Source organism: Massilibacillus massiliensis (assembly GCF_900086705.1).
Lineage (GTDB): Bacteria > Bacillota > Negativicutes > FLKF01 > FLKF01 > Massilibacillus > Massilibacillus massiliensis.
Genome location: NZ_LT575483.1, coordinates 3,261,214 through 3,318,884, shown reverse-complemented (window position 1 = coordinate 3,318,884; position 57,671 = coordinate 3,261,214). Strand labels below are relative to the sequence as shown.

The 57,671-nt window shown below is 37.6% G+C and carries 49 protein-coding genes and 1 riboswitch (2 of these 50 only partly in view); of the genes, 19 read left to right on the top strand and 30 right to left on the bottom strand.

Annotation, left to right across the window (positions count from 1 at the left end; translation table 11 throughout):
- The 4 genes from BN6559_RS15795 to BN6559_RS15780 all read right to left on the bottom strand — a co-directional run.
- Positions 1-356, bottom strand: partial view of a hypothetical protein gene (locus BN6559_RS15795; protein ID WP_110955628.1) — the 5' portion only. Its footprint begins 118 nt before the window's first position; the window shows 356 of its 474 coding nt (coding positions 1-356); the start codon lies at positions 354-356; its stop codon lies beyond the left edge, outside the window.
- 13 nt (positions 357-369) lie between these two features.
- On the bottom strand, positions 370-2,559 hold the full coding sequence (locus tag BN6559_RS15790; protein ID WP_110955627.1) for a DNA topoisomerase III: 2,190 nt from the start codon (positions 2,557-2,559) through the stop codon (positions 370-372).
- Between the two features lie 338 nt (positions 2,560-2,897).
- Complete coding sequence (locus tag BN6559_RS15785) at positions 2,898-3,221, bottom strand: AzlD domain-containing protein (RefSeq protein WP_110955626.1); 324 nt, start codon at positions 3,219-3,221, stop codon at positions 2,898-2,900.
- Positions 3,208-3,915 carry an AzlC family ABC transporter permease gene (locus BN6559_RS15780; RefSeq protein ID WP_110955625.1) on the bottom strand — a complete coding sequence of 236 codons (708 nt, stop codon included), beginning with the start codon at positions 3,913-3,915 and terminating at the stop codon, positions 3,208-3,210. The genes BN6559_RS15785 and BN6559_RS15780 overlap by 14 nt, the downstream gene beginning before the upstream one ends.
- Before the next feature lie 175 nt (positions 3,916-4,090).
- Here BN6559_RS15780 and BN6559_RS15775 point away from each other — a divergent pair, with 175 nt between their 5' ends.
- Entirely contained in the window at positions 4,091-4,561 is a 471-nt protein-coding gene (locus BN6559_RS15775) for a hypothetical protein (protein WP_110955624.1), read from the top strand.
- Positions 4,562-4,632: 71 nt separating this feature from the next.
- Here BN6559_RS15775 and BN6559_RS15770 read toward each other — a convergent pair whose 3' ends face one another.
- Together BN6559_RS15770 and BN6559_RS15765 are read right to left on the bottom strand one after the other, a co-directional pair.
- A complete protein-coding gene (locus BN6559_RS15770; RefSeq protein ID WP_110955623.1) occupies positions 4,633-5,859 on the bottom strand; it encodes an aminopeptidase in 1,227 nt (408 codons plus the stop codon).
- Positions 5,860-6,108: 249 nt separating this feature from the next.
- Positions 6,109-6,312, bottom strand: a complete 204-nt coding sequence (locus tag BN6559_RS15765; RefSeq protein WP_110955622.1) for a hypothetical protein — start codon at positions 6,310-6,312, stop codon at positions 6,109-6,111.
- Between the two features lie 312 nt (positions 6,313-6,624).
- Between BN6559_RS15765 and BN6559_RS15760 the strand changes: the two genes are divergently transcribed.
- Positions 6,625-7,788: a M20 metallopeptidase family protein gene (locus tag BN6559_RS15760; protein WP_199884069.1), complete on the top strand. Its 1,164-nt coding sequence runs from the start codon at positions 6,625-6,627 to the stop codon at positions 7,786-7,788.
- Here the strand turns inward: BN6559_RS15760 and BN6559_RS15755 are convergent.
- Positions 7,785-9,503 (bottom strand): ABC transporter ATP-binding protein/permease, encoded by a 1,719-nt coding sequence (locus BN6559_RS15755; RefSeq protein ID WP_110955620.1) that lies wholly within the window; start codon positions 9,501-9,503, stop codon positions 7,785-7,787. The genes BN6559_RS15760 and BN6559_RS15755 overlap by 4 nt on opposite strands.
- Positions 9,504-9,610: 107 nt before the next feature.
- Positions 9,611-9,714, top strand: a riboswitch (THF riboswitch).
- Between the two features lie 169 nt (positions 9,715-9,883).
- Here BN6559_RS15755 and BN6559_RS15750 point away from each other — a divergent pair.
- A complete protein-coding gene (locus BN6559_RS15750) occupies positions 9,884-10,399 on the top strand; it encodes a folate family ECF transporter S component (protein WP_110955619.1) in 516 nt (171 codons plus the stop codon).
- Between the two features lie 146 nt (positions 10,400-10,545).
- On the opposite strand, the gene BN6559_RS15745 is transcribed toward BN6559_RS15750, so the two are convergent.
- Positions 10,546-11,949, bottom strand: coding sequence for an aspartate ammonia-lyase (locus tag BN6559_RS15745; protein ID WP_110955618.1), 1,404 nt, complete (start codon positions 11,947-11,949; stop codon positions 10,546-10,548).
- Positions 11,950-12,247: 298 nt separating this feature from the next.
- On the opposite strand from BN6559_RS15745, the gene BN6559_RS15740 reads away from it, so the two are divergent.
- A complete protein-coding gene (locus BN6559_RS15740) occupies positions 12,248-13,252 on the top strand; it encodes an AI-2E family transporter (protein WP_110955617.1) in 1,005 nt (334 codons plus the stop codon).
- A 268-nt stretch (positions 13,253-13,520) separates the two neighbouring features.
- Here the strand turns inward: BN6559_RS15740 and panD are convergent, their stop codons facing one another.
- The 5 genes from panD to BN6559_RS15715 form a co-directional block, all read right to left on the bottom strand.
- Positions 13,521-13,904, bottom strand: a complete 384-nt coding sequence (gene panD / locus BN6559_RS15735) for an aspartate 1-decarboxylase (protein WP_110955616.1) — start codon at positions 13,902-13,904, stop codon at positions 13,521-13,523.
- A 3-nt stretch (positions 13,905-13,907) separates the two neighbouring features.
- On the bottom strand, positions 13,908-14,762 hold the full coding sequence (gene panC, locus BN6559_RS15730; RefSeq protein WP_110955615.1) for a pantoate--beta-alanine ligase: 855 nt from the start codon (positions 14,760-14,762) through the stop codon (positions 13,908-13,910).
- A 94-nt stretch (positions 14,763-14,856) separates the two neighbouring features.
- On the bottom strand, positions 14,857-15,693 hold the full coding sequence (panB, locus tag BN6559_RS15725) for a 3-methyl-2-oxobutanoate hydroxymethyltransferase (protein WP_110955614.1): 837 nt from the start codon (positions 15,691-15,693) through the stop codon (positions 14,857-14,859).
- Positions 15,694-15,962: 269 nt separating this feature from the next.
- Entirely contained in the window at positions 15,963-17,150 is a 1,188-nt protein-coding gene (locus tag BN6559_RS15720) for an MFS transporter (protein WP_110955613.1), read from the bottom strand.
- A gap of 45 nt (positions 17,151-17,195) precedes the next feature.
- Positions 17,196-18,110, bottom strand: a complete 915-nt coding sequence (locus tag BN6559_RS15715; protein WP_110955612.1) for a DMT family transporter — start codon at positions 18,108-18,110, stop codon at positions 17,196-17,198.
- A gap of 388 nt (positions 18,111-18,498) precedes the next feature.
- Here BN6559_RS15715 and BN6559_RS15710 point away from each other — a divergent pair, with 388 nt between their 5' ends.
- The 3 genes from BN6559_RS15710 to BN6559_RS15700 all read left to right on the top strand — a co-directional run bounded on the left by BN6559_RS15710 (position 18,499) and on the right by BN6559_RS15700 (position 21,518).
- Positions 18,499-19,617: a M20/M25/M40 family metallo-hydrolase gene (locus tag BN6559_RS15710; protein ID WP_110955611.1), complete on the top strand. Its 1,119-nt coding sequence runs from the start codon at positions 18,499-18,501 to the stop codon at positions 19,615-19,617.
- Between the two features lie 163 nt (positions 19,618-19,780).
- Positions 19,781-20,302: a MarR family winged helix-turn-helix transcriptional regulator gene (locus BN6559_RS15705; RefSeq protein ID WP_199884068.1), complete on the top strand. Its 522-nt coding sequence runs from the start codon at positions 19,781-19,783 to the stop codon at positions 20,300-20,302.
- On the top strand, positions 20,259-21,518 hold the full coding sequence (locus BN6559_RS15700) for an MFS transporter (RefSeq protein WP_110955610.1): 1,260 nt from the start codon (positions 20,259-20,261) through the stop codon (positions 21,516-21,518). Before BN6559_RS15705 ends, BN6559_RS15700 begins: the two co-directional genes overlap by 44 nt.
- A gap of 520 nt (positions 21,519-22,038) precedes the next feature.
- Here BN6559_RS15700 and cls read toward each other — a convergent pair.
- The 7 genes from cls to BN6559_RS15665 all read right to left on the bottom strand — a co-directional run bounded on the left by cls (position 22,039) and on the right by BN6559_RS15665 (position 30,613).
- Entirely contained in the window at positions 22,039-23,505 is a 1,467-nt protein-coding gene (gene cls / locus BN6559_RS15695; RefSeq protein ID WP_110955609.1) for a cardiolipin synthase, read from the bottom strand.
- 101 nt (positions 23,506-23,606) lie between these two features.
- Positions 23,607-24,188 (bottom strand): cob(I)yrinic acid a,c-diamide adenosyltransferase, encoded by a 582-nt coding sequence (locus BN6559_RS15690; protein WP_110955608.1) that lies wholly within the window; start codon positions 24,186-24,188, stop codon positions 23,607-23,609.
- 21 nt (positions 24,189-24,209) lie between these two features.
- The gene (locus BN6559_RS15685) at positions 24,210-25,490 is read right to left on the bottom strand and encodes a DUF445 domain-containing protein (RefSeq protein WP_199884067.1); all 1,281 of its coding nucleotides are present in this window, start codon (positions 25,488-25,490) and stop codon (positions 24,210-24,212) included.
- A 1-nt stretch (position 25,491) separates the two neighbouring features.
- Positions 25,492-26,742, bottom strand: a complete 1,251-nt coding sequence (locus tag BN6559_RS15680) for a DUF445 domain-containing protein (RefSeq protein ID WP_110955606.1) — start codon at positions 26,740-26,742, stop codon at positions 25,492-25,494.
- Positions 26,743-26,930: 188 nt separating this feature from the next.
- A complete protein-coding gene (locus BN6559_RS15675) occupies positions 26,931-28,178 on the bottom strand; it encodes a dicarboxylate/amino acid:cation symporter (protein ID WP_110955605.1) in 1,248 nt (415 codons plus the stop codon).
- A gap of 504 nt (positions 28,179-28,682) precedes the next feature.
- On the bottom strand, positions 28,683-29,174 hold the full coding sequence (locus BN6559_RS15670) for a DUF134 domain-containing protein (RefSeq protein ID WP_110955604.1): 492 nt from the start codon (positions 29,172-29,174) through the stop codon (positions 28,683-28,685).
- A gap of 188 nt (positions 29,175-29,362) precedes the next feature.
- A complete protein-coding gene (locus BN6559_RS15665) occupies positions 29,363-30,613 on the bottom strand; it encodes a 6-phosphofructokinase (RefSeq protein WP_199884066.1) in 1,251 nt (416 codons plus the stop codon).
- A gap of 411 nt (positions 30,614-31,024) precedes the next feature.
- Here BN6559_RS15665 and BN6559_RS19330 point away from each other — a divergent pair, with 411 nt between their 5' ends.
- From BN6559_RS19330 to BN6559_RS15645, 4 genes are read left to right on the top strand one after another with little or no spacing between them, the layout of a single operon-like run.
- A complete protein-coding gene (locus tag BN6559_RS19330; protein ID WP_199884065.1) occupies positions 31,025-31,324 on the top strand; it encodes an HMA2 domain-containing protein in 300 nt (99 codons plus the stop codon).
- Between the two features lie 5 nt (positions 31,325-31,329).
- Positions 31,330-31,926 carry an HMA2 domain-containing protein gene (locus BN6559_RS15655; RefSeq protein ID WP_110955602.1) on the top strand — a complete coding sequence of 199 codons (597 nt, stop codon included), beginning with the start codon at positions 31,330-31,332 and terminating at the stop codon, positions 31,924-31,926.
- Positions 31,923-34,064, top strand: a complete 2,142-nt coding sequence (locus tag BN6559_RS15650) for a heavy metal translocating P-type ATPase (RefSeq protein ID WP_456060829.1) — start codon at positions 31,923-31,925, stop codon at positions 34,062-34,064. The genes BN6559_RS15655 and BN6559_RS15650 overlap by 4 nt, the downstream gene beginning before the upstream one ends.
- A gap of 5 nt (positions 34,065-34,069) precedes the next feature.
- Complete coding sequence (locus BN6559_RS15645; protein ID WP_110955600.1) at positions 34,070-34,294, top strand: 50S ribosomal protein L9; 225 nt, start codon at positions 34,070-34,072, stop codon at positions 34,292-34,294.
- Between the two features lie 85 nt (positions 34,295-34,379).
- Here the strand turns inward: BN6559_RS15645 and BN6559_RS15640 are convergent, their stop codons facing one another.
- Positions 34,380-35,693, bottom strand: coding sequence for a DEAD/DEAH box helicase (locus tag BN6559_RS15640; RefSeq protein WP_110955599.1), 1,314 nt, complete (start codon positions 35,691-35,693; stop codon positions 34,380-34,382).
- A gap of 16 nt (positions 35,694-35,709) precedes the next feature.
- A complete protein-coding gene (locus BN6559_RS15635; RefSeq protein WP_110955598.1) occupies positions 35,710-35,904 on the bottom strand; it encodes a YwbE family protein in 195 nt (64 codons plus the stop codon).
- 122 nt (positions 35,905-36,026) lie between these two features.
- Here BN6559_RS15635 and BN6559_RS15630 point away from each other — a divergent pair, with 122 nt between their 5' ends.
- Positions 36,027-36,695, top strand: a complete 669-nt coding sequence (locus BN6559_RS15630; protein ID WP_199884064.1) for a response regulator transcription factor — start codon at positions 36,027-36,029, stop codon at positions 36,693-36,695.
- A complete protein-coding gene (locus tag BN6559_RS15625) occupies positions 36,695-37,969 on the top strand; it encodes a sensor histidine kinase (protein ID WP_110955596.1) in 1,275 nt (424 codons plus the stop codon). The genes BN6559_RS15630 and BN6559_RS15625 overlap by 1 nt, the downstream gene beginning before the upstream one ends.
- Positions 37,970-38,298: 329 nt before the next feature.
- Here BN6559_RS15625 and htpG read toward each other — a convergent pair whose 3' ends face one another.
- Positions 38,299-40,236, bottom strand: a complete 1,938-nt coding sequence (htpG, locus tag BN6559_RS15620) for a molecular chaperone HtpG (RefSeq protein ID WP_110955595.1) — start codon at positions 40,234-40,236, stop codon at positions 38,299-38,301.
- A gap of 309 nt (positions 40,237-40,545) precedes the next feature.
- Between htpG and BN6559_RS15615 the strand changes: the two genes are divergently transcribed.
- A complete protein-coding gene (locus tag BN6559_RS15615) occupies positions 40,546-40,785 on the top strand; it encodes a hypothetical protein (protein ID WP_110955594.1) in 240 nt (79 codons plus the stop codon).
- Between the two features lie 140 nt (positions 40,786-40,925).
- On the opposite strand, the gene BN6559_RS15610 is transcribed toward BN6559_RS15615, so the two are convergent.
- The 4 genes from BN6559_RS15610 to BN6559_RS15595 form a co-directional block, all read right to left on the bottom strand.
- Positions 40,926-42,905 carry a methyl-accepting chemotaxis protein gene (locus BN6559_RS15610; RefSeq protein WP_110955593.1) on the bottom strand — a complete coding sequence of 660 codons (1,980 nt, stop codon included), beginning with the start codon at positions 42,903-42,905 and terminating at the stop codon, positions 40,926-40,928.
- Positions 42,906-43,069: 164 nt separating this feature from the next.
- Positions 43,070-43,612, bottom strand: a complete 543-nt coding sequence (locus tag BN6559_RS15605; protein ID WP_110955592.1) for a hypothetical protein — start codon at positions 43,610-43,612, stop codon at positions 43,070-43,072.
- Positions 43,613-43,845: 233 nt separating this feature from the next.
- Entirely contained in the window at positions 43,846-47,001 is a 3,156-nt protein-coding gene (locus BN6559_RS15600; RefSeq protein WP_110955591.1) for an efflux RND transporter permease subunit, read from the bottom strand.
- A gap of 15 nt (positions 47,002-47,016) precedes the next feature.
- Positions 47,017-48,177: an efflux RND transporter periplasmic adaptor subunit gene (locus BN6559_RS15595; RefSeq protein ID WP_110955590.1), complete on the bottom strand. Its 1,161-nt coding sequence runs from the start codon at positions 48,175-48,177 to the stop codon at positions 47,017-47,019.
- 239 nt (positions 48,178-48,416) lie between these two features.
- Here BN6559_RS15595 and BN6559_RS15590 point away from each other — a divergent pair, with 239 nt between their 5' ends.
- The 3 genes from BN6559_RS15590 (at position 48,417) to BN6559_RS15580 (ending at position 51,244) form a co-directional block, all read left to right on the top strand.
- A complete protein-coding gene (locus BN6559_RS15590; RefSeq protein WP_199884063.1) occupies positions 48,417-48,824 on the top strand; it encodes a MarR family winged helix-turn-helix transcriptional regulator in 408 nt (135 codons plus the stop codon).
- A gap of 269 nt (positions 48,825-49,093) precedes the next feature.
- Positions 49,094-50,053 carry an L-lactate dehydrogenase gene (locus tag BN6559_RS15585; RefSeq protein ID WP_110955588.1) on the top strand — a complete coding sequence of 320 codons (960 nt, stop codon included), beginning with the start codon at positions 49,094-49,096 and terminating at the stop codon, positions 50,051-50,053.
- Positions 50,054-50,071: 18 nt separating this feature from the next.
- Positions 50,072-51,244 (top strand): pyridoxal phosphate-dependent aminotransferase, encoded by a 1,173-nt coding sequence (locus tag BN6559_RS15580; RefSeq protein ID WP_110955587.1) that lies wholly within the window; start codon positions 50,072-50,074, stop codon positions 51,242-51,244.
- A 62-nt stretch (positions 51,245-51,306) separates the two neighbouring features.
- Here the strand turns inward: BN6559_RS15580 and BN6559_RS15575 are convergent, their stop codons facing one another.
- Positions 51,307-51,648 carry a YezD family protein gene (locus tag BN6559_RS15575; protein ID WP_199884062.1) on the bottom strand — a complete coding sequence of 114 codons (342 nt, stop codon included), beginning with the start codon at positions 51,646-51,648 and terminating at the stop codon, positions 51,307-51,309.
- Between the two features lie 920 nt (positions 51,649-52,568).
- On the opposite strand from BN6559_RS15575, the gene BN6559_RS15570 reads away from it, so the two are divergent.
- The gene (locus BN6559_RS15570; RefSeq protein WP_110955585.1) at positions 52,569-53,423 is read left to right on the top strand and encodes a DMT family transporter; all 855 of its coding nucleotides are present in this window, start codon (positions 52,569-52,571) and stop codon (positions 53,421-53,423) included.
- Between the two features lie 522 nt (positions 53,424-53,945).
- Here BN6559_RS15570 and BN6559_RS15565 read toward each other — a convergent pair.
- Both BN6559_RS15565 and purB read right to left on the bottom strand, forming a co-directional pair.
- Positions 53,946-55,355 (bottom strand): anion permease, encoded by a 1,410-nt coding sequence (locus BN6559_RS15565; RefSeq protein WP_110955584.1) that lies wholly within the window; start codon positions 55,353-55,355, stop codon positions 53,946-53,948.
- A 117-nt stretch (positions 55,356-55,472) separates the two neighbouring features.
- Entirely contained in the window at positions 55,473-56,822 is a 1,350-nt protein-coding gene (gene purB / locus BN6559_RS15560; protein ID WP_110955583.1) for an adenylosuccinate lyase, read from the bottom strand.
- A 399-nt stretch (positions 56,823-57,221) separates the two neighbouring features.
- Between purB and BN6559_RS15555 the strand changes: the two genes are divergently transcribed.
- A protein-coding gene (locus BN6559_RS15555) for a LysR family transcriptional regulator (protein WP_110955582.1) crosses the window boundary here: on the top strand, positions 57,222-57,671 show its 5' portion. Its footprint extends 423 nt past the window's final position; only the first 450 of its 873 coding nucleotides appear in the window; its start codon is at positions 57,222-57,224; the stop codon falls past the right edge of the window.

Sequence of the window (57,671 nt, the reverse complement as noted above, 5' to 3'; positions counted from 1 at the left end):
ATTCTTTGCTTCGTTGCAGAACCATATTCTTTTAGAATTTTATGTGAAGTAGCGCCAATTTTTACACCATGCTTCGTTGTATAGTCTTTATCTCGCACGCGGATATCTACGATTTGATTGCTGCCCTGATCCAGTCCAATTCGCAGTTCATTTCCTTTATAAAAATAGTAGGTAATTGCCCGATCATTGATTCTATGCTCGAAATCTGTACGTGGCTGTCCGAGTTTTTCAACCATAGTGTCATAATGATCGCCTAAGTTTATACCTTGATAAGAAAAATCCTCCGGGCTTGCAGCTAAGGCTGTCATTGTAAAAACAATCCATGTAAGGAACGTTAACCAGACTTTTTTTTGCACGCAACCGCCTCCTTTATTTTAGATTTAATTTTGCCAATGCATCTGCTAAAGCTGTATTGACTGGTTGTTGACTTGTTTTTTGCTGCGTTTTCATATATTTAGCTACATCGCTTTTAGAAATCTTAGTACTGTTTTCTTTATTTTTTCGTTTCTGAAAAGCAGTTAGTTTCTCGCGGTATCCACATGCACATAAAAACATCTTTCCTTCGCCTTCGCCGCGCATTTCTAATTTTTTATGACAATTCGGGCAACGCGCATTTGTCACCATACTAACACCTTTGCGATATCCGCATGTACGATCCTGACATATCAGCATTTTTCCTTTTTTACCGTTTACCTCTAATAAAAATTTACCGCACTCTGGGCATTTTGTTCTCGTTACATTATCATGATGAAATCGTTCTTGACTATTTTTTATATCACTAACAACAGCTTGTGCATAATTTTTAATATCATACATGAATCTATCTTTCGATAGCTTCCCATTTGATATGCTGCTTAACTTTTGTTCCCATTTGGCAGTAAGCGCAGGTTCTTTTAGATCTCGTGGCACAAGCTCCAGCAGCTGCCTGCCTTTTGCTGTTACAAAAATATCTTCGCCTTTTTTCTCAATTAAGAAACTAGCAAATAATTTTTCGATAATATCCGCTCGGGTTGCCACTGTGCCCAATCCGCCGGTTTCACCAATCGTCTGTTTCAAGTCTTTACGATCATCGCTCATATACTTCACAGGATTTTCCATCGCAGCTAATAGACCGGCTTCATTAAATGGTGCGGGAGGTTTTGTCATGCCTTGAGAAATGTTGAATTTTGTTATCTTCAAGCTATCACCTTTTTTTAATTCTGGCAATATTTGTTCAGCAATTGAATCTTTTGTATGTTCTTCTTCTACATTTCCTTGATAGACTTCTCTCCAGCCAAGTTGTTTAACCTGTTTCCCCTTTGCAATAAATCTTTCGTCCTTTATCGCCACTTTCACGGTTGTTTGATCATAAACATACGGCGGATATAAAACTGCAATAAATCTTTTGATTACCAAATCATAAATTTTACGCTCACGTTCCGTAAGGGCAGCCAAATTTACAAATTGTTCTGTTGGTATAATTGCATGATGGTCAGATACCTTACTGTCATCAACAAAATGCTTACTTACTTGGATTTGCTTGCTCGCTTGAAATGCAAATTTAGCATACGGACCAACGCCACAAGATTTCAATCGTTCCTTTAATGTCGGCACAATATCGTTTGAAAGGTATCTTGAATCAGTTCTTGGATACGTAAGTATCTTATGCATTTCATAGAGTTTTTGCATAATGGATAATGTTTCTTTCGCAGAAAAATGATACAGCTTATTTGCATCGCGTTGCAATTCGGTCAAATTATAAAGTTGCGGTGCATAAGATTTTTTCGTTGTCTTTTCTATATGAACGACTTCACCGACAGCGCCCTCTACTTTTTTGTATATCGCTTCTATTGCTGCCTTTTCGAAAGTACGCATATCACCGCTTTTTTTGTCTGCCCAAGTTAACGTAAGACGATTTGCTTGAGCCGATAATCCATAATACGCCTTCGGTACAAAATTCTTTATTTCCATTTCACGTTTTGCAATAATCGCTAGTGTAGGTGTCTGCACACGTCCGCAAGATAATTGCGCGTTGAATTTACAAGTCAATGCGCGTGTTGCATTAATTCCGACATACCAATCTGCCTCTGCCCTAGCTACCGCAGCTTGGTATAAATTTTCATATGCTTTGCCTTCCTTCAGTTTTGCAAAACCTTCTTTAATTGCTTTATCGGTTACTGAAGAAATCCATAAACGTTTGACTGGCTTTTTTATCATTGCTTTCGCAAGAATCCACCTTGCAACCAATTCACCTTCACGGCCTGCATCCGTTGCTATAATAATCTCGCTTACATCTTTGCGCTGCAATTGCTCTTTTACCGTTTTAAACTGTCGGCCTGTCTGTTTGATCACTACAAGATCTAAATGCTCCGGCATAATTGGCAATTCTTCAATTTTCCATGCTGTATTACTTGCCCCATAGCTTTCGGGATCCGCTAAGGTCACCAAATGACCAAGCGCCCAGGTCACAATATATCGATCACCCTCCAAATAGCCATTCCCATTTTTTCTCGCACCAAGTACTCTTGCCAAATCACGACCCACAGAAGGTTTTTCTGCTAAAACTACGACTTTACTCATCTTATGATTTACCTCACAAATATTCTTTTATTCTATTTTACTACCACTCTGATAACGGCCTTTGTTTTCGTTACCGGCCTTTTCCGAAGAAAATACGTTCCGCAGGATGAAAAAATACCGACTTGCGTTAAGAAATCTGTTTGTTTGAACGAAGTGAGTTTACAGATTTTAGTAAGTCGGTATTTTTTCAAGTATTTTCGAGGCTTTAGGCCTAGCCTTTTCGTTCTTTTGGGCAATGCCAAAAGGACATCTATGCGTTTATTGATCTATTAAAAATTTTATAAACCAACCTTAGTAGAGCAAGCTCACAAACAATCAACAAAATTTCACCACATTTATTATACTACATTTTTCAACACCCAAAACACAAACATACCGGTCACAATACTCTTGCCGAGCGATTTTGTTTTGATGGAAACCGCCAGAACAATGAGCGACGTAATCAGATTGATATTGCCTAAACTTAGATTGATCCGATTGCCATCAATAAAAATTTCCGAAAATACCAACGCACCAAATACCGAAGTCGGCACATACTTCAACCAGCGTTCGACGAACGGGGATAGCGTTGTCTTAGCAAGCAAAAAAGGTGGTACAACCCTGGGAATATAAGAAACTATAAACATCCCCAAAATGCAATACAGCATTTCAAGATTTGTCATCTTTCCTGCCTCCTTCAATCATACAACCAAGCGTAGCCGCAATCACGGTGGCTACAACAATATGTAATTTATAGGTTAAAAATCCCGATAATCCAATTGCAAGCAAGCCGGAAAATAAACCGATGATAATTTTTAATTTATACTCAAAATGAAATGTCCACAAACCAATAAACATCGCGGTTAATGTATAACTGATCACTGCCATATCAATCGGAAGTACATTGCCTGCGAGATTCCCCAGCATCGTACTAAAAACCCAGCATCCATGTGCTAAAATATTCAAAGCTAACGCACGATTTGCATTCCACTGACCTGTATTAAATGCACTTAAATTGACAGCAAAGGTTTCATCTACAATTCCTTGTGAAAAAAAGCTTAGATACCTTTTTGACTGTCCCATTACATAGGTTGATAAAGTGGAGCTATATAAGGTATGTCTTAAGTTGACAATAAAAGTCGTTAATACAATGGAAGCAATCGATGCGCCACCGCCAATCATAGCCAGTGCGATAAACTGACCACTGCCAGCAAAAACAAGCACTGACATCATCGCGGTTTCCCAAACACTCACGCCCACTTTTTGTGCAAGCACTCCACAAGCAAAGCCAAGTGGAAGATACCCTACGCAAATTGGCCAAACGGCTTTCAGAACTGCTTTACTATATAAATCACGTAAAATATTAACACCTTCCAAAGTTAAGCTATCTAAACATTTATCTTAATTAATTCACTGCTTTTTGTATACTTTCTGTTCATTATATCTGTTTAACACCAGTTTTTCAATATCAGCCCTAAGGAATGAGAATAAATTTGTACCTTTTTATAAAAAAATGTTACAATTTATCTATAATTAAATTTGGAGGACAATCATGCGCAAAAAAAGTATTTTTTTATTTTTGTGTTTTATGTTTTATTTTGTAATACCGAATACAGTCCACGCTGGGCCTGCACCTAATTTAATGAAGATGACGATTTTGCATCTTTCCTCTGACGGCTCACCAGCATTAAAATTTCCGCCCACTGTCTATCCATATTCCATGAACGATACCACATTTTCCGGTTCAACCTTATTTGTAACAGTTCAATATAACGGATATCCACGGCGCAATTCAATCTTAATTTATAACAATGATACTTTACTTAGCACCAAGGATTATACAATAACAACAGATCAAATTATCTCACGCGAAAGAATCGTAACTGGATATATTGATACAATTGCAATTCCATTTGATAAACTTGGTAAAGGCTCAGGGAATGTCGGTTCTATTATAGTTAAGGCTTCGGGAATTAATGGCGGCAATCATACCTGCTTTGTATCCAATGTCGTATTAAAATAACTAAAAAATGCACCTTTCAATATTTAGAACCATCTAATATTGAAAGGTGCATTCGTTATTTATCTATAACCTTACTCAGCAAAATTTCCATTTTTAAATACGACAACTTCTTTGCCTTCATGTGTTATGCCAATTATGTCAAGGTCGGCTGTACCGATCATGAAATCTTCATGAATCAAAGAATCATTTACACCGGCTTTTTCTAATTCTTCCGGTGACATTGTATCTCCATTTTTAATGCAAACCGGATATGCTTTTCCTAATGCTAGATGACAAGATGCATTTTCGTCAAACAAAGTGTTATAAAATAAAAAGTTTAGATTAGAAATTGGCGAATCATGAGGCACTAATGCTACTTCTCCTAAATAACTAGAGCTATCGTCCGCTTCCAAAAGCTTTTGTAATATCGCTTCTCCTTTTTCCGCCGAGTACTGCACAACTTTTCCGTCTTTAAAAGTCAGTTTGAAATTTTCGATCAAATTCCCATGATAATTAAGTGGCTTTGAACTTACGACAGTACCATTCACGCCATCACGTTTCGGCATACTAAAAACTTCTTCTGTCGGCATGTTGGCAATAAATTCTCTGCCTTCCGGCGTATACTCAGCCCCACTAAGCCAAATATGTCCTTCCGGCAATTCAATCGTCAAATCAGTTCCCAGTGCATTCCTATATTTTAGATATTTGAAGTTATATGCATTCATCTTATCTTTGCTTTCTTTAAGTGCGGCTTGATGTTTTATCCAAGCTTCGACTGGATCACCATCATCAATACGAACCGTCTGCAATATCGCCTGCCAGAGCTTATCTACTGCAACTTCGACGCTGTCATTTGGGAAAACCTTTTGCGCCCATGCTTTTGTCGGAATAGAGACGACGCACCAAGTATTTCGGTTACTCATCATCCGTTCACGATATTCCTTTAACGCATTTCCACTTGATTTTTGCATACGAGCAATACGTTCCGGATCTACATCTTTTAAGATCTCAGGATCTGATGCGGCAATTGAAACGAATGCTGCACCTTGCTTTGCATAACCAAGATAAAATTCTTTCCGCCATGCAGGAAATTCATCAAATACTTCATCCGGTGCCTTTTCAAAACGTATTTTGTTTAATATTTCATCATTCCAATTTACAACGACATCTTTTGCCCCTGCAGCGTATGCAGCATTTGCTACACGGCGTGCAAAATCAGCACATTCAATTGGGGAATTTATCACAAGGATTTGATTTTTTTCAATATTAACGCCTGTTTTAACAATCAACCGTGCATACTTTTCTAATTTTTCATCCACTAAAACTTCCTCCTACACTTCAACTTTTATGATACTATACCACAAATCACACTAAATGATACTTTGCTTGCATTTATTCTATACTTTGCCAAAAAGTTTTGCAACCACACAATATTTATCTTTCTCTTAAATCTTAGCTAGAATATTTCATAATCGATCGATAAAATATTCAAAAAGATAATATCTAAATTTTATTCATGTCGAACGATCAGGACTATTGATAATTACATACTTTAGCTTAAATATCTTTCAGAGTTTTTTAGTACGAATACATTTAAAAAGCTGATAACATCCATCAATAATTAACATCATAATAATAACCATTGGTGTAAAAACCATATCCATTGATAATATTTCTCCAAATTTTTGATCATACTTTTCTGCAAAATCAGATAATATCCCCATAATTCCTATAGAAACAATTCCAAAAAGCCAATAACGTTTTGGCAACAATTATATCCTCTCCTTAAACTTATAAAAAATGTTTCTTTCCCTTACCCCTATGAACTATTCCTATAAGTTTGATGTTTGACTTTCTATATAAATTAGTATACTATAATGGAAAAAGATAGTCGATATTGTTGTGTCGGCTCTCCTAATCAACAGCTAGTTTGAAGAAGGCCGCACTACAATGTGTGGTTTTTTCGTTTTTAAGTACGATTACTCATTACGAAATGAAAGAATGGCAGCGACTTTTCAACTCATTCCTAATTATAATATAGTACCTTACTATCTATAAAACTTATGAATAAAGGACTGATTACGATGACAGATTTGTATAAATTGGCGCAAAAGCATCATTCTTTTGCTGTAAAATTACGCCGTTATTTTCACATGCATCCTGAAATCAGCGCACATGAATATAACACGCAAAAAAAAATTATAGAAGAATTAACTAAGCTGGGATTAACGCCAGAAGTTAAAGCCAATACCGGTGTAATTGCCGAATTAAAAGGTGCATTTCCCGGTAAAACGATAGCAATTCGTGCTGATATCGATGCTTTGCCAATTGTAGACACATGCAACACGGAATATCAGTCACAAAACCACGGTGCCTGCCATGCTTGTGGGCATGATGGACATATGGCAATTCTGTTTGGTACGATAAAAATGCTTGTTGATCTACAAGCAGAGTTAGCGGGTACATATCGTTTTATTTTCCAACCAAATGAGGAAGAATTCCCAAGCGGTGCAAAAGCCATGATTCAAGCAGATGCTTTAAAGAATGTAGATGCAATCATTGGCGCACATATTTGGCAGCCTATTCCCCTCGGTACGATTGGCATTTCCTATGGCAATCTAATGGCAGCACCAGACAAGTTTAAAATTACAATCAAAGGAAAGGGCGGTCATGGCTCTATGCCGCATCAGACCGTAGATCCAATTTTAATCACCGCCCAAATCGTAACCGCGCTCAATACAATTGTCAGTCGAACGATCGATCCGCTTGATTTAGCAGTTGTCTCTGTCGGTGCGATTCACGCCGGCAACGTATTTAATATCATCCCTGAAACGGCTACAATTGAAGGAACAGTTCGCACATTTCGTCCAGAAGTTCGTAAGATTGTCTTTAGCCGTATTGAAGAAATTACGCAAGGCATATGCCTTGCGAATCAAGCTTCTTATGATTTAGAAACTTTGCTGGGGCATCCTGCTGTTGTCAATCATGAACCGTATGCAAAAATGATCGAATCCTCCGTCGCCGCCTGCGGCAACGATTTAAAAGCTGAAATCATTCCTCCAGTCATGTGCGGAGAAGACTTTTCCTATTATCTGCAAGAAGTTCCCGGTGCTTTCTTCTTTATCGGAACTGGTACAGATAAGATGCAGTACCCACATCATCATTCGAAATTTGATATGGATGAAAGTTGCCTGCTGCATGGGATGGAAGTAATGGCAAGAAGTGCACTTACTTTAGCTGCCCATTAAGACAGCCGCCATCCGCCGGTTCCGTCTAAAACTAATTTACAATTATGATAATCTGCAATGCTTTTCCGATGTCCGACACTTACGATTACAGTGTTGGGCATTTTTTTTATGACTAAACTATACATTAACGCTTGATTATCATCATCTAATGCCGAAGTGGCTTCATCTAAAAATATCCATTGTGGTTGTGCAAGTAAAATTCGAACAAAAGCCACACGTTGTTGTTCTCCCAGCGAAAGAAATTTGCCCCAATCTCCCACTTCCTCTAAACGTGGGGCGAGATAACTAATCTTACATAAAGTCAGCGTCTCTATGAGTACCTGATCACTTATTTTACATTTTTGATACGGATAAATCAGGGCTTTTCTCAAGGTATCAATTGGCATATAAGGCTTTTGTGGTACAAATAAGCTCTGTTGTGCCTGCGGTGCAATTACACTTCCTTTTGCATAAATCCATAGTCCAGCTAAGGTACGAAGCAGTGTGCTTTTTCCACAACCTGACGGCCCTGTAATCAATAATCGATTGCCTTCTTGCAATTTGAAAGTTAAATCCTTGATCAACAATTGCCCATCTGGTTTAAATACATCCACTTGCTTCACTTCTAAAAAACGACTTGTATCCCGATTATACCCCGATTGTAAAACATTTTCCCGACCTTGTTGTTCGGCATATTTCATACAAACGATAAAGTTATTCAACCGATTTACTACAGCGCGCCATTGCGCAACACGCGTGAAACTATCAATAATAAAGGACATACCCGATTGTACATGATTGAAAGCATCGATAATTTGAAACATATGTCCCAGCGTGATCTTGCCGCTAAAATAACGCGGTGAAGCAACAAAAATTGCAAATATAACTGCCGCATGTGCGTATCCAGTTGTTAGCCAAACCAACCGTTTACGGATTTGGATAATTTCTCTGAAATTATAAACTAAGTGCTGGAAATGCTTCAAACAATTTCCTCGTTCAGCACTCTCACCACCATATAAAGCAATACTTTCGGCGTATTCACGCACGCGTACCAGACTAAAACGAAAGTCTGCTTCATATTTTTGCTGATCATAATCTAATTTGATCAGCGGAGCCCCAATTTTTACAGTTAAAAGGGTACCGGCCAAGGCATAGATCAAAGCTGCCCAAACTAAATAACCATAGATTGAAAACTCGGCTGTACCAATGGAAATCGTAATCACTTCTGATATATTCCATAAGATTACGATAAAAGAGCATACAGTCAAAGCATCCTGCATGCATTCTAAAGATAATCGCAATGTCAAAGCAACAAACAAATCAACGTCTTCACTGATTCTTTGATCAGGATTATCCGCATCATTTCCATCATAAAGCTGCAATCGGTAATAGATCTTATTTTTCAACCAATAAGATAAATACTTATCAGTAAGCCATTGCCGCCAATTTATATGCAGCAACAGGCGAAAATAAGTTTGACAGCCCTTGACTGCAACTAAAATGATAGCGAGGAGCGCATAAAATCCAATGGCTTCAATAAAACCGCCTTGGTTGTGCGATTGAATAATATTGTAAAAAGTCGCCTGCCATAAATTAATTTGCACTGTGATATACACCAATAAAAGGTTAAAAAGCACAACCAGCAATAAGAGTCCCCATGCCGTCCACTTTTGATTAGAAAATAAATAATCACGCCCTAATCGCCAAGCACTTCGTAATACTACACCCCGTCGCAAAAGTATCACCTCTATATGTTATATTTGTCTTTGCTTCGGGACATGACAAAATTATTTTTCCGAAAAGAAGGATTTAAAGATCTCTATCCATAATTTAATCACGAAATAGCAGAGTAAATATTTGTGCGTTAAGTGTCAGATGGACGGGGAGTTGTCACTGAACGAAAAATTACTTTCGTAATTTGCGGTACAAATATTGCATCCCGCTGTTACATAAAAGAGGACTCCTCAATATGTAGCAACACAATTTATCCTGTAGCTAGATCATTCACTCCCAGCTTTTTCAGTGAACTGTAATATCAGGATAAGATGAACTATGCTTCAGAGGAGTTTAACCTCCATCTGAGTAAAAATTATATTCTCTGGAGGTGTCCTCATTTATGTCATTGCGTATCAAAACAATTGTTTTTTCCGCCATCTTTATTTCCTTAACGATCATATTTACCCATATCCTTGCGATTCAAACCCCTTTTGTTCGCGTAAGTTTTGCCTTCCTGCCAATTGCATTATTTTCAGCAATGTTTGGTCCAACCAAAGGGGGCTTTATGGCTGCAATTGCTGATTTATTGGGTTGTTTCATATTCTTCCCTGGACTCTATTTCCCGGGTTTCACCTTCAGTGCCTTTATGACAGGCATGCTATACGGGTATTTTTTTCATCAGAAAAAAATTACGTTGAAAAAGGTAATTTTAGTCCATCTTCTTTTATTTCTAACAATTGATTTATTTCTAAATACCATTTGGCTGTGTATCTTATACAAAAAAGCTGCCTACGCATTTTTTATGAGCAGATTCATCAAGGGCTCTATTTTGTTACCTATTCAAATCAGCACATTCTATACACTTTACAAGGCATTACAGCCTTATAAGTTCTCCCAGCAGATGCATCTCAAATAAATCCTTCCACTTATAAACTAGGGACAGATTAGGTTAGCCGATCTGTCCCTAGTTTGCGCCTACGTTGAAAAAAGGCTGTCAGTAAATGAAGAAGTTCATTTTACTGACAGCCTTTTTTATCTATAGTGTATTTATGGACAACAATATTATTTTAATAGATCACTGCCAGCGATACCTGGTTGTGTCATTTCTGCTGGTGAAAGGATGTGATCCATTGCTTCTTTTGTAAGCAAACCTTTTGCAAGGATAATTTCGCGGATTGGTTTACCTGTTGCATAAGCTTCTTTTGCAAGCATAGAAGAGTTTTCGTAACCGATATGTGGTAAAAGTGCAGTTACGATACCAACACTACGATCTAACCAATATGCACATTGTTCTTCATTTGCTTGTAATTTAATCATCAAGTTATCAACAAAGTTGTTTACTACATTTGTTAAATAACGCATGGAGTTGAATAAGTTAAATGCAATTACAGGTTCCATTACGTTTAATTCAAATTGACCGTTTTCTACACCCAAGCTGATCGTTACATCATTACCGATAACTTGATAGCAAGTTTGGTTAAGAACTTCAGCCATAACTGGATTTACTTTACCTGGCATAATGGATGAACCTGGTTGACGAGGTGGTAATTTCAATTCGTTAAGACCACAACGAGGACCGGATGCCATTAAGCGGAAATCATTTGCCATTTTGATCAATACTAAAGCAGTTACTTTTAATCCAGAAGAAACATCAGCAAAACCATCTGTATTGTTTGTAGCATCAATTAAATTATCTGCTGTATGGAATTCTTCTCCTGTAATTTTAGATAATTGTTTTGCAACTTCTTTAATGTATTCAGGTTCTGCATTTAAGCCAGTACCAACTGCAGTTGCACCCATATTAATTGTATGAACACCTTCTACCGCAAATTCGATACGTTTGATACCACGACGAATGGAAGAAGCATAGGAAGCCATTTCTTGACCTAATGTAATAGGCACTGCATCTTGTAAATGTGTACGACCCATTTTTAAGATATCTTTATATTCTACAGCCTTTTTATCTAATTCATCTACTAAACGATTTAATGCCGCGATTAACGGTTTACTTTTATGAATGATACATACTTTTATTCCTGTAGGGAAAGAATCATTTGTAGATTGCGCCATATTTGCATGGTTATTTGGAGAAATAATATCATAACTTCCTTTGGCTTCTCCAATAAGTTCTAACGCTCTGTTTACAAGAACTTCATTTGTATTCATATTAACAGAAGTTCCTGCACCGCCTTGGATTGGATCTACTGGGAATTGATCATGAAGTTTACCTGCGATCACTTCGTCAGCAGCTTTTACCAACGCTTCACCAACTTTTTTGTCTAAACGGCCAGTTTTCATATTTGCAAGTGCTGCAGCTTTTTTTACAGTAGCCATTGCAATGATGAAATCTTTGTCTAGTTTCTCACCAGTAACGCTGAAGTTTTCCATTGCTCTTAAAGTTTGCACACCATAATATGCTTCATCTGGAACTTCTAATTCACCTAAAAAATCATGTTCTAATCTCATTTTCGTTTCCCCCTAAAATAATTTCTATCATTTTCGTTTTTCGAAGATTTAGAATTTTATCGACTATTTATATTGCTTATGGTTTCATTACCTTATGTCCATATTGTATCATGTATACAATATACATTTCAAGTACAATTTTATTTTTTTTTCTACAAAATCATACTATTTTTTTATTGTATGATTAAAACTTCTTTTAATATTTTATCAACAATCTACCTTTTTATAATAAATAAAGGTATAATAATGGTTATACTTAAATTTTACGCGTTCATCATTTTCTCATTTGGAGGTTACTATGTGGTCAAAATATCAGACTTCTATTCTTATAAGTACTAGTTTTACTGTTTTATTTTCAATGTTTTGGTTCGTTCAGCCACTTGCAATGGTTCTTTTGCTTTCTTTGTTTCTCACAATCTTACTAAATTCAATCGTCAATTATCTAGTAAAGAAGAAAATTCCTCGCGGCATCGCGTCAATTATTACCTTAGGATCTTTCCTTGCACTTGTCTTATGGCTGCTTGTTGCACTTTCCAAGACATTCATTCCGACATTTTCAAATTTTATTGCCGATATTCCTAGTATTGCTGAAAGCTTGAAAAACATTCCATTGCTGCATTTCTCTACTGCATTTACAGAGCAAATCAATGATGCTTTCAAAGGCCTTGCAAACTTAAGTGTTGCAACCCTTCGTTCTTCACTTGAACTTATCATCAATCTTTTCAGTAAAGCGATGGACATGATTATGATGATTTTCATTACCTTTTATTTCTTAAAAGATGGTAAGGAAATCAAAGAATATCTCGTTAATTTATTTCCCCAAAAAGATAAGGTAAGAATCCATAAACTGTTTGATCATATTATTGGGGCTTTAATTAGCTATATTCGCGGTCAACTAGCAATCTGTATCATCACCGGAATTTTAGTATTCATTTATTTTACAGTATGCGGACTACCTTATGCCTCCGTATTTGCAGTATTGTCAGCAACGGGTGAACTCATTCCGGTCCTAGGACCGACGGTTGCTTCTCTTGCAGGTGCTTTATTTGCAACTACACAATTTACAACACTTGGCATACAAACCCTTTGCTTCTATGTAATCTTAACGCAGACCAATCACAATATCGTCTATCCTTATCTCATTGGCAAATCATTAAAATTACATCCAATTGCAATTATGCTCGGCATATTATTGGGAGGACAAATTTTAGGTATACTCGGTATGTTCCTCGCCGTCCCTTGTATGGTGACCATAAAGTTAGTACTAGAAGATCTCTTTCATAATCACTCTGCAACTACATAAACCGAGTTTATCCTACAATAAACTACAAAACAAAAAAGAAGGCTGTGAAATCATGGAAACATCCATAATTTCATGGCCTTCTTTGGCTTCATTACAATTTATAATATTTATTCTAAATAAACTGCTTGTATATGCTTTGTGTATGAGTATACCATTGTTAATTTTGAAATACAAGCTTATTTTAACCTTCTACAAGCTATAGATATAACCCAAACAACTCACAGCTAGAAAAACAACATCTATTTATCGCCCAACTGAAAATTGATGATTACCCAATTTGTTTTTCTTTTTCAGAATTTTTTATTCCTTTTATTTGATTCCTTTCATCTACCATGACAATCGTCGGGCTATGCAATGCTGCTTCGCTTTCCTGCATCAATGCATAGGCCATAACAATAACAATGTCACCTGGTTGTACAAGGCGCGCTGCTGCACCATTTAAACAAATGACCCCTGAATCGCGCTTACCTTGAATCACATAAGTTTCAAGGCGTTCTCCATTATTATTATTTACGACTTGCACTCGTTCATTTGGCAAAATATTTGCCGCTGTCATTAAAGTTTCATCTATTGTAATACTCCCCATATATTGCAGATTTGCTTCCGTCACCGTTGCACAATGAATTTTTGACTTCAAAAGATTCAGTAACATGCCTTATCCTCCAATGATTACATTATCGATTAATCTTGTTGTTCCAAAGTATACTGCAACTGCAATTAAAACTTTTCCCGTTACAGTCTCTACTTCTTTCAAATCCGGAAAACTATAAATTTCTACATACGCAATTCTTGCCAAAGGCTCGCTTTCGATATATTTGATCACTTCCTGCTTTAGCTGTTCTACATTCTTTTGCCCGTTTTGATAGGCTTCCCTTGCTTTCTTTAAACTATAGAACAAGATAGATGCCGCAGTTTTTTCACGAACGGATAAATATTGATTGCGAGAACTTAAAGCAAGTCCATTTTCGTCACGAACAATCGGTACCATATCAATCGTTACATTCATATTTAAATCACGCACGAGCTGCAAAATCATAACGACTTGCTGTGCGTCCTTTTGACCAAAAAAAGCTTGATCGGCTTCTGTAATATGAAATAACTTGGTAACCACAGTTGCCACACCGCGAAAATGCCCCGGTCGGCTAGCTCCGCAAAGCTTATCCGTAAGTCTGCCATCCACCGTTACATAGGAAGTATATCCTTCAGGGTACATCTGGGCTGCTTCGGGATGAAAAACCGCATGGATTCCAATCGCAGCTAATTTTTCACAATCTTCTTCAAAAGTACGCGGATAAGCGGAAAAATCCTCATTAGGCCCGAATTGCACAGGATTCACAAAAATACTAGCAATGACAATGTCACATTTTTCTTTTGCATACTGCATCAAGGCGAGGTGACCTTCATGTAATGCTCCCATGGTTGGCACTAGGGCAATTGTTTTCCCTTCTTGTTTCGCCTCTCTTACAAAAGCTTTCATTTCAGCGATTGTTGTTATTATTCTAAGTTTCATTTTCGTCCCTTCATTTCATAAATTTTATCCGTACTATCACAGCTCTTTACTAAAAACTCTCTACTGCTTAAAATACGCTGCGTTTTTTATTCAATTAATATAATTTTTCCAGTACTTCATCGGCAATTGTAAACGTATGTTTTTGAGATGGAAAACTTCTTTTTATCACTTCATTTTTATACGTTTTCACTGCTTCAAGCATCTGCAGATGTAAATCAGCAAATTTTTTCACGAATTTTGGTGTAAAAGTATCATCCATGCCAAGTATATCGTTTACGACGAGAACTTGTCCGTCACACAATGATCCTGCACCAATTCCAATCGTCGGTATTTTAATTTCTTGCGTAATTCTTGCTGCTAATTTTTCTGGCACACATTCTAAAACCACAGCAAAAGCACCTGCTTGGGCAATCAACTTTGCATCATGTATCAATTTTTGTGCGGTTTGCTGATCTTTGCCTTGTACTTTGAAACCACCCAATTGATGAATAGACTGCGGCGTGAGTCCTAAGTGCCCAACGACTGGTATTCCCGCTTTCACAATCGCTTTCACTGTGTCAGCAATTTCGATACCGCCTTCCACTTTAACTGCTTGCGCACCGCTTTCCTTGATTATTCTTCCTGCATTTTTCACTGCTTCTTGCGGTGAAACTTGATAGGACATAAATGGCATATCAACAACGACCATTGCATAGTTTGCGCCTCTACATACGGCACTCGCATGATGGATCATATCTTCCATCGTAACAGGCAGCGTAGAGTCGTAACCTAAGACTACATTTCCTAAGGAATCCCCTACCAAAATCATATCAATTTCAGCCTGATCAAGTATCCTTGCCATTGCATAATCATATGCTGTAAGCATCGTTATTGGTGTTTGTGTAATTTTTCTATTTTGGATTACAGATACCGTTATCTGTGCATTTCTCACTGTTAGCGCCCCCTATTCATCTATAAAATACAAAAAGCCTTTCGGCAGACTCCACCGAAAGGCATAACTATACAATCATTTCTCTTACCTCCCGTCTTAGTCTTTAGGATCTAAGCGGATAAATGAACCCTATTTAATTTCATTTCATCCAAATTCGTCAAGCCACATCGTGCAGCTCCCAAATGAGATGCTGCCGAACTACTTAACAAGAGGATATTACCATACTATTTTCTAGAATACAAGAGTAAAAAGCAAATCTAGCAAATAAATTATACTCGTCCTTTTTTGTACATATGCCGCCAAAAGATTACCATGCTAATACAAAATAGCAACAAACCAGTAAACATAAACACATACTTTATTCCAACGCCTGCTGCTATGGCACCGCCGAGCAGCGGACCAATCATGGAACCGATTTGATGCGCTGTCGTCGCTAAGCCAAATGCTCTGCCGCGAAAACTGGCTGCTGTACAATTTACAATTGTCGCACTAATTGAAGGGTTGACACCAACAATAAAAATTCCGACTAAAAATTGCAGTGCTCCAAAACCGAACACAGTGTCTGGGAAGAATTGCAGAAAGTTAAAAATTCCCGCACCACCGAAAGCAACTGCCATTGCTCTGAAGTATCCGCGCTTCTGCCCATATTTTCCCCAGAACGGTGTTGACATCGCTCCGGCAATGCCTCCTAAGCTAAAGATAATTCCCGCAGTAAGCACAACGCCCTCCATGTCTCCTTGTAACTGCGCAACATACAGTGTAATAACTGGCTGCAAAATCATCATAGCGACTTGAATCAATAAGGTTAATCCCATCATTTCCAATAACAATGAATTTTTTGCAGCACGTTGAATATCCTCAAGCATACTGCTGCCAGCATGATGATCTTCCACCTTTGCCGGTTCTTTAACTAGCCAAATAACGCCAATCGTAACCAGCAATAAACATACAGCCGCTACAAAAAAAGAAGCACGCATACCAAAAATATGCGCCAAAAATCCACCCAGCAAAGGGCCTAGTACAGAGCCAATAATCTGACCTGTTTGAATAATGCCCAGTGAAAAGCCCAACTGTTCTTTTGGCACACTTGAAGATACAATCGCCAAAGATGCCGGTAAAAAACCATTTGCAAATCCTTGCAGAATTCTTACACCTAATAATTCATATGGACTCATTACAATCCCACCTAAGAAATAAACAATCCCCAAACCTAAACCGGCACGAATTGCCATCAGGCGTTTACCGTTTTTATCTGCAAACTTTCCCCAAATTGGTGCCATAATTGCGCCAACAAAAAAACTGGCAGAAAAAACAGCACCTGACCACATGGCAACATCCTCTTCCGAAATACCAAGCTCTAATAAATACACTGGTAAAAACGGAACAAGCATCGTATAACTTGCTGAAGTGAGTACTACGCTAATGCACAATACCCATAAATTCACACGCCAATTCACACAAAATACGCCTCCTGAAATAGCAAAAACTTACTTTAATTTGATTTATGTACGATTATATTTGTTGTAATGTTTAAATTTTGCTTTTAAATCTGCAAATCCATCAAATTGCGTAATCAGCATGCCAAGCATCATGAATAAACATCCAAAGATCTCTTTACTTCCCATTGATTCATTTAAAAATACAAATCCAGCCAAAACACCAAATATGGATTCCATACTCATAATGATTGCTGCATGAGACGGCTCTGCGTATCTCTGCCCAATAATTTGCAAGGTAAATGCAATCCCAACAGAAAAAATTCCCCCATATAAAATTGGCACTGCCGCCTGCATAATAGCAGTCCATGAAATGGGTTCAAGCAGCAAAGCTGCAATATTACTAAGTACCGCACAAACAAAAAACTGATAAAACGCCAGTTGAATAGAATCTACGCTGCCTGCATAATGATCAATAAATAAGATATGTGCAGCCCAGATGAATGCACCTATAAATACAATCCCATCACCATATTCTATATGGAAAGAATTCTTCACGCATAAAAGATATAAACCGAAAATAGCAAAAACCGCTCCAACCCAAGTAGCCTTAGAAATATACTGTTTTAGAAATACGGCTGCCAAGGGAACAAAAATAATGTACAAACACGTAATGAATGCCGCTTTGCCAGCAGTTGTGTAAACCAAACCAATCTGCTGAAATGAAACGGCAAAAAACATAATTACCCCTGCAATTGAGCCAATCTTTCTGACACTTACCGGCGCTTCTTCTGACTGCTCCATTTTTTTATCATTTCTAAAAAAATACAACACCGGTAATAAAGACAAACACCCTAAAATAAAACGAACACCTGTATAAGTAAATGGGCCGATATAATCCATTCCCGCCCGTTGCGCCACAAATGCAGCGCCCCAAATCATCGCTACCAACAACAAAATCAAATTACCCTTTAACCGCAAACACAATACCTCTTTTCCTCTGCTCCATCAAAACTTTCTTTCTATATAATTTTATCGCTTTTCAACCTGCGTTCTTCTCACTGAGGATAGATATACACAATAAAAATCATTTTATCTCAAAATAAAAATATATTACTCAATCATATCATTTTTATCGTCTAAAATTCAATATAGTATGTAGAAAAAAAATGATAATATCATTTTTTTTCTACATACTATATAAAGTAAAAATATTCACCTGCGTGAATTGGAAATATTGCATCCTATTCCATTTATAAATAAGATCGTTTGTCTGCACTACTATATAAATTCCGTTTCATATAGTATGATTTATATAGACTGACAAGATATAGAAATGATACATCAATATAGGATTGGGAGGTTATGTATGATTAATAAAAACCGGCTGCTCCATGAATTTCTAGGCCTCGTCGAAACCACTTCATCAACCTTGGATGAACGTAAAATTGCAGATCTGCTGACAAGCAAACTAACTGCTTTAGGACTTACTGTAACCGAAGACAAAACAGGTGAAAAACTTGGCGGCAATACGGGCAATATCATTGCCGAATTAAAAGGAACGCAAACGAACGCACCAAAACTATTTTTTAGTGCACATATGGATTGTGTAGAACCCTGTAAGAATGTAAAGCCACAAGTAAAAAATGGCATCATTACTTCTGATGGAACTACCATTTTAGGTTCTGATGACAAAGCTGGCATTGCTCCTATCTTAGAAGTTTTATCTGTATTAAAAGAAAAAAATATCAAACATGGTGACATTCAAATTATACTCACAGTTGCCGAAGAAAGCGGTTTAAATGGCTCAAAAAATCTTGATCCAAAATCCATTAAAGCTGATTTTGGCTACTGTTTGGATTCCAGCGGTCGTCCTGGTAAAATTGTAATTCAAGCCCCTGGAGAAAATGATATCCATGTAAAAATTCACGGAAAGTCCGCCCATGCCGGTATTGCTCCGGAAGAGGGCATCAATGCAATCGTTGTTGCTGCTAAAGCAATTGCGAATATAAATCAAGGTCGCTTAGATCATGAAACCACCGCAAATATAGGCATCATCCATGGCGGTAATGCCACCAATATCGTCCCTGATCTAGTTGAAATAACCTGTGAAGCCCGCAGCTGCAATGAAAAAAAATTAGCTAAGCAAACGGATTCTATGATAAAGTGCTTTGAGACAGTCGCTCGCGAAAACGGCGCAACAGCAGAATTTAAAATTACACATTGCTATCAGCCTTATACATTAAATGAAGCAATGCCTGTTATTCAAACTGCGATTTGGGCAATCAAGCAGACGGGACTAGAACCCAATATAACCCCCACCGGCGGCGGCAGTGACGGGAACTACTTCAACGCCTACGGCATTCCTTGTGCAGTATTAGGCGTAGGAATGACAAAAGTGCATACGACCGAGGAATATATTCTCGAAGAAGATCTTTATAAAACTGCCCAAATTGTTCTTGAGATTGTGCAAAAAACGGCAGAATAACAGTACTTCTTCTTCAAAAATTTCATAAACCATCAAAACAACCGTACGAGCAAAATGCAGTACGGTTGTTTCTTTTGAAAACATTGCATTTTTATTTTCAATTGACAAAATTTATTTTACGAAGTAAAATGATCATCATAATTAATTAACTAGTTAACTAATTATGATGATCATTTTAGGAGGCGTTATTATTTTTGTAGATTCTGATCAATTACTACATACATTGCATCAATCCGTGCGCAGAATTTCCAGTGGTTTAAATGACATTTTAGAACCTTATGGAATTTACAGTTCGGAGTGGTCAATTATTCATGCCTTATATCATAAGAAAGATCTATCTCAAAAAGATCTCGCATGTTATCTATGTATTGAACCCGCTGCGATTTCAAAAACGGTAGCAAAATTAGAGGGAAAAGGTTACATCTCGCGCAAAACCGGCAGCGATAAACGGGAAAAAATCGTCTGTCTAACACCTTCGGCATTTACTGCATATCCAACCTGGCAAAAAATCGTCAGCCAGCATCGCGCATCCCTCTTAAAAAACATCCCAGAAGCAGAACAGCAATTACTGCTTACGCTTTTAACAAAAATTTATCAAAATGCTGATCATACATCAATATTCAAAGGAGATACTACAAGCTATGCAAACAATCTTAAAAGAACCACTTTGGACGAAAAATTATAATATTACGATACTTGCGATGCTATTTATTTTTATTCCATATTCACTCTATTTGCCAATACTGCCATTATATATTGCGGAAGATTTGCATGGTTCAATGCAAATGGCAGGTTTATCAAATGCAGTCTTTTTATTAGCGTCTGTCTTATTCCGCACACAAACAGCTCGTCTTGAAAATGTATTTAGTACAAAAACAACAATTAAAGTCAGTTGTTTTCTATTCTTAATCGCTAACAGTTTACTGCTCTTTACGACAAACCTTTATGCGATTTTAGGTATTCGTTTTTTAGGCGGAATATGTTTTGCAATCATTAATACTGCAATCATGGCCTTAGGATGTCAATTTGCTCCTAATTCAAGAAAAGGTGAGGGAATCTCCTATCTTACAACCGTAATTACTGCCGGATCTGCAATCGGGCCTTTCATCGGTCTTTATCTGGCACATACAATTAACTATAACGCGGTGTTTATTTTTTGCGTATTGCTCACATTTTTAGGATTTATCTTATTGCCATTTATCGATATGAACAGTCAAACGATTGCCAAAAAATCTTCGCTTTATTCCTTTACATTGCAAGATATTTTAGAAATGCCCGTCATCCCGATTTGTCTGATCACTTTATTAACTTCCATCGCCTATGCCGGCGTTCTCTCTTTTGTTGCAGTTTATGCAAATCAACTGCAAATCATCAATGCAAGTAATTATTATTTCGTCGTACTTGCGCTCTTCTCTTTACTGATTCGCTTAGTGAGCGGTAAAATTTTCGATCGTTTCGGTGCAAATATTGTACTGTATCCCTGCTTTATTTTTCTCGCTGCCGGTTTATTGATGCTTGCTTATGCCAACGGAATGTTTAGTATGATGCTGTCCGCTGCTTTTATTGGAATCGGGTATGGTGTCCTCGTACCAACCATACAAACCTTAGCACTTCATTGTTCTTCCCCAAAACGGGTCAGCATTGTAACCGCAACGTATTTTACGTGCCTAGACTTAGGGCTTGCAACCGGCGCTTATCTGCTCGGTGCATTAGCACCCCTCTTGGGTTACCGTATGATGTACCTTATACTGGCACCATTTACACTTTGTATTCTAGTCCTATACTATGTGATTTACGGACGTAATGCTAAACATGTTCGCAAAACCAATTTATATCCGACTCCACAACCTATAGAAAGCGATCAGCTTAATGACGAAACACAAAAATCCTGCAAAATTTAAATTAAGGGATGTCGCATTAAGATTTTACTCACAAAATTCTTAATGTGGCATGAAACATATGGGGGATGTCCTTTTGGCATTGCCCAAAAGAACGAAAAGGCTAGGCCTTAAACCTCCAAAATACTTGAAAAAATAGTGGTTTGCTAAAATCCTCAACTCGCTTCGCTCAGACAAACGGATTTCTTTACGCAAACCACTATTTTTTCATCCTTCGGAACGTATTTTTCCGGAAAAGGCCGGGAGAACGAAAACAAAGCAAGAATTGCCGCATTAAAATGCGACAGGCAGGTGATAAAAACAGTAACTGGTATTTACTTTGTGAATACCAGTTACTGAAATCCGTTCCACTTATAAACTAGTACGAAGATAGGTTGCCGGTTGGTGAGAAGTGCTCAGATGCTAGGCGCAGCCAGAGGTTGCGAAGGAGTCGTACGCGTGTACGTCGACGAGCAGCATCTGACTGCAACGACGCAGCTGAGCGCTTATCGCCGACCCGCCACCTATCTGTCCTAGAATCTACTCATAACAAAGGTGCAACCAACCGAAACGCACTCTCTTGCATTTTGATATATCGACTGCGATTCGTATAATCTTCTAAGGTAAACTTGCTTGCCATCTTTAAGTCGTTGCGAAATATATCCGCACAACGTTTACTGATTTCTTTACCGTACATAAATGCATTGACCTCAAAATTCAGCGTAAAACTTCGTATATCCATATTCGCTGATCCAATTGAAGTGATTTCTTCATCAATTAATAACATTTTCGCATGAAGAAATCCCGGATAAAAAAAGATTTCTATCCCATACGAAAGCAGTTCTCCCAAATAGGAAATACTTACTTTATGTACCACAATATTATCCGTTTTAGAAGGCACCATAATTTTGACTTTGATGCCGGACATCGCCGCGATTTTCAGTGCTTCTAAAAATGAATCATCTGGTACAAAGTAAGGCGTTTGGATATAGATATATTCTTTCGCTGTATAAAGCAGTTTAACAAAGTTCCATTTGATTTCTTCTTCCATCGTATCCGGACCACTTGAAACAATCTGCAACTTAGTACTTCCCGGTTTCTCAAACGGAGGAAAAAAAGCAGCAATATCATCAAATTGCTGTTGAAAACGATAATGCGTAGCAAAATTCCAATCATCAATAAACCGCATTTGCAACAAATAAACGCTGCTGCCTTCGATACGCAGGTGCGTATCACGCCACGGTGAATTTTCAGCGAGTAATCCCATATATTCATCGCCGATATTCATTCCACCCAGATAACCGATTTTCCCATCAATGACAACAATTTTACGATGATTTCGAAAATTAATTCTTAGATAATTGCCTACATGTACAGGAAAAAATCGTTCTACTTCTGCACCACTTTCAATTAAAGGTTTAAACGTATGCATCGGCGTTAACATGCAACCTGCATGATCGTAAAGCAGTCTGACCTTAACGCCGGCTCGGGCCTTTCTTGATAAAATTTCAATAATCAGCCTGCCAATTCGATCATTGCGAATAATGAAATACAACATATGAATACTCGTTTCCGCTTTTTCTATATCTAAAATCAGCTGACGATATTTATCCTTTGCAGTAATAAAAATATCCACGTCATTATCCGTCGTATAGGGGCTGTTTCCAATATTTAAATTCAATTGAATAAACTCTTGATAAGCCTTTTCAATGCGTACTTCCTCTTTAAATTTATTGGCCGCATCACGTTCCTCAATTTTTTCCATCACTCTTTTTCTATAGGCATCATCTTGTTGGCGTTTGTCATCTAAAGTTTTCTTTTTACGAATCAACATGTTCGTGCCAAACATCAGATATAATATAAAACCTACTACCGGTAAAAAAGTCAGGGTCAAAATCCAACTCAATGCCAGGGTTGGATTTTTTCGTTCTATACATAAAGTAAAAACAACAAATATAAAATTCGCTCCTATAATCAACATAAACCATATATTGATATTAAACCCATCCATATTTATGCGCTCCAATCACTTTACGTCTATCCTACACTATACAACGTATCCGATTTTGCATAAAATATGCAAAAGGCAGCGCCTAAAACTTTTCCGAACTTTTAATTTTCTATTCCAATTCTAGCTTCCACCCCGATTTGATAATAATGTTTTATTTCTTTCATCTCTGTGACTAAATCAGCTCGATCTATAATAGCTTGCGGTGCTCCCCGCCCCGTTAGCACAACTTCAACTTGCGGTAACTTTTCAGCCAATATAGTTTGCACATCTTCCACCGAAACTAAACCAAAAAATAAAGCCACGTTAATTTCATCTAAAATCACAAGATCATATAAACCACTTGTCACAGCCTCTCTTGCTCTACAAATTCCCTCCTGCATCAAGGCCAAATAATCAGCGGGCGGATTCCCCTCGGCAAACACCACAACATCATCGCCCCATTTGGACAACTCCTGTTCGGTTAACATGCCTTCTTTCACAATGAAGAAAGGTTTACCGGTGGTTTCCAACTCTAAATCCGGTGACAAATCTGACAGTATTCTATGTTCACTATATCGTTTACTTTTCATAAATTGTAAAAATAAGATTTTTTTCTTTGCTCCTAAAGCACGAATTGCCAACCCAATGGCTGCCGTCGTCTTTCCTTTTCCATTTCCTGTATAAACCTGAATATATCCCTGCAAGTGAATCCTCTCTTTTCTCCTTTAAAATATCTGCATACCAATAAAAATAACAAGCCCAAGCACCGCTCCCAAAATAGACCCATTCATTCGAATCCATGTTAAATCTTGCTCAACTTTAGTATAAAGCAACTCATTCAACTCTTCATCACTTAATGACTTCATTGTTTCACTGACGATCACTCCAAGCAACGCCTGTGCTTGTAATAAAGTTCGTCCGATAAGATCATATAAATAAGCCTCTACTTCCTGCCTAACTGCATGATCCTGTTTTAAAATATCGATCATCTTATCCACTTGTTCTACGATAAAATTAGCAAGCGGAGTTTGCACTACAAGCGAATGATGCATAGGCTCATCCTTAGGCTGCCTTTGACATAGCAATATCACAGACATGATAAAACGTTGAATTTCAGCTTGTAAAGAAAGATTTGCCAAAACTCCATCACGCCATACCTCCACCATTTCCAGACAAGCTTCATTCGCTGCCAACTCTGCCATTGCTTGGTTTAACTGCATCAACCCCCAATGTCGCAAAGAATTATCCTTTTCCGAAATTTCCTCAACAAAAGTCAATAACTGCTCTTGTAAAATCTCTGCAGCTTCCTCATAATTGATCATTTCAGTTCTTTGTGCAGCAAATGCTACCAGCGCAAAAACAATATTCCGACTCTGCTTTTGCACATAATTCTCAAGATATAATGAAATTTTAGCTTTTGCATCCGGGCTTGTTAAAATACTGTTTAATTCAACGAGAAAATAATCAAATAGCTGCTGCGCTTTATGGGTTTTAATCGCCCATTGCAATAACCGATGTGACATATGTTGCAACGAAATTTTGCGTAAATTTAATTTTATCTCGTTTTCTAATTGAAGCGATACTTTTTCTACATCAACTTTTTTTAACGCCTGTTCAAAAAAATCCAATAATAAACCAGCTAATATTTCTCTGCCATGATTACGCTCTACATAGCGAAGCACTGAATCCAAAAGGTTGACTTTCTTTAGTTTGAGTATCAATTTCTTTTTAGAAAAAAACTCTTTCTGTACCATTTCCACACAAGCATGAATCAGCATTTCCCGTTTGCGCGGGATAAGTGCCGTATGATAAGGAAAGCCTAATGGTTTTTTGAATAAAGCTGTTACGGCAAACCAGTCTGCAATGCCGCCAACCAAGGCTGCTTCAATACAGAAAAATAAGCCGTCTATAAAAAGACTGCGTTGTGTAACTTTTAGAAACAATACAAGGATAAAAAGGATCAGCAGCACACACAATAAACGATCCGCCCTGTTAAATTGATTCATGCTAGCACCAAATCCTTTCTGCAGCATAGGTAATACCATACAAAATCATTCCGACCACCCCGCCAATCAACGCGCCATTCACCCGAATCATTTGCAGATCTTCACCAACTTTATGTTCAATGAACAACGCTAAATCGTCATTCGAAAATTCCTGTAAACGCTCTTGCACAATTTTTATGACCATTTTATGCTGCTTACGAATCACGATTGACAGATAAGCTTTCAATTTTTTATCCAGTATTTGCTGACGCTTAGCATCCTCCTTTAACTTTGCTACTTTCTCATCAATAAAATGTTCTATTTGCGGGAAATTGTTGGATAACGCATCCGTCTCCGATTGCTGTATTCTATGTTTCATGTATTCGCTGACTTTTTCATCAATATGTAATTTTTCCGTAATGAATCTATATTGATAGGCGCTAAATCTCTGTAAAAATGCATCATCATCAAACGAATTTTCAACCCAATTCTTCAACCATTCCTTCAATTGCAGCCGCATTTTATGCTCTCGATTATGAAGTGACTCTAAATACACAATAATCTCTTTTTGCACCGCTGCTGCCAGATAATGCGACGATATAGCTAAAACAAACCTGACCAGTTGTCTGCGCTTATTATTTTCTTCATAATCAATCTTTACCTTCTCAATCATCGCAGCCAAATTTTTTTTCATTTCCTCCCTGCGCACAATTGAGATCATTTCATCTAGAATAAAATTCACGATTGTTTCATCATAATGACGTTCAATAGACCATAGTAAACTCCGCTTTATCATCGGCGCTAATGTAACGTCTTTCGAACCATCCCGCACAATGCTTTCCGTGCGTTTACCAATTTCATCTGTATCTAGATTTTCTAATATCGCATGGCTAAACCGTTTTATCAGAACTTTTAATTTCGTTTTCCCATCATTTTCTTCTAAATATTTAACCAACATATCACTCGTATCATACTTGCGAATCACTTTTATGATGTTGCCGGGACTTAATAAATCATTGCCAACAAATTCAACCAGCTCATTAAAAATCCGTTGACGGTTTCGCGGAATAATTGCAGTACGATAAGAAATTCCCAGCGGTTTGCGAAACAAAGCAGTTACAGCAAACCAATCTGCAAGACCGCCAATCATCGCAGCTAAACAGCCATGATATATTAGCCCGCCGACAAAGCTTAGATGATATGGATAAAAAAATCCAGCTCCGATCATGCTTATCATAAGTGCCAGCGTAGCCGTATACTTTTTCGTTCGCATCCTATCACTTCCTAATACAATAAAATATCCATAATAGATTAGTTCTATTACGGATAGATTTACTCCTACATAAAAAACCGATTTTTACTAAAATTATTGTCTGTACAAAGAATTCTACTATATAAAAATACCCTATAGATAATGTTAACGTGCAACACCATCGATAGGGTATTTTCTATACATTATAATTAAGCGCTAAAATTCTTTCCATACGCTTGATTAAACTCTTCTGTAGTCAAATCTTTTTCCCAACGTGCCACGACAACCGTAGCGATGCAGTTGCCAAACACATTACAACAAGTACGAACCATGTCCAAGATACGATCCACACCAAGAACAATGGCTACACCATCTGCCGGCAAACCAAACGCCGTTGCAGTAGCTGCAACAACGATAAACCCAGCACCCGGTACCCCTGCAATTCCTTTTGTAGACAACATCAAGGTTAACATGATTAATAGCTGCTCGCCTAAAGATAATGGAATTCCATAAATCTGTGCAATAAAAATTACAGTTAAAGAACTATATAATGTAGAACCATCTAGATTAAAAGAATATCCTGTAGGCATAACAAAAGTTACAATGTTTTTCGGTACACCTAATTGTTCTAATCTTTGCATAGCAATTGGCAAGGCAGCTTCACTGCTCGCTGTAGAAAATGCAATTAACAATGCTTCTTTGATCCCTTTTACCACATGAACAAAATTAATTCCTGTGATAACCGATGCACTGGCAATTAATATAAGTAAGAAAATCACCGTTGCACCAATCAAAGATAAAATTAACTTGCCTAATGGGATTAACATCTCAACACCAAAACTGCCTACAGTATAAGCAATCATAGCAAAAACACCAATTGGTGCTAACTTCATGACATAATGCGTTACTTTAAACATCGTTTCAGCTACACTGCGGCAAAAATTTACGATAATTTCTGCATCTTTACCGATATGCGCTACCCCAACACCAAAGAAACATGTAAAGAAGATAATCTGCAACATATCATTACGCGCACATGCATCTATGATATTCGTCGGAATAATATGTAAAACATAATCTACCATATTAATTGATTTTTTAGCGGTTGCTGCCGCCTGTGCACTTGCATCTGCCGGTATCGGAATATTTACGCCAACACCAGGCTCTATAAGATTAACTGTGATAAGACCAACCGCAAGCGCCACTGTCGTAGCAATCTCAAACCAAATAATCGCCTTGCCGCCTAAACGACCTAATTTCTTAAAGTCACCTGTGCCTGCAATCCCCATAACCAATGTACTAAAAATCAATGGAACAACAATCATCTTGATCATGCGAACAAAACCATCACCAACTGGTTTTAACTTAGCACCTATGTCCGGAAAAAAATAACCAAATAATGCCCCAATAATTAAACCAATCAGTATTTGTGTACTAAGTCCAATTTTTCTTTTCAACCTGTTTCTCCCCCTTTTAGTTACACTTCTATATTTTTGTATTCTATTTGAGTAATCTCGTAAAATTACATCAATATAAAATCTTTGTTACAAGTAGATTATTATAGAGAACGATACAGATTTTGTCAATAAAACCGTTTAATGTATACAGTATATATGATTCACTTTACATTATATACCTTTTATCTGCCAATTGTATATACATGGTTGTCAAAATTTTTAAAATATTAAAATATATCATCAAAAATAAAGAGACTTCTACATAAATTTGTAAAAGTCTCAGCTTTGTATACAATTTAACTATTTATTAATAAATAGTTAAATTCATTTCACTTATAAACTAGCACGAAGATAGGTTGCCGGTTGGTGAGAAGTGGTCAGATGCTAGGCACAGTAAGGGGTTGTGAAGGAGTCGTACATTCGTACGTCGACGAACAACCCCTTACTGTAACGACGCAGATGAGCGCTTATCGCCGACCCGCCACCTATCTGTCCCTAATTTACTTATCCATGATGATGCCCGCCGCAACATCCACTGCTACCATGTTCATCATGATGTCCGCCGCTGCAAACATGGCGCACACCATTTTCTAATTTAATTTTTTTCATACTCCCGCATTTAGGGCACTCCAGCTCATAGCCATGTTTTCCACCTTCTGTGCAAGGCGGCACTTCCCAGACATGCTTGCATTCTTGACATTCAAACGTACGATTTGCCATTTTATAATTTCCCCCTTCAATTAATATGTTTTGTCCCTCAATCAGCGCAGTCGCAATTTTTTTCTTGGCAGATTGCAATATGCGCTGAAAAGTTGGGCGGGATAACCCCATCATTTCGGCAGCTTCTGTCTGCTCTAGCCCTTTATAATCTTTTAATCGAATTGCTTCAAACTCTTCATAATGAAGCGTAACCGCTTTTTCATTATCAATATGGCTAGAAAATTTTCTACACGCAGGAAAATCATCCACAATTCCACAGCAGCGCAATCTTACCATTCTACGCCTCCTCTATTTGAGCATATGCTCATTTGTATTATAAGATGAATTCCAAAATAATGCAAGTGATAAACTTTTATTATGCAAAATCTCATTTTTAAGATGCTTCACTAAGGAACTTCGTAGGTCTACAAACGCGTTAGGGGCGTCGCATAAAAATGCAACACCCCTAACGCGTTCTCTTTCTTTTAGTCTTCTTTATGTATTAACTTCGGCACTTTTGGTGCTCTAAGGATCGCCGTCTGTGGAATTGAACTTCCTAATAATGGCATGATAAACGTTTTAAATGCAGGCGTAACATCATTGTTTTCCTCACTGATAAATGCATCCGGCATTTTTCTCGTCAGTCCTGCGACTTCTTCAATCGGTACGATATCATACTCCACAGCATATGTACCTACGCGCTTCACGCATACAGCACCAGATTTATGCTCTAGCACAGCAAATTGGACAGCCTTCTCCCCAACTTCACGCGCTTCCTGTTGATCTATATCCGAGACAGTTCCCAAAAAAGAACGTTGAATATAACCGAATGTATCCGCCCGCACTCTTTTTATTTTTAAAGTCTCCTTAATCTTGTCAACAAGGAGATCACCTAATGTCCCATTCCCCGACATGCTCACATTACCATGCGCATCCACTTCTAAACGTTTCATATGTTTGGTGATAATCGGTACGCCCTCTTCATCCGCAATACCTTCCGATACTGCAATAATACAACGTCCAAGTCTATCATGAACACGTTTCACGTCCGCCAAGAAAGTTTCCATCTCAAAAGGACGTTCCGGTAAATAGATTAAATGCGGGCCATCATCCAAAAACTTTCTCGCTGCACTTGCGGATGCCGTTAAAAACCCTGCATGTCTTCCCATAATAACGCCAATATAAATCCCGCCCAACGCTTTCACGTCTAAATTAATCCCTGAAAAAGCCTGCATAACAAACCGCGCCGCTGAACCAAAACCAGGTGTATGATCATTTCCGACTAAATCATTATCAATTGTTTTAGGAACATGAATTGCTTTCAACTCATAACCTTCAGCTTCCGCATACGCATTGACAATTCTGACTGTGTCTGATGAATCATTGCCACCTATATAAAAAAAATAACGAATTTCATGTGCCTGCAGAACTTTTAGAATTTCACGACAATACGCTTGATCCGGTCTTACTCGAGTCGATAACAAAGCAGAGGATGGAGTCATTGCTACATCACTTAAGTTACGAGTCGTTTCCTGCGTTAAATCAAGAAACTCTTCGTTGACAATACCTTCAACGCCTCTAACGGCACCATAAACTTGCGTAATTTCCGGGTGTTTTTTCGCCTCCTCAATAATACCAACCAAACTTTGATTGATCACCGCTGTCGGACCACCGCCTTGCGCAACTACCGCCTTACCCATTAAAGTCATGCTTGCCACCTCATCTCTTTCATTCATTATAAAAACTCTAGTATATTTAAACTATACTAAATGTAATACATGAATTCCCATTGTTTGAGATTATAGACAAAGTAAAACTACTGGCTCTACATAGAAATATCGTTGCATCATCTTAACTAAAAAGTAAATATTTCTCTTTACAGTCTCATAAAAAATGTCGTATCATGTAAATGATTGATAATAGACACACGATTGACAATTTATACAAAGATTTAGGAGCGATTCACGATGCGTAAAACTCATTTAAATTTACCTTTGTTCTTATCGTTTTTGTGTACATGGATCACAATTTTTTCTAATAAACGCTATCATTTGTATGCAGGGATTATTTTTTCTTTATTGTCTACTATACATATGCTCAAGCATAAAAAAGTATTACAAAATGAATTTAGCAAGGAGCGATGTAATTTGAATATCTTTAAAAATTTTCCTTTGCCATCTATGAAAATGGAGTTTCTCATGCAGCAGGTTACTGTTTCCCATTATTCTCCAGGACGCATTCGGTTATATTCTGCTGCTTTGATCAATAATTCTAATTTAGCATCTACACTTCAGAACAAACTTTCAGAAATAAACGAATTAGAGCATTTCTCAGTAAATACTACAACCGGATCTATCCTATTGACTTATCTGCCGGAAAATATCGTGAAAAACCCTGAATTGAAAAAAATTGAAGCAATGGTGTTAAAGAAATATAAAAGGAGCTGACAATTATGTCATATTTATCTGGTTTAGCGATTGGATTATCTGCCGGAAAGCAACTTCATCAGCTTTTCTCCGGGAAAACTACTCCTTCGCACGCGGTCTGCCAAGCTTCACAGCCGACATTTATGGCTGCAAAGCCTTCAAAACAAATCACTTTAGTGCATGCACTTCCCCACAGACGTCGTTATCAAAGTGCAATGTTCATACATAATACTAGCTTGCGTACAGCATTTCTTTATAAATTGCAAGCATTGCCTTTCATTACCTCTGTGGAGATTAATTCGTATACAGGCAGTCTTCTGCTAACCTATACCTGCAGCTCAATTCAGATTGCCAACCTAATGGATTACTTGGAAGACAAATTTTTCGGTCCTTCGCGTTCCGTCTCCCAAAGTGAGGCAGGTTTGCAAATTCGTAATCTGTTTATCAATCTAGATCGCTTTATTCAGCAAATGACAAACTATCATTTTGATCTGCGTTCGCTGATTGCATCTATTTTTATCACCAGAGGCATCAACAAAGTACTCACATTAAAACAATATCCATCCGGCCCTCAAATGCTATGGTGGGCATACACCTTGCTTAGAGGTTGGGTGATAAAGTGAACTATCCATACATACAAGTCAAACTCCCCTGCAATTTATCCAGGAGCCAGCGAACACGCTTTGAAATCAAGTTTCGCTCTATGCCAAATATCCTTTTCGCTATCATAAAGGATAATGGTCAGGCTACGATTTACTTTAAAAATCACCTGAACAACCTACCGCAGGTACAGCAATCTATAGCTGCACTGTTTGTCAATAAACCGGTACGTGCCGTGCAAACAGTATCACAATCAGAAGAACATGCCAGTCTCGCGGTATATCGACGTGATGCGTTGCTTGCTTTTAGCGGATTTGTTGCCATGCAATTGTTAAAAAAAGTATCCCCACAGGCATTTATATCACTTAGAGTGCTTCGCAGTATATTTGTTCTTCTCGTTGCGCGAAAACTTATGATCAGCGGTGCCAAAAGTATCGTACTTGAACGTCAGCCCAATGCTGATACACTAACGGCGACTGCCGTTATAGCCTCGGTGCTTTCCGGCAAACCCGAATCCAGTTTAACCCTCTTAGCATTATCAAATTTCGCTGAAATGCTCACAATTTACGCTGCCGACAGAGCACGCAAGCATATTTCTACACTCTTGCGTTTAGACCAGCAATACGCTTGGAAAATTGAAGATGCAACCGGACATGAAATAAAAGTTGCCATCGAAAATATCCAAGCAGGTGATCGCATCGCCGTTCATATCGGAGAAAAAATCTGCGTAGACGGCAAGGTACTTGTTGGACATGCTGCTGTTGACCAATCCTCGATTACAGGAGAATCCATCCCTGCGGAAAAAAGCATTGGAGCACAAGTCTATGCTGGTACAGTCGTGCAGAGTGGACAGCTGGAAATCCTCGTTGAAAAAGTCGGTGATGAAACTTCCTTGTCCCGTATTGTGCACATGGTGGAAGATGCGCAAACACGTCGAGCGCCTGTACAAAATTTTGCCGATCGTATGGCAAACATGCTCGTTCCTATTTCTTTTTTATCAGCCGCTTTAGTCTTTGGCGCTACACGTGATTGGCAACGCGTTTTAAATATGTTGTTCATTGATTTCTCCTGCGGGTTAAAATTATCTACCGCCACTGCTATTTCTGCCGCGATTGCAATGGCAGCGAAAAAAGGAATCTTAGTAAAGGGCGGCAATTACATTGAAGCGCTTGCTGATATTGATACAGTCGTCTTAGATAAGACCGGTACCATCACGGTTGGTACCCCGCAAATCACAGCGATTCATACGCTGCCTGACATCGGTGAAAAAGAAATGCTTCTCCTTGCGGCTTCAACAGAACTTCACTCGATTCATCCGCTTGCTGTAGCGATCCAGCAATATGTAACGGAATCCGGTTGGCAAGTGCCTCCGCATTTAACTTCTGAAACGATTGTAGGACGCGGTATGATCGGATTTATTGATGATCAGGATGACTATACAGGCGGCGAAATTCTCGTTGGCAGCTTACGATTTATGAAAGAACGTAATGTAAGCGGTTTGAACCAACTTACCGGTGTTTCAGATTCTCCGGGACTAAATCGTCTTTACGTTGCACGAAATGAGCAATTACTTGGCGTTTTGATCGTAAATGATCCGATTCGTCCAAATTTCAAAAAAACTTTAAATCAGCTGCGCCGTCAAGGCATTGATGAAATTGTCATGTTAACCGGCGATTCAAAAACAGTAGCTGATTACGTAGCACAAACTTTAGATATTGATGAAGTACATGCAGAGATACTGCCTGAAGATAAAGCAAACCTCGTTACGAAGCTGCAAAAACGGGGTCATATTTTAATGGTCGGCGATGGGATCAATGATGCGCCTGCACTTGCATTTGCAGATGTCGGTGTAGCAATGGGAGGACGTCGTACTGATATTGCTGTAGAATCCTCGGCTGTTACAATTAACTCCGATGACCCGCTAAAATTGCCGGAAGTCATTAATTTAGGTCGTGACACTATGCAGCTTGTTCGGCAGAATTTCACAGCGACGATCACCATCAATACGATGGCTATGCTGCTTGGTGCTTTAGGAAGGATCAATCCGCTAGTCGCAGCAGTGATTCATAACGCAGCAACCATTGGTGTCGTTTTAAACAGTGCGCGTATTCTATTACCTAATAAAAATATATTCATTCCTAAATTGCAACAAAGGAGGTGATTTTCATGTTTTCAAGAAGTGATTTTTGGATTGGTTTAGCTGTAGGAGCAGTTGCCGGCGTATTCGGTTATAAAATGATGAATGAACGTTGTGCAGCTTTACAGACGGAACCTCTCGTACCACAACAAGGTGCCGGAGAAATTCCATTAGCTGAACTTATGCGTCAAAAAGAACAATTAGAAGATTTAATTGCAGCACAGGAAGCGGCAGCGGCGGCAGAAGCAAAATAAAATTCCATTGTTCTAAAAACAGAGTAAAGTTCTAGTAAAAAAGGCAATCCTCAATGAACTACATCATTGTACGGATTGCCTTTTTTTATCTTCTTTTTTTATTCCTGCCGCTTTGCTCTACAGTCCCTGTCGGTTTTGGCTTGCGGCGGCTGCGATGATTTGATCCGCCATGCTTAGCACCCTTACGATTGGCATATCTACTTAAAGATACCTGCTCCTGTTTTTGCGGATTTTTCTCTTTTATCTGCTTTTCTTTGGGCTCTGCAGTTTTTTCTTGGTTTGCTTTTACGGTTGCCTTTTGTTTATGAATACGGTTCTTGATCCCCTGCTCAATGAGTCTAAGATAATTATATTGCCGCGCATTGACAAAAGTAATCGCTTTCCCTTTATCGCCAGCCCGCCCAGTTCTGCCAATTCGATGAATATAAGTCTCAACGTCATGCGGAATATCATAATTAAACACATGGGTCACACCTTCAACATCTAGACCACGTGCGGCAATATCTGTCGCAACTAAAATCTGCAATTTTGCTGTGCTGAATTTTCGCATGACTAACGTTCGTTTGGCTTGTGTTAAATCTCCATGTAATTCATCTACTAAATAACCACGTTTCGCAAGCCCCATCGTAACATCGATAACACGTTGTTTGGTATGACAAAAAACCATCGCAAGATATGGTTGATATTCATTGATCATTGCACACAATTGATCTAATTTTGTATCCTCATTCGTATCAATAATAACCTGCTCAATCTCATCCAGTGTAATATTTTCTGATTGAATATGAATGTCCTGCGGAGATTTCATATACCGATGCGACATCCCCTTAATACGTTCGGGAATCGTCGCTGAGAAAAACATGGTTTGACGATCGCCTGCCGTCTGCTTCAAAATGTCTTCAACTTCATCTAAAAAGCCCATATGCAGCATCTGGTCCGCTTCATCCAAGACAACTTTATTTACACTGGAAAGCTGTAATGTCTTCCGGCGCGCCAAATCTAAAATACGGCCAGGTGTACCAACAATAATATGCGGTTTTTGTTCTAATTTTTGCATTTGACGGTCAACGGCTTGTCCCCCGTAAACCGTAAGTGATCTTACACCCACAGCAGCACCGATTTTTTGTGCTACAGCTGTAATCTGCAGAGCAAGCTCGCGCGTTGGCGTCACGATTAAAGCCTGCACAGCAGGTGCATTTACCTTTATTTTTTCCATAATCGGCAACAGAAAAGCCAGCGTTTTACCCGTTCCTGTCTGCGCTTGTACTAAAACATCCTTACCGCTGCGAATCACAGGTATAGCAGCTTCCTGCACCGGTGTTGCCTCGATCATGCCATTCTCTTTTAAAACCATACATAAAGTCTCATGAACTTTAAGTTCTACAAATTTTTTACCCATCCAATGCACCTCTTTATTATTCTACGATTTCTTGTACTCTGCCAATAATCCCACTTGCCAGCCGAACTTTAATTCCGCGTGGATGAATATGGCTGTTTGTTAAAATATCTTTTACAATGCCCTCCGTAAGTTCTCCTGTGCGTTGATGCTGTTTTTGCACAACTTTTACTTTACTTCCAGATTTTATGTTTTTTCTTTCTGTACCGTTCATATTTACCCTCTTTTTATTCATTCTATTTCTATTTTAGTTTAATTCTTCTAAAAAAACAAATGAACTTCTAAGAATAATCAGCTATGATAGTATTATACTAATTAAAATATGAAAGGATTCCCATGATGAATTTATTATTAGTTGAAGATGAAGTGAGACTGAGCGAATCTCTCACTGTACTAATCAGCCGTGCCGGTTATCAGGTTGACACGGCACTCGATGGCTTGAAAGCTTTAGAAAAGATCAGAACTGCAAACTATGATGTTATTATTTTAGATCGCATGCTGCCTTGCTTAGATGGATTATCCGTATTAAAACAAATGCGTAAAGAAAAAATTGATACGCCGGTTTTATTTTTAACCGCAAAAGATTCCCCCAATGAACGCGTAGAAGGTCTTGAAGCAGGAGCTGATGATTATTTAATTAAACCATTTTTTACAGAAGAATTATTGGCAAGAATTAAAGTATTAACTAAACGTATTGAAAAGAAACAACCCGAAGGCGTGATTGATGCTGCAGGAATAACTTTATATACGTTACATGGTGAAGTCGTAAAAGATAATGAAAAACTTCAATTAACAGTGAAAGAATCTGCATTACTTGCACTTCTTATGCAAAACAAAGGACAAGTGATAACCAAAGAACGTATCATGGAAAAAATTTGGGGATATGATAGTGAAACCAATATCGCCAATGTGGATTTGTATATCTATTATTTACGTAAAAAATTAAATATATCTAACATTCGAACAATTCGCGGCATTGGTTACTGTTTCGAGGAGGAACGTTAATGTTTAAAAAACTTCGGTTGAAACTGACGTTAATCAATGTGAGTGTAATTGTCACTTTGTTTATTATTTTAGGCATCAGTTTATTTTATCTTTTAAAAATGACTTCACAGCAAGGCAGCTTATTTGTCATGCAAAAAATAACCAATGACGTGCTCTCTAAACAAAACTTTGACTTGCCGGATGATAAGAAAACAGAGAACAGTTCTGAAAATATTGCTGGTTTCAAACCACCGCCTAAACCAAACTTTTTCTTTGTAAAAGTCGCAATAGATGGCAATGTTATCATGTATTCGAACGGTTTAACAATTCCAGAAAGCAAACTTCCTCAATTACTTAAGAAAATAGCAAACAATCCTGCCACTACAGAAAATTTCACTTTCGAAACAATCCCTTTCGCCTATATGCGGACAATTTTACCTGAAGAAAACTATACACTGATCGTCTTCCATGATAAAACAGAGCAGACGGAACGCATGAACGAATTTATGACGCATCTGCTTCTCGTAGGCTTATTTTGCAGCCTGCTTTCTTTCTTTGCTAGTTATTTCTTGGCAAAAAGTGCAATAAAGCCCATTCAAGCTTCTCTCGAGCAGCAAAAACATTTTGTTTCAGATGCTTCACATGAGCTCCGAACACCGATTACGATTATCCAGACAAATTTAGATATCATAAAAGGCGCACCTAGTCACGAGACAATTGCCGCCAATGAAAAATGGCTGAACAATATACAAGCTGAGACAACCAATATGACAGAACTCATTAATTCATTACTATTTTTAGCACGGGCGGATGCGAATCAACAATTGCTGGAAAAAGAGTATTTTCCGTTAAATCCACTTATTACAGAAACGATGCAATCATTTGAAGTCATCGCCAAACGGAAATGCATCTCACTTCACACAGAAATGAAGACCACGCTCACTGCTTTAGGTGATGCTGCCCGTTTAAAACAAGTTCTTACTATACTTCTAGATAATGCAATTCGCCACACACCAGAACACGGAGAAATCATTGCCGGTGGTTATGAAAAGGACGATAGAGTTCACATCACCATCACAGATACCGGTGAGGGTATTGCTGCAAAACATCTCGATAAAATCTTTGAACGTTTCTATCAAGTTGATGAATCTCGTAATAAAGGCGGTTCTGGGCTCGGTCTGTCCATGGCAAAATGGATCATCGAAAAACACGGTGGTACCATCCACGTAAAAAGTACGCTAGGTGAAGGTACTACTTTCACAATAAAACTGCCTACCAAAACGAATAAACAATAAAATTTCTATCCCCAACATTAGCATCTGCTCCACTTATAAACTAGTACGAAGATAGGCTGTTGGTTAGTGAGAAGTTCTCACCGATCCGCGGCCTATCTTCGTACTAGTTTATCTATAAAAAGAAAGGAATGTCGCATTAAAAATGCGACATTCCTTCTGAATAAGAAAAATTGGGTGTGTGATGTTGTTGCGTTTTTGGGGACAACTAAGGTTGTCCTCGCTAACCATATGTAGGTTAGAAGTGCGTGTGAAATAAATGAGTTACTCTACATTTATTATTATGCAATAACATTCTTTGAAAATTCTTTGAAATCGATAGAATTTCTATTTTATTTTGCCATTAATTTTGCAACTTTGTTCGCAAAACCAATAGGATCCTCCGGCAATATTCCTTCAATCAATAAAGCCTGCGTATAAAGTAAATCACAATAATCTTTAAAAATATCCGATCCGGCATCTTGTGTAAAGATCGTTTTCAATCTTTCAAACAATTCATGATGTGGATTAATTTCTAAAATGCGACGTGCTTTGAACATCGGATTGTTTGCTTCAGCAAAAACTTGTTCCATTGATAAACTGATGCCACTATTATCACTAACTAAACATACCGCGCTGGATTTTAAACGATTACTGATTTTTACATCCGCAATTTTATTCTCCAAAGTTTCCTTGATTGCCTTGATCAAGCTTTCATTATCTTTAGCGATATTTTCAGTTTCTTTTTTCACTTCTTGTGACTCTACATCGTCTAAATCTAAATCTCCACGACTTACTGAATGGAATTTCTTATCACTATATTCACGCAATGCTTCAATCGCAAATTCATCTACATTGTCTAACAGATATAATACTTCAATTCCTTTTTCACGCAGCAATTCCATCTGCGGCAAACGATCAATTGTAGCAGTATCTTTACCAGTTGCATAATAAATTACTTTTTGACTTTCCGGCATACGTTCTACATATTCTTTCAAAGTTATCAGCTTCGCACCTTCTTTAGAGGAAGCAAACAACAATAAATCTTTCAATTTTGCATTATCCTGCGGATTTGTATAAACGCCAATTTTGAGAGATTTGCCAAATTCACCCCAGAATTTTTCATATTTCTCACGGTCTTTATTCAGCATTCTATCTAAAGTTTTTAAAACATTCTTTTCAAGATTTTTCCCAATCAATTTTAATTCACGACTTTGTTGCAACAGTTCTCTGGAAATATTTAAAGAAAAATCTGGTGAATCAACTAACCCACGAACGAATCTTAAGTAATCCGGTAATAACTCTTGACATTTTTCCATGATAAATACATGGCGAGAGTAAAGCTGAATCCCTCCATTGTATTCGGCATGATAGAGATTATACGGCGCATGGGTCGGTATAAATAATAAGCTCGTATATTCTACTGTACCCTCAACTTTGGAGTGAATCACTTCCATAGGATCTTCCCATTCGTGGAAAAGATTTTTATAGAATTCGTGGTATTCTTCTGATTTGATATCACTTTTATTCTTTGTCCAAAGCGGTTTCATCGAATTTAATGTACGGATTTCATTGCGCTTTATTTTTTCCGCACCTTCAATCGGTTTACCTTCTTCATCTTTTTGTTCTTCTTCAATCTCAAAGTTCATTTTAATTGGGAAACGTACATAGTCAGAATATTTTTTTATTAGACTTTCCAATGTATAAGTTTGTAAGAAATTTTCTTCTGCTTTATCCCCATAATACTCTGGCAGCATCGTTAAAGTAATCGTCGTTCCGCGTTCTGCCTTTTCAACTTCCTCAATACTATAGCTGCCATCACCTGTAGACTCCCATTTTACAGCTTTTGATTCACCGGCTTTACGTGTAATCAAAGTTACTTTTTCTGCGACCATAAACGCCGAATAAAAACCAACACCAAACTGTCCAATCAGATCTTTATCAGAAGCAGATTCTTTTTCTTCTTTTAATCTCTCAAGAAATGCTTTTGTGCCAGATTTGGCAATCGTCCCGATGTTTTCAACAACCTCATCATACGTCATACCGATCCCGTTATCAGAAATCGTCAACGTATGGCTTTCTTCATCCGGAACCAAGAATATCTCATAATTAGAATTACCTTCTAATAACGCTTGATTGGTAAGTGATTCGAAACGAATTTTATCAATTGCATCTGATGCATTTGATACTAACTCACGTAAAAATATTTCCCGATTCGTATAAATAGAATGAACCATCAGGTCCAATAACTGTTTGGTTTCTGCTTGAAACTCGCGCATTTCTTTCGCCATTGTATAAACCCCTTTGCTATTATATTTCATTGTTAGCACTCTACTGTCTTGAGTGCTAACTCTATTGATAATAATACCGCGAATTTGTATTTAAATCAATATCTATAAAGTTTTTTTATATAAATTTTACGAGATTCTAAATAATACAAGACAAAAACACGGAAAAACTACTTGTTTTTTCTATCTTTTTCATCAAATTATACGGATCTACACTTGTAACAAAACACATGCTCCACATTGTTATGTTATAATGAATCATACGAAGTAAGTTTAATCTAAAAACTACCTTACACGCAGGAGGATTTTACAATGCTAAGACGCGTATCCGTAATTATGTTAGGCTTTGCACTCTTTTTAGTCATCTATTCCATGTTAAATGCACAAATTTTATCAACGAATGAACTTTATATAAATCTCTTTTTAGCTAGTGCTTTCTTTTGTACCAATATTTTCAATCTGATAAAAGTCAACAAACCCATCATGATGATCCTGAACACCCTTGCTGCAATTTCTCTTTTGGCTGCACTTTTTATTAATTTCTTTATGTAGTTATATAAAACCTATCTTCGTACTCGTTTATAAGAGGAACCGATTTTGCGATTTCCTGATCTATCGATATAATTATTTTAGTTTGTTTAAAAGTCGAAGGCCTGCCGCATTTTACTGCGGCAGGCCTTTTTCGTTCTCAGCTAAACTTTAAATCGATTCACTTCATTTTGCAATTCTTGTGCTAGATTTGCCAAAGACTGACTGGCTGTAGACATTTCGTGAACGGAAGCGGATTGTTCTTCCGTGGCAGCAGATACACTTTGTGCCTCTTCTGAGGTAGATCTGCTAACCTGATGAATATTTTTAGTGGATTCATCAATCTGCATAACTCCATTGACGATTTTTTCAACAGAATTCTGCGCTAATTTTGCCTTCTCATTTACCAATACAACCATTTCATTAATTTCTTTAAAGATACTTCCAGTATGGTTTACGATTTCGGTACCGCGTTTTACTTCATCGGTACCACTTTGCATCGCATCGACCGCTTGCGCTGTATCCTCCTGAATCTTGTGAATAAGCGCTGCGATATGTTTTGCCGCTTCTTGTGACTGTTCAGCAAGCTTTCTTACTTCTTCCGCTACAACAGCAAAGCCCTTTCCTTGCTCTCCGGCTCGTGCGGCTTCAATTGCCGCATTTAACGCTAATAAATTTGTTTGTCCTGCAATCCCAGAAATCGTATCTACAATCGTACCAATTTCTTTCGAACGCTCCCCTAGCGATTCAACTACGTTTGCCGATAATCCCACAACAGATTCGATATGATTCATTTGCTGTGCTGCATCTACAACGGCTTGATTTCCTAACTTAGCTTTTTCTTCTGCACCAGCCGCTTGCATGAGCACTTGGTCAGCATTGCTGATCAATTCACGAATATTTTTATCTATGCCTTGCACTTCGTTTGTTACAGTGTCAATCGCGAGTACCTGATGATCAGCCCCCTCTGCCACATTTGTAATGGAAATAGCGACTTGCTGCGCTACTTGCGCCGACTGTTCCGTACTTGCAGTCAATTCCTCACTGGCAGCAGCCACTTGTTCCGCCGAATGACTTACTTGTTTGAGCAATGATCTTAAGGTAGTACGCATTTTGAGCAACGAATCGCCCAATCTGCCAATTTCATCATTACTGCTTGTTAACTGATTTTCTGCTTCTCTAAAATCACCTTGGGCAAGGTTCTCCGATAATTTTGTCATCGCTTGCATTGCATTTGTAATTTTTAAAATAACACCTAAAATAATACCACCAAGCAATAATGCGATCACACATGTTGCAATTGCAAAAACAATTGCCATCGTACGAATTCCGGCAAACATTTCATTATAATCCATTGCAATGCCAAGAACCCAGCCACTATTTCCCACGGGTACTCCACCGATGATTTTCTCTATTCCTTCAAATTCCACATTTTCTACTACATCTTCCCCTTTTGAAACTTGTTCAAAAAAACCAGCTAATGCAGCATTATCAACCTTCTTTATATTATCTTCATTCTTAAATTTAGGATGTGTAATAAAGGAGCCGTCCTTCGCTACTAAAAATGCATACCCGGAATTTCCAACTTTTAAACTTTGTACTTTCTTCAATAGCTCATCCAAATTCACATCATTGCAAATAGCGCCTTTAACTTTTCCATCACTAGACACGATACGCTGTCCAATACTTACGACTGTATTGCCATCAGCACCTTTATAGACTTCCGTATAAAATGGCTTATCTCCTTTTATACTGCCTTGATACCACCCACGCAGACGTGGATCGAAATCAGCGGGAAGATCATACGGCTGACTATTCACATATGTACCATTTTCTAAGCCGACAAAAACGTTGAGTGTTGTTTTATTCGCCCCTTCTTTGGTCAGACGAGCTAAATTCTGAATTTCATCCAGCGTTAAATTTTGTTGTCCTATCATGACTGCCAGATGCTTGATTTGGCTCTCTTCTTGTCTCAGTTCATTATTTAATTGCTCACTATAAGAATGCATCATGTTTCGATTGGTTTCTAAAATTTGTCCCTCCAGTTGACTTTTAGAGGTATAGTATCCGTATAAGCTTAATAAGCTCACTAGAACTATGACTGGAATCAAAATCATGACCAGCATTTTCGTCTTTAAATTCATCTCATCACCCTTTACTATGAATTGTCAAATATAAAATTACAAAAGATATCATCTATTTTATGCTATAACTTCTTCTTTGTCCATGAAGCAATGACGTAAAACACAATAAAAAACTACCAAAGTTTTTATATCAACCTTGGTAGTTTTTAGATTACATGCTATCTTTATTTTGTTTTAAAAGTCAATAATCCTTCTTGATAAGCATGAAGCCGCTCTTTAAAAATATTTTTATCTGCTGTCAGCGCTACTACATAATGTTGACCATTTTTCCCTCTGATATAAGTTTTCGCCATATCTTCTGTTTTTGCAATTGTATAAATCGCTGGATTTTCCTCGACTGCTACAATTGCCGCTATTCCATTTTCCGCTACAACTGCCTTTAATACTTCATCTGCCTGCTCTTTCGTCAATTTCGATAAATCAGGAATGTTTTCATCCTTAAAGGCATCCGTCATAACAATCCATCCACAAGTCACGTCCATGCCTTGATTTTCAAAAACAAGCATGACACCTTTATTCCCGCCTGGCTGTCTAGCTAAATCTAGAACGCCAATCGGTTCAGTTGGACATTGAATCGAAAAACCATATGTATCATTGGTATACGTATAAGCGGCAGCTTCTGTTGTCTTTGGCATAATTATAATTGCTGCAGCAAACAATACAACTGCAGTCATTATACGAACTGTTGTAAAAAGATATTTTTTCATCTTCTCAATCGCCTCCTAAAATTTTATGATGTATCTTTTATTATATAATATTCAGCTAGAAATAACTAGAAATTATAGCGTTATTGCACTAAGATTTTATTTATAAAACGCTACGTGAATTACAAGACGCATCGGTGTCCTTCTCTCCTTGGCACACACAGGACAAAAAGGCTATCTATGCAAAGGATAGGAGTGTCACATTGAATGCGACACTCCTATTATTGTAATTCATTTTACATTAATTCATTTACATTTTTCGGTTCTTTTTTTCTTCTTCTCGTACCGAATTTATCCGAAATTTTTTCTACCACAACAAACATGACAGGAATCAAGTAAATTCCCATAATGGTTGCGGCGATCATTCCGCCGACAACCGCTGTCCCCATCGCATTACGTGAACCAGCTCCAGCGCCTGTAGCAAGCGCAAGTGGTAAACAACCGATAATAAAAGCAAGCGATGTCATGATAATTGGGCGAAGACGAAGTTTTGCTGCTTCGATCGCAGCCTCGACCGGTTCCATACCTCTATCCACACGGACTTTTGCATACTCAACGATCAAAATGGCATTTTTCGCTGCCAAACCAATCAACATGACCAGACCAATCTGCATATACACACTGTTCGCCAGGTCACGTGAATATTCGGCCAGTAACGCACCGAAAATACCTGTTGGTACACAAAGAAGAACCGCATAAGGTACCGTCCAGCTTTCATAAAGCGCAGCCAAACATAAGAACACGAAAATAATTGCCAAGGCAAAGATAATCATTGTACTGCTGCCTGCTTTTCTTTCTTCACGACTCTGTCCAGACCATTCATATTTGAAACCGTCAGGCAATACTTCTTTTGCTACTTCTTCCATCGCAGTCAAAGCCTGCCCTGAACTATACCCCGGTGCTGCCGAACCGTTAATTTGGATGCTGCGTGCACCATTAAAACGAGAAATACTTGCCGCAGCAGTCGTTGTTTTTGGTTTCAATAACGTATCTAAAGGTACCATCGTCCCTGAAGATGATTTTACATATAAGAAGCGTGTCATATCAGCTTCATTACGGAAACCACTGTCCGCCTGCATAACTACTTTGTAGGTACGTCCAAAACGGTTAAAATCGTTTACTTGCGAACCACCAAAGTTAACTTGCAATGCTGTAAATACATCATCAAGATTTACACCAAGATTTTTTACTTTTTCACGATCCACTTCAAATTCAACATTTGGCGAATCTATTTTAAATGTGGAGTAAGCTTTTGCAATTTCAGGACGCTGATTTGCAGCAGCAACGAATTTTTTCGTGATTTCATCTAATTCCCCATCTGTATGACCAGACATATCCTGAAGCATCATGGTGAACCCACCAACCATACCGAGCCCTGGAAGTGCAGGCATATTAATCGGTATAATCGTTGCATTCATAATGCCAGCTGTATTCTGCATCAACATGCCGAGCTGGGCATTGATTTGTGTTTCTGGTGTCGTCCGTTTACTCCAAGGTTCTAATCCTGCGAAAATAACACCGGAATTAGATTTTGACGAACTGGATAATAAGTCATAGCCGCTAATTTCCATGGTTGTTTTTACGCCAGGCTGTTGATGAATTGCAGCAGCAACTTGTTTTATTGTTTCCTGTGTCCTATTTAAACTCGTTCCTTCCGGTAAGGAAACCGCTGCAATAAAGAACCCTTGATCCTCATCCGGAACAAATGTAGCCGGCACGACTTTAAATAAAGCAACCGTACCAATCACGACAACAGCTAAGAATAAACATGCATATCTTGCATGGTGAATAACCGTTTTAACAATATCACCATAAATTTCAGTGTTTTTCTCAAACCAAGCATTAAACCGGTCAAAGAAACGTCCGAGCCAGCCTTTATGACCATTCGGATCATGCGGTTTTAACATCATCGCACAAAGTGCCGGTGTTAAAGACAATGCAACAAATGCCGATAATGCCATCGATACTGCAATTGTCAACGCAAATTGCTTATACAAAATCCCTGTCATTCCACTAAAGAAAGCAACCGGAATAAATACGCAAGCCAGTACGAACGCAATTGCGACAACCGGCCCAGAAACTTCATCCATCGCAAGCTTTGTTGCTTCTTTTGGATTCAGCCCTTTATAACGCATATTATGTTCAACTGCTTCAATAACAACAATCGCATCATCCACGACCAACCCAATTGCCAAAACCATAGCAAATAAAGTCAATGTATTAATGGAGAAACCGAGCAAGGTAAATGCACCAAACGTCGCGATCAAGGATACAGGGATCGCAAGCATTGGGATCAGTGTCGCCCGCCAGCTTTGTAAGAACAGGAACACTACAATTAGAACCAGTACTAATGCTTCTACGAATGTATGTACCACTTCACTGATGGATTCACGTACATATTCCGTATTATCTACGATCGGCTCCAACTGCATATCCGGAGGAAAACTTTGCTTAGCTTCCGCTAAAACTGCCTTAACTGCGTCAACCGTTTCCAATGCATTTGCATCATTTGTAAGTTGAACACCGAATGCAACTGCATTCATATCATTCATTTTACTTGTGATGTTGGTCGTCTTCGCGCCTGTCTCAACTCTAGCAATATCCTTTAGGTAAATGAAAGATCCATTGCTTTGTGCACGCACGATGACATTTTCAAAGTCTTCGACTGTCACAAGACGTCCTTTTACTTTACCGGTATATTGAAATTCTTGATTTGAGGCTGCTGGCATTTGGCCAATCGTACCTGCCGGTGCCTGTATATTTTGTTCTTTTAGTGCTGAAGATACATCAGAGATTGCCACGTTCAGCTCAGCCATTTTATCTGGATTCAACCAAATACGCATGGAAAAGTCAGAGCCGAAAATCATGATATCCCCTACACCTTTAACACGTTTCATCGCATCAAAAATATAGATATCCGCATAATTTTTCAAAAATGTATTATCATATGTTCCATTTGGTGAATAAAGCGATACCAAATAGGCCATATCAGAAGATGCTTTTTTGGTCGTAATACCAACCTGTTGAACAGCTGATGGTAAGCTTGCATTTGCCTGTGCCACATTGTTTTGTGTTTTTACTGAGGCAATGTCACCATCTGTATCTGATGAAAAAGTAACTGATAGACTATAACGTCCGCTGTCATCACTGTTACTGCTCATATAATCCATACCTTGAACACCATTTACCTGTTGTTCAATAACCTGCGCTACGGTTTGATTCACAACATCGGCACTTGCACCAGTGTAGCTGGTCGCAACACTAACCGTAGGCGGTTGTATTTGAGGATATTGTGCAATTGGCAGATTCACTGCGGATATAACACCTAGAAGCACCATAATAATGGATACTACAATTGCAAATATCGGCCTTTCAATAAAAAATTTTGCCACTTAAACTACGCCCCCTTACGAGTTGAAGGACAACTGCAACTCTTCTGGAGTCACCTCTGTCACATCAAGGGCTACACCATTTTGAATTTTCGTTAAACCTTCAACAACAATTTTATCTGCTGCGGTTACACCGGACTGCACAATATAATAGCTGCCTACTTTTGCACCAAGTTTAACTTCTCTTGATTCAGCTTTATTTTCTTCACCAACAACAGTAACAAAGGTTTTCTCAAGTAATTGTTGTACGGCACGCTGCGGAACTAAAACTGCTCCAGAAATTGTTTCTCCTGTAATTTTTACTCGACCAAACATTCCAGGGATCAAAATACTATCTGGATTGCCAAAAGAAGCTTTAAATGTCAATGTCCCGCTATTATTAGAAAGCGATCTGTCTACCTGCTCAACTTTCCCAAATACAGGATAAGCAGATCCATTGCTCAAGGTTAAAAGAACATTATTCCCCCAGCCACTGCCAATTCCACCTTGATTATTTTCTGCTAATTGCAGATATTCATTTTCACTCATGCTGAATTGAACAAAAACAGGATCTGTCGATGAAACAGTCGCCATTGTCGTAGAACCTGCCGTTACATAAGTACCAACACTAAGATCATTTACGTCCATACGACCATCAACCGGCGACACAATCACCGTATCATGTAAATCGTCGGATGCTTTTTTTACATTTGCACGATTGTATTCAACAGCTGCTTCATTCTGTCTTTCTGCAGATTGTTGTGCTGTTAAAGTCTGCATTGCAAGTGCATCACTTTCAACCAGTTGTTCATAACGCTCTCTATCTAAACGCGTATTACTTAAGGTCGCTTCTGATTGCGCTAAATTTGCTTGTGCAGAGTTTAATGTACTTTCGTATTGACGTGCATCAATTCTGAAAAGAGGCTGCCCTCTATGTACGATGTCACCGCCATTTACTAATTTTTCTACGATATTACCGGATACACGCGCCTGAATTTTCACTTCATTTTTTGCCTGTACTTGACCGGCATACTCATACGTCATCGGAGTATCTCTTTGAACTACCTGCATTACTTTAACTGGTACTGCTTTGCCGCCCATAGCTGCTTGCTGCTTATTTCCGCATCCCGCCATGATCGATAGCATCAAGATTGCAAGCAAACAAAAACAATACGCCTTCATTTTTTTTACTGAAAACACTATTTTTGATTCCTCCTTCGATACTTAAAACCCACAAAATCACATACCCTGCTAAAAAATCAGCAAGACATGTGATGATTTATCACAAGTTTTAATTCACTTAAACATAGCAAATAGTAAATAACTATTTACTATTTATGATAATTATAGTATATTATTTATATATATTTGTCAATCTATTTTTAATAGCGAAAGGAGCCATAAGACTAAACATTATGAATCATACTGCGAGGAAATCTTTGGCCGAAAATATTGTGAACGGCATTGGAATATTCCATAGAAAAGTTGTACATAAAATCCCCATTACGATTCCGGCAAATCACTTTTGGGCGCTTATTATTTTACATGATCACGGTACACTGACAATTTCCAAATTATCTGAAAAATTGTTAATTTCTAAACAACAAATGTCACCCATTATTGATAAATTATGCAAGAACGGTTTAATCAAACGGGAACAGGATCCCATTGACCGGCGAAATAATAACATCACAGTTTTACCGGCCGGAATTGAAATTTTAGAGTCTTATGACCGGCTAATGATAGAATTATTAAATGAAAAACTAGAAGTACTAGAAGATAAAGATATCAAAGAATTCCAAGAATCCTTGAATATCTGCTCAAAATTTTTTCATACGATTCTATAAGCGTTTTATCCATTCCTTTCATTAATATAATAAATATAATAACTGAATATCCTATGTACGTATCTTCATAAATATGATATTTTATTACTTGAAGAATATATATATAAACACTTGTAGATTCTTTGAAAACACCGTTGACATCAAAGTTGTAATGGTGTAGACTACTTTTTGAGTTATAGGTCAAATTTTTGCGTATTTTAACAGCCAAGATAGCTAAAAAGCATCTTGGCTGTCATTTTCATTATTATTATAGGGAGTTGTTGTTTATTATGAGTAAAAACAGATTGGTAATCATCGGCGTAGGAAATGTTGGTTCTGCTGTACTAAATCGTGCAATTGCATTTGAACTGGCTTCTGAAATTGTACTAATTGATACAAATGAAAAAAAAGCAATCGGCGAAGCATTAGATGCAGAACATTCTACCCCTTGCAATTATAGTGCAAATATTCGTGTGCGGGCTGGCAGCTATGAAGATTGTAAAGATGCGCGCCTGATTATTATTGCCGCAGGTACTGGTACAATCAATGGTAAACTAATCAAAGACAGATTATTACTTGCTGAATACAGTATTGAAATCATCAAAGATGTTATGACAGGTATTACTACCTATACTAGAGATGTACCTATTATTATGATCACAAATCCACTTGATGTTACAACTTACCTAGCTGCCAATTCCTTTGATTATCCTGAATATAGATTATTTGGAACTGGTACAACACTAGAAACGCATCGTTTTAAAAGAATTGTAGCAAATCATTATCAAATTGATGCCAAAGATGTGCAAGGTTATATGTTGGGTGAACACGGCAATTCTGCTTTTCCTGCTTGGAGTACACTCACCATTGGTGGAATCAGTGCCGATCGCTTAGATACATATTTTAGCCCAAATCATCCTTTAGATCGTAAATTCGTAGAAGAAGAAGTCGTGAAAACGGCCTTTGATGTATTAAATTTTAAAGGTTACACAAATTATGGAATTGCAATGGGTGCCTGCCGCCTAGCGAAAGCGGTACTATGGAATGAACGAAGTGTCTTACCTGTATCCACTACACTAAGAGGCGCCTATGGCTTGAAAGATGTTGCCCTCAGCTTACCTTCTATTATTACTGAAACTGGCGTTGAGAAAGTCCTTGAAATCCCGCTTTCTGAGCAAGAAATAGAAAAATTACATTTTAGTGCAAACAGCATTAAAGCTGTCTTAAAATCAAACAATCTAGTAAGATAAAATGAAAGGTTGATTTAAATGAGAAATTTTACGTCTTTAAAGGCCGCACAATTTACTGAATCCGTAATTCGTGAAATGTCCAGAGTCGCAACTGCAAATAAAGCTGTAAATTTAGCGCAAGGGTTTCCAGACTTTCCGGCACCTGATGCACTAAAGATAGCGGCAGCTAAAGCAATTTTTAACGATCATAACCAATATGCAATCACTTGGGGAACAAAAGATCTTCGGGATGCACTTGTTGACAAAATTAAACGCGATTACAATACAACGCTAGATCCTGAAAAACAAGTCACCGTTTGCTGCGGTGCAACGGAAGGTATGATCGCTACTTTACTCGCAACCATCAATCCCGGCGATGAAGTAATCATTTTTGAACCTTTTTACGAAAACTATGGCGCTGATGTGATTCTCTGCGGTGCTACACCTCGTTATATCACATTGTCTGCACCAGATTATGCACTTGATAAAGAAAAATTAGCCAGCCTTTTTAACGAAAAAACACGCGCTATTATTCTAAATACGCCAAACAATCCGACAGGCAAAGTATTTACTTTAGAAGAAACCCAATTTATTGCTGACTTATGTCAAAAATATGATGCATTGGCGATCAGTGATGAGATTTATGAACATATTTTATTTGATGGAACAAAACATATTCCGATCTGGACTTTGCCAAACATGTTTGAAAGAACCATTGCTGTCAACAGCGTCTCCAAAACGTATAGTGTCACCGGCTGGAGAATCGGATTTGTCACTGCTTCCCCTGCATTAACATCATCGATTCGTAAAGTTCATGATTTCTTGACGGTCGGAGCAGCAGCGCCGCTTCAAACGGCAATTGCTGAAGCCTTTAAATTCGGAAAAGAATATTATGATGAACTCAGTGCCTTTTATTTAGAACGCCGTGATTTCATGATACAAGTCCTTAACGATGTCGGATTCAAATGTATCGTTCCGCATGGTGCATATTACATCATGTCCGATATTACAAATTTCGGTTATAATGATGACGTTGACTTTGCTTTCTTCCTTGCAGAAAAAATTGGCGTTGCTGTCGTTCCCGGTTCGACTTTCTATCGCGAAAATATGCCTGACGGAAAAAACTATGTGCGTTTTTGTTTCTGCAAAGAATATACAACATTAAAAGAAGCAGCAAAACGTTTAGAAAAATTAAAAGACTTAAAAAAATAATTTTCATACAAAATAAGGCAAATGTACAGCAATTTTATCGTTACTGTACATTTGCCTTATTTTTATATACCGTCACCATACAAGCCCTGCAAATCCTCAAATCGATGTTTTTCTAGTTTTTCAATCTGTGATATTTTATAGTCTTTGATGTTGATACTGATTTGTCCAAATTTAATATCTTTTAAATAGCCATTCAACTTCTTGCGTAAATTTTCATGAATTTTTTTAGTCGGTGCGATTCTCTTTTCGTTCTTCTTGCCAATGCTTGCATTGTCTAAACGAAATTTTTCCGTTTTTTCAAATTGAATCAGACAACCGTCTTGTACGGTAAGAATTACCGTACCATAACCTGTATCCAGCACTTCATTCTCAATCAAGCTCCAAGCCTCTTCCGATATGCTCATTCTCATCTCACCACCAAAAACTTTATTTTTAATTAAAGCAAAAGATACTATAAATATATAAGATTAAATTATAAATTATAATACACTTCTTAGATTTCAATATACCGCTCGATTTTCTACTTGCTCTAACTTCTTTATGTTTCAATCAGGATGAATTAAAAAAAGGCAAAAAGAAACCGGCGATATACCTGTTGTCTTTTGCCTTCAGTTTTCTGATCAGCATATATTAAATTTATATTTTTATAATTTACTAGTTTTTTGGGCAATTGTCAATATAAAGTCGTGATTTTATTTCTATCTTCTTAACTTGTATGATTAAAATTTAATAAATTTGTTCTTATTTTATTATAGTATTCAGCTTTATTTCCAGCAAAATTTTAAAGTTCTCGTATCTATCTTCTACAGATTCAGTCACATCTTCTTTGTCATGGAGCTGCACTAACGTCTGATCAATTCTTAAAATGTCAAAATTCCTCTTACTTTTTCATTATCTTTGTATATATGCAGTTACAAAAGTAAGTGCCAGCAACATGGCCATAATTCCATAATGTGCTTTTGGATTCATATAAATAACCTCCTTGATAATAAAAAGACAAAAATAACAGACTCTAAAGCCCATTATCTTTGCCTTCAGATTTCTAATCAGCAAACCAACACTGTTCATTGATTTTTATGTATTATAATCCATTTATGTAATTTCGTCAAGCATTTCTTGTCTTATAAATTAAAATTATTATGGTTTTCATTATAATTAATTTTAAATATACAGATTTTTCTTAAAATAAAGAATTTTACAGTTTTTATCATATCTATTGTTTTTTCTTTTTTTTGTGTTAAGATTATTGAATATAAATTACTATACTGGGAATAAACAACAGCTAATATTTCATAAACAATATTAATTTAAGGAGTGATTGTTTATGCAAACGTTAAGCAAAAACTTCCTATACATCCACTTGGTCGTTTTATCCTTTGCATTTTCAAGCTTGTTTGGCACGCTAATTACGATGCCGGCCCTCACAATTCTACTAGGAAGAATCTTTTCTTCTGTAAGCTTTTTCTTCATTTTCTCAAAGCATACGAAGGAGGATCAACACTTTTCCAAGAAAATTGATTTTATGTATCTTGCTTTGATGGGAACCGTCTTTCTTATTCACTGGCTTGTATTTTTTCAGTCAGTGCCACTTTCTACAATTGCAATTGGTATGTTGACCTTTTCAAATTTCCCCATTTTAGCTCGTTCTATAGAACCTTACTTTGCAAAAAAAGAACTCAAGCTTACTGATAATTTTATCGCAAATATTGTATTTTGCGCTATCTTATTAATTTTGCCGAATATTTCTATGGATAATCCAACATTACAAGGGATCATGTATGGAAGCATTGCTGGTTGTACGTACGCAGTCTTGTCTTTGATCAATCACACCTGTGTGAAACAATATCAAGGGCTTGTTATCTCTCTTTATGAGCAGGCTGTTACAACTACTTTTTTATTGCCTTTTTTATTTATAAAGGCACCTATTTTCACCATCAATCAAATTCTATTTCTAATGCTTTTAGGGACAATTTTCACAATTGCTGCACACACCGTATTCATTCAAGGATTTAAAAATGTCCGTAAAAATACTGCAGAGCTAATTGCTTATTTCGAACCGATCTATGGAATTATAATTGCTTTTCTTGTTCTTCAGACACTTTCTACATTAGATGAAATTTTTGGTGCAATTATTATCTTAAGTACAATTTTATATCATTCCAGTAAACCATCACGATGATGAAATTATTCTATAAAAACACAAAAAGCCAACACATAGTGTAGGCTCACTCGGTTAACGGCTTTTTGTGTTTTTATAGGTGTATTTTATCGAATTATTCGAAGCTATTATGACAAATACAAATTATAAATTTAATTTATTTTTAATTAATTTGCATTTATATGTTAACTATTTTACATGTGTTTGTCAAGCTAAAATGGTGATTCCCAGTATAATACATAAAAGAAAAGCTAGCATAACTGCTAGCTTTTCTTTTATTATATTTTGGGTGTTTTATGGTAACTTGATGTAATTGAATGCGTTTAAGGCAAAACGCGATATACATCAGGTCATAAAATTAAGATTGCAATAGTATTTATTCTGTTTATCATTAATCCAATTCGGTATAACCTATATAAATAGTATAGGATCTTTATATAGGTTTGTCAAGCGTATTATAATTAAAATAAATTGTTTTTGTTTTGAACAATTAACAATATTAATCGTTTTTACCTATTAAAACCATTTTGAAGGAATTACTGCTTACCATAAACCTAGTACTTTCCACCAAGCGCCGCCAATGCCTAGCCAGATAACTACATTTAAAGTGGTAAGAATAAAGCCTAATTTCCACCATTCTCCCTGTGTTACATAGCCTGCACCAAAAATGATCGGTCCTGCAGCGCCACCAAAATGCGTTAATGGAATCATAATATTAGATAAAAATGCAAATGCTAAAGCCGCAAGAAGTGGTGGTGCTCCAGCAGCAACAGAAATTGCAAGGAACGCAGCATACATTGCACTAATATGCGCTGTAACACTCGCAAAACCATAATGTGCATATACATAAATAATAATTAAGGCTGAGAAGGCTACCAGCCAGGACAAACCTGCCGCTGCGATTAACGCACCAGCCGAGTCAGCTACCCAAGCAATAAAACCTGATTTTGCAAGAGCCGTTGCCAATGCAACCAACGACCCCATCCAAAACATCGTATCCCATGCACCTTTTTCTTGCAAAATATCCTGCCAACTCAGAACATTAAAGATAACCATAACACAAACTGCAACCATTGCAACTACCGTCGCATTAATTTGCGTAATTTCAGAAGTTGCCCAAAGAGTCAATGCACCGATGAACACACATGCAACAATCTTTTCGATTTTCGTCATCGGCCCCATGATTTCAAGCTCTTTCTCTGCTAACCCTTTGGCATCAGGCATTGCTTTAATCTCCGGTGGATAAAGTTTATATAAAACGAGCGGCATAAGCATCAAGGAAATCATGCCGGGAACGAATGCCGCAACCGCCCAAGACGTCCAGGTAAGTTCTATCCCAATCGTTTTTGCCGCCAATTCCACCGAAAGCGGATTTCCTGCCATTGCCGTTAAAAACATTGCGCAAGTAATTGCATTTGCATGGTATTCTACCTGCATAATATATGCGCCAAATTTACGAGCAGTCGGTCCAGGTTCAGACCCCAATGCGGAAGACAGACTTTTTATGATTGGGAAAATAATACCGCCAGCCCGTGCCGCACTTGATGGTGTTGCCGGTGAAATAACAAAATCACTTAAGGTAATTGCATACCCAAGTGTTAAAGAAGATTTGCCAATCAGACGAATAATAACAAAAGCAATTCTTCTGCCAAGACCACTTTTTATAAAACCACGCGCAAATAAAAATGCACAAATAATAAGCCAAATTGTACTATTGCCAAAACCAGCCAGTGCTTGATTTAGTGTCAAGGTTTTAGACAACGCTGAGAACGTAACCGAAATCAGTGCAATTGCTCCAATTGGCAGCGGCTGTAGAATAAAGCCAAGAATGGTCATGGCAAAGATGATAAATAAATGCCACGCTTCTACTTTTAAACCTTCCGGAACTGGACAAAACCAAAGAATGATACCTAACGCCAGTACGATCATCGCGTTGCGACTATTCTTATTCATAGTATTCGCACCTTTCTACTCTACGAAAAAGCATTTTTATTATAGGATAAGCGATGGAACGACCTCCACCGCTTATCCTATAAAGCCTAACCGTTGTCTTTTCGTATTATTTCATTCTTATTTTGCATTGTATTTTTCAAGAACACGATCTGCAAACTGCGGCGCATATCCGATATAGTTATGCGGATCAATCATTGCTGCAATTTCTTCATCTGTAAAGGCTTCACGAACTTTTGGTTCTGCCTTTAAGGCTACATCCATATATTCTTCTTCTTCATATGCCTTCATACAAGTTCTATAAACGATGTCATGCGCCGTCATACGACCCAATTTAGGTGCCAAATGCATCATAACGCATTCGCTCATCATAATACCTCTTAATTTATTTAAGTTGTTTTCCATGTGTTTAGGATAAACAATTAAATGTTCTAAGACATCCATAGATTTTTCAAGTGCTGCACCTAACAAATGACAAGCGCGTGGAATTGCTTCCCATTCTGTAAGGAAACAGCCCCAGTCACGTTCATTTTCACTTACCATGGATTCTACAATTGCAGGCGCAATACTTCTTACGCTGCGACAAACTGCAATGATATTTTCAACTACTTGCGGATTGCGTTTATGCGGCATTGTAGATGAACCCACTTTTCCCATAAAGAAAGGTTCTTCTAATTCAATAATTTCTGTTCTTTGCAAGGAAAGAATTTCACTTGCGATTTTGCCAATCGTACCAGCAATAATTGCGAGCGTGCTGACAAATTCAGCTTGATTATCACGTGCTACATGCCAAGAAATTGCAGGAACATTTAAATTTAAAATTTCCATCATTCTTGCTTGTACTTCAAGTCCTTTTTCTGGATGAGATGCTAAAGTACCAACAGCACCAGACATTTCCCCAACAAAAACTCTATCTTTCATCGCTTCCATACGTTCGATATTTCTGCCAAGTTCATCTGCCCAAACAGCAACTTTATAACCAAGCGTAATTGGCAATGCATGAATGACATGCGTACGACCACACATGATGGTATCTCTATGTTCTTTAACCAACTTAAGCGTTGATTTCTGACAGCTTTTTAATTGTTCAAGCAATACATCATAAGCATCTCGCATTTGCAAAACAAGGCCTGTATCGACGATGTCTTGACTAGTTGCGCCCCAGTGCACATATTCACCTGCGTTGTCATCTAAAACCGCTTTAAACGCTTTTAATAACGGAACAATCGTAATAGAGCTTTTATAATATTCGCCGATTTGTGGAATATCCAATAATGCAGCATTTGCTTTTTTATTAATTTCATCTGCTTTTTCTTTTGGAATAATTCCTAATTCCCCTTGTGCTTTTGCAAGCGCAGCTTCTGTATCTAACCATTTTTGTGCAATACTTTTATCGCTGAAAATCTCTCTCATTTTATCTGTGCTGAATAAACAGCCGAAAATTTGACTATCGATTGTTGTTGATGCCATTATAAAAAATCCCCTCTCAATATAAATACCTTTTATCAGGAAGCTATCATCTTCATTTATCAATTTTCACTACTCGAATGTGCGCACATTTAAGTTAAGGACTAACCTTGCATTTATCATATCATCGATGAAATTAATCGTTAAATATCTAAACCTTATGATTTAATAAGCAAAAATTATTTTATCATAAATTGTATTTTTTAAGCGCTATATTCCCTCTTTTCATAATTTTCATTAATACAAAAAATGTAATACGATAAAAATAGATGAATTATATAACTTTATCTTATATTTTGATAATATATTGCTATCTTCCATTGATCTTTTAAACACTATATTTAAATTTTCTATGTTAAAATTTAAATATAGATTATATGATAATAGTAGGAGTTGCACAGTATGGAATTACGACAGCTAGAATACTTTCTTATGGTAAGCAAAGTAAACAGTTTTACTAGAGCAGCCGAACGATTATATGTTTCTCAACCAGCAGTTACAAATGCGATTCGCAGTCTCGAAGAAGAACTTGGCATACTATTGTTTGATCGCAGTCAAAAACAAGCATTATTGACAACGGAAGGACAAGTCTTCTATAATCACGTAGAAAATGTAATGCATGGCGTTTCTAAGACGATTTCTGAAATCAATGAATTAAAAAATTTAAATACCGGTATTTTAAAATTAGGGATTACACCATTGGCTGGAGTTGCACCAATTCCACAATTGCTTGCAACTTTTAGAGCAAGTTATCCTCATATTAAAATATCTTTTCTAGAAGAAAATGTATCAGTAGTTCAAAAAGCTCTTATTGAGGATAAGATAGATTTAGGCATTATCATCCAAGGCGAA

Excerpts from the sequence above, each read along its gene's own strand:
- BN6559_RS15700 (WP_110955610.1), top strand. The coding sequence starts at position 20,259 with ATGCAAACAATCTTAAAAGAACCACTTTGGACGAAAAATTATAATATT.
- BN6559_RS15575 (WP_199884062.1), bottom strand. The coding sequence starts at position 51,648 with ATGAGCATATCGGAAGAGGCTTGGAGCTTGATTGAGAATGAAGTGCTG.
- BN6559_RS15775 (WP_110955624.1), top strand. The coding sequence starts at position 4,091 with ATGCGCAAAAAAAGTATTTTTTTATTTTTGTGTTTTATGTTTTATTTT.
- BN6559_RS15625 (WP_110955596.1), top strand. The coding sequence starts at position 36,695 with ATGTTTAAAAAACTTCGGTTGAAACTGACGTTAATCAATGTGAGTGTA.
- BN6559_RS15640 (WP_110955599.1), bottom strand. The coding sequence starts at position 35,693 with ATGGGTAAAAAATTTGTAGAACTTAAAGTTCATGAGACTTTATGTATG.
- purB (WP_110955583.1), bottom strand. The coding sequence starts at position 56,822 with ATGGCATCAACAACAATCGATAGTCAAATTTTCGGCTGTTTATTCAGC.
- BN6559_RS15665 (WP_199884066.1), bottom strand. The coding sequence starts at position 30,613 with ATGAATGAAAGAGATGAGGTGGCAAGCATGACTTTAATGGGTAAGGCG.
- BN6559_RS15655 (WP_110955602.1), top strand. The coding sequence starts at position 31,330 with ATGTCATATTTATCTGGTTTAGCGATTGGATTATCTGCCGGAAAGCAA.
- BN6559_RS15745 (WP_110955618.1), bottom strand. The coding sequence starts at position 11,949 with ATGAGATTAGAACATGATTTTTTAGGTGAATTAGAAGTTCCAGATGAA.
- panC (WP_110955615.1), bottom strand. The coding sequence starts at position 14,762 with ATGAAACTTAGAATAATAACAACAATCGCTGAAATGAAAGCTTTTGTA.
- BN6559_RS15710 (WP_110955611.1), top strand. The coding sequence starts at position 18,499 with ATGATTAATAAAAACCGGCTGCTCCATGAATTTCTAGGCCTCGTCGAA.
- BN6559_RS15685 (WP_199884067.1), bottom strand. The coding sequence starts at position 25,490 with ATGAATCAATTTAACAGGGCGGATCGTTTATTGTGTGTGCTGCTGATC.
- BN6559_RS15605 (WP_110955592.1), bottom strand. The coding sequence starts at position 43,612 with ATGAAAAAATATCTTTTTACAACAGTTCGTATAATGACTGCAGTTGTA.
- BN6559_RS15740 (WP_110955617.1), top strand. The coding sequence starts at position 12,248 with ATGTGGTCAAAATATCAGACTTCTATTCTTATAAGTACTAGTTTTACT.
- BN6559_RS15785 (WP_110955626.1), bottom strand. The coding sequence starts at position 3,221 with ATGACAAATCTTGAAATGCTGTATTGCATTTTGGGGATGTTTATAGTT.
- htpG (WP_110955595.1), bottom strand. The coding sequence starts at position 40,236 with ATGGCGAAAGAAATGCGCGAGTTTCAAGCAGAAACCAAACAGTTATTG.
- cls (WP_110955609.1), bottom strand. The coding sequence starts at position 23,505 with ATGGATGGGTTTAATATCAATATATGGTTTATGTTGATTATAGGAGCG.
- BN6559_RS15630 (WP_199884064.1), top strand. The coding sequence starts at position 36,027 with ATGATGAATTTATTATTAGTTGAAGATGAAGTGAGACTGAGCGAATCT.
- BN6559_RS15610 (WP_110955593.1), bottom strand. The coding sequence starts at position 42,905 with ATGAATTTAAAGACGAAAATGCTGGTCATGATTTTGATTCCAGTCATA.
- BN6559_RS15760 (WP_199884069.1), top strand. The coding sequence starts at position 6,625 with ATGACAGATTTGTATAAATTGGCGCAAAAGCATCATTCTTTTGCTGTA.
- BN6559_RS15635 (WP_110955598.1), bottom strand. The coding sequence starts at position 35,904 with ATGAACGGTACAGAAAGAAAAAACATAAAATCTGGAAGTAAAGTAAAA.
- BN6559_RS15580 (WP_110955587.1), top strand. The coding sequence starts at position 50,072 with ATGAGAAATTTTACGTCTTTAAAGGCCGCACAATTTACTGAATCCGTA.
- BN6559_RS15670 (WP_110955604.1), bottom strand. The coding sequence starts at position 29,174 with ATGGTAAGATTGCGCTGCTGTGGAATTGTGGATGATTTTCCTGCGTGT.
- BN6559_RS15585 (WP_110955588.1), top strand. The coding sequence starts at position 49,094 with ATGAGTAAAAACAGATTGGTAATCATCGGCGTAGGAAATGTTGGTTCT.
- BN6559_RS15645 (WP_110955600.1), top strand. The coding sequence starts at position 34,070 with ATGTTTTCAAGAAGTGATTTTTGGATTGGTTTAGCTGTAGGAGCAGTT.
- BN6559_RS15680 (WP_110955606.1), bottom strand. The coding sequence starts at position 26,742 with ATGCGAACGAAAAAGTATACGGCTACGCTGGCACTTATGATAAGCATG.
- BN6559_RS15615 (WP_110955594.1), top strand. The coding sequence starts at position 40,546 with ATGCTAAGACGCGTATCCGTAATTATGTTAGGCTTTGCACTCTTTTTA.
- BN6559_RS15570 (WP_110955585.1), top strand. The coding sequence starts at position 52,569 with ATGCAAACGTTAAGCAAAAACTTCCTATACATCCACTTGGTCGTTTTA.
- panD (WP_110955616.1), bottom strand. The coding sequence starts at position 13,904 with ATGTTACTGAATCTTTTGAAGTCAAAAATTCATTGTGCAACGGTGACG.
- BN6559_RS15790 (WP_110955627.1), bottom strand. The coding sequence starts at position 2,559 with ATGAGTAAAGTCGTAGTTTTAGCAGAAAAACCTTCTGTGGGTCGTGAT.
- BN6559_RS15750 (WP_110955619.1), top strand. The coding sequence starts at position 9,884 with ATGTCATTGCGTATCAAAACAATTGTTTTTTCCGCCATCTTTATTTCC.
- BN6559_RS15565 (WP_110955584.1), bottom strand. The coding sequence starts at position 55,355 with ATGAATAAGAATAGTCGCAACGCGATGATCGTACTGGCGTTAGGTATC.
- BN6559_RS15705 (WP_199884068.1), top strand. The coding sequence starts at position 19,781 with ATGATGATCATTTTAGGAGGCGTTATTATTTTTGTAGATTCTGATCAA.